The 57671-nt window shown below is 70.6% G+C and carries 48 protein-coding genes and 1 pseudogene (1 of these 49 only partly in view); 30 read left to right on the top strand and 19 right to left on the bottom strand.

Features of this window, described 5'->3' with window-relative positions; genetic code table 11:
• Nucleotides 1-60: the beginning of a DUF3048 domain-containing protein gene (locus ACYSUO_RS29625; RefSeq protein ID WP_461779311.1), read on the bottom strand. Its footprint begins 837 nt before the window's first position; only the first 60 of its 897 coding nucleotides appear in the window; its start codon is at nt 58-60; its stop codon lies beyond the left edge, outside the window.
• Nucleotides 61-124: 64 nt separating this feature from the next.
• Entirely contained in the window at nt 125-1186 is a 1062-nt protein-coding gene (locus ACYSUO_RS29620) for an ATP-dependent DNA ligase (RefSeq protein WP_461779297.1), read from the bottom strand.
• 73 nt (nt 1187-1259) lie between these two features.
• Between ACYSUO_RS29620 and ligD the strand changes: the two genes are divergently transcribed.
• Nucleotides 1260-2303 (top strand): non-homologous end-joining DNA ligase, encoded by a 1044-nt coding sequence (gene ligD, locus ACYSUO_RS29615; RefSeq protein ID WP_461779296.1) that lies wholly within the window; start codon nt 1260-1262, stop codon nt 2301-2303.
• A gap of 6 nt (nt 2304-2309) precedes the next feature.
• Here ligD and ACYSUO_RS29610 read toward each other — a convergent pair whose 3' ends face one another.
• Together ACYSUO_RS29610 and ACYSUO_RS29605 are read right to left on the bottom strand one after the other, a co-directional pair.
• Entirely contained in the window at nt 2310-3980 is a 1671-nt protein-coding gene (locus ACYSUO_RS29610) for an amidohydrolase (protein WP_461779295.1), read from the bottom strand.
• 69 nt (nt 3981-4049) lie between these two features.
• Entirely contained in the window at nt 4050-4682 is a 633-nt protein-coding gene (locus ACYSUO_RS29605) for a TetR/AcrR family transcriptional regulator (protein ID WP_461779310.1), read from the bottom strand.
• A gap of 85 nt (nt 4683-4767) precedes the next feature.
• Between ACYSUO_RS29605 and ACYSUO_RS29600 the strand changes: the two genes are divergently transcribed.
• Nucleotides 4768-6237 (top strand): purine-cytosine permease family protein, encoded by a 1470-nt coding sequence (locus ACYSUO_RS29600; RefSeq protein WP_461779294.1) that lies wholly within the window; start codon nt 4768-4770, stop codon nt 6235-6237.
• A gap of 76 nt (nt 6238-6313) precedes the next feature.
• Nucleotides 6314-7927, top strand: coding sequence for a GMC family oxidoreductase (locus tag ACYSUO_RS29595; RefSeq protein ID WP_461779293.1), 1614 nt, complete (start codon nt 6314-6316; stop codon nt 7925-7927).
• A gap of 34 nt (nt 7928-7961) precedes the next feature.
• On the opposite strand, the gene ACYSUO_RS29590 is transcribed toward ACYSUO_RS29595, so the two are convergent.
• A complete protein-coding gene (locus tag ACYSUO_RS29590; protein ID WP_461779292.1) occupies nt 7962-9182 on the bottom strand; it encodes a glycoside hydrolase family 64 protein in 1221 nt (406 codons plus the stop codon).
• A gap of 246 nt (nt 9183-9428) precedes the next feature.
• Here ACYSUO_RS29590 and ACYSUO_RS29585 point away from each other — a divergent pair, with 246 nt between their 5' ends.
• Together ACYSUO_RS29585 and ACYSUO_RS29580 are read left to right on the top strand one after the other, a co-directional pair.
• On the top strand, nt 9429-10220 hold the full coding sequence (locus ACYSUO_RS29585) for a VOC family protein (RefSeq protein ID WP_461779291.1): 792 nt from the start codon (nt 9429-9431) through the stop codon (nt 10218-10220).
• A 94-nt stretch (nt 10221-10314) separates the two neighbouring features.
• Entirely contained in the window at nt 10315-10557 is a 243-nt protein-coding gene (locus ACYSUO_RS29580) for a WhiB family transcriptional regulator (RefSeq protein WP_266715740.1), read from the top strand.
• 54 nt (nt 10558-10611) lie between these two features.
• On the opposite strand, the gene ACYSUO_RS29575 is transcribed toward ACYSUO_RS29580, so the two are convergent.
• The 6 genes from ACYSUO_RS29575 to ACYSUO_RS29550 form a co-directional block, all read right to left on the bottom strand.
• Complete coding sequence (locus tag ACYSUO_RS29575) at nt 10612-11589, bottom strand: acyl-ACP desaturase (protein ID WP_461779290.1); 978 nt, start codon at nt 11587-11589, stop codon at nt 10612-10614.
• Nucleotides 11590-11684: 95 nt separating this feature from the next.
• The gene (gene ddaH / locus ACYSUO_RS29570; RefSeq protein WP_426898778.1) at nt 11685-12461 is read right to left on the bottom strand and encodes a dimethylargininase; all 777 of its coding nucleotides are present in this window, start codon (nt 12459-12461) and stop codon (nt 11685-11687) included.
• An 84-nt stretch (nt 12462-12545) separates the two neighbouring features.
• Nucleotides 12546-14846: an ATP-binding cassette domain-containing protein gene (locus tag ACYSUO_RS29565; protein WP_461779289.1), complete on the bottom strand. Its 2301-nt coding sequence runs from the start codon at nt 14844-14846 to the stop codon at nt 12546-12548.
• Between the two features lie 58 nt (nt 14847-14904).
• Nucleotides 14905-16554 carry an ABC-F family ATP-binding cassette domain-containing protein gene (locus tag ACYSUO_RS29560; RefSeq protein ID WP_461779288.1) on the bottom strand — a complete coding sequence of 550 codons (1650 nt, stop codon included), beginning with the start codon at nt 16552-16554 and terminating at the stop codon, nt 14905-14907.
• Between the two features lie 267 nt (nt 16555-16821).
• Complete coding sequence (gene ssgD, locus ACYSUO_RS29555) at nt 16822-17181, bottom strand: spore wall synthesis regulator SsgD (protein WP_461779309.1); 360 nt, start codon at nt 17179-17181, stop codon at nt 16822-16824.
• A 235-nt stretch (nt 17182-17416) separates the two neighbouring features.
• Complete coding sequence (locus ACYSUO_RS29550; protein ID WP_461779287.1) at nt 17417-17713, bottom strand: YciI family protein; 297 nt, start codon at nt 17711-17713, stop codon at nt 17417-17419.
• Between the two features lie 58 nt (nt 17714-17771).
• Here ACYSUO_RS29550 and ACYSUO_RS29545 point away from each other — a divergent pair, with 58 nt between their 5' ends.
• The 8 genes from ACYSUO_RS29545 to mgtA all read left to right on the top strand — a co-directional run bounded on the left by ACYSUO_RS29545 (nt 17772) and on the right by mgtA (nt 25990).
• A complete protein-coding gene (locus tag ACYSUO_RS29545; protein WP_461779286.1) occupies nt 17772-18845 on the top strand; it encodes an ABC transporter ATP-binding protein in 1074 nt (357 codons plus the stop codon).
• Nucleotides 18846-18873: 28 nt separating this feature from the next.
• On the top strand, nt 18874-20085 hold the full coding sequence (locus ACYSUO_RS29540; protein WP_461779285.1) for an ABC transporter substrate-binding protein: 1212 nt from the start codon (nt 18874-18876) through the stop codon (nt 20083-20085).
• A gap of 1 nt (nt 20086) precedes the next feature.
• A complete protein-coding gene (locus ACYSUO_RS29535; RefSeq protein WP_461779284.1) occupies nt 20087-20953 on the top strand; it encodes an ABC transporter permease in 867 nt (288 codons plus the stop codon).
• A gap of 13 nt (nt 20954-20966) precedes the next feature.
• Entirely contained in the window at nt 20967-21782 is an 816-nt protein-coding gene (locus tag ACYSUO_RS29530; protein WP_426898767.1) for an ABC transporter permease, read from the top strand.
• A gap of 91 nt (nt 21783-21873) precedes the next feature.
• Nucleotides 21874-22416 (top strand): MSMEG_1061 family FMN-dependent PPOX-type flavoprotein, encoded by a 543-nt coding sequence (locus ACYSUO_RS29525; RefSeq protein ID WP_461779283.1) that lies wholly within the window; start codon nt 21874-21876, stop codon nt 22414-22416.
• A 9-nt stretch (nt 22417-22425) separates the two neighbouring features.
• On the top strand, nt 22426-22986 hold the full coding sequence (locus ACYSUO_RS29520) for a Uma2 family endonuclease (protein WP_461779282.1): 561 nt from the start codon (nt 22426-22428) through the stop codon (nt 22984-22986).
• 57 nt (nt 22987-23043) lie between these two features.
• Nucleotides 23044-23403 (top strand): ArsR/SmtB family transcription factor, encoded by a 360-nt coding sequence (locus ACYSUO_RS29515; protein WP_403991729.1) that lies wholly within the window; start codon nt 23044-23046, stop codon nt 23401-23403.
• A gap of 10 nt (nt 23404-23413) precedes the next feature.
• On the top strand, nt 23414-25990 hold the full coding sequence (mgtA, locus tag ACYSUO_RS29510; protein WP_461779281.1) for a magnesium-translocating P-type ATPase: 2577 nt from the start codon (nt 23414-23416) through the stop codon (nt 25988-25990).
• A 77-nt stretch (nt 25991-26067) separates the two neighbouring features.
• Here mgtA and ACYSUO_RS29505 read toward each other — a convergent pair whose 3' ends face one another.
• Entirely contained in the window at nt 26068-27576 is a 1509-nt protein-coding gene (locus tag ACYSUO_RS29505; protein WP_461779280.1) for an LCP family protein, read from the bottom strand.
• 120 nt (nt 27577-27696) lie between these two features.
• On the opposite strand from ACYSUO_RS29505, the pseudogene tatA reads away from it, so the two are divergent.
• The 5 genes and pseudogenes from tatA to ACYSUO_RS29480 all read left to right on the top strand — a co-directional run.
• Nucleotides 27697-27858, top strand: a pseudogene (tatA, locus tag ACYSUO_RS29500) (Sec-independent protein translocase subunit TatA); the annotation flags it as partial.
• An 83-nt stretch (nt 27859-27941) separates the two neighbouring features.
• Nucleotides 27942-28517 carry a TerD family protein gene (locus tag ACYSUO_RS29495; RefSeq protein ID WP_267068449.1) on the top strand — a complete coding sequence of 192 codons (576 nt, stop codon included), beginning with the start codon at nt 27942-27944 and terminating at the stop codon, nt 28515-28517.
• Nucleotides 28518-28611: 94 nt separating this feature from the next.
• Nucleotides 28612-29193, top strand: a complete 582-nt coding sequence (locus ACYSUO_RS29490) for a TerD family protein (RefSeq protein ID WP_461779279.1) — start codon at nt 28612-28614, stop codon at nt 29191-29193.
• A complete protein-coding gene (locus tag ACYSUO_RS29485; RefSeq protein WP_461779278.1) occupies nt 29190-30251 on the top strand; it encodes an acyltransferase family protein in 1062 nt (353 codons plus the stop codon). Before ACYSUO_RS29490 ends, ACYSUO_RS29485 begins: the two co-directional genes overlap by 4 nt.
• Before the next feature lie 20 nt (nt 30252-30271).
• Entirely contained in the window at nt 30272-30982 is a 711-nt protein-coding gene (locus ACYSUO_RS29480) for an endonuclease V (protein ID WP_461779277.1), read from the top strand.
• Here the strand turns inward: ACYSUO_RS29480 and ACYSUO_RS29475 are convergent.
• Both ACYSUO_RS29475 and ACYSUO_RS29470 read right to left on the bottom strand, forming a co-directional pair.
• The gene (locus ACYSUO_RS29475; protein WP_461779276.1) at nt 30954-32135 is read right to left on the bottom strand and encodes a saccharopine dehydrogenase family protein; all 1182 of its coding nucleotides are present in this window, start codon (nt 32133-32135) and stop codon (nt 30954-30956) included. The genes ACYSUO_RS29480 and ACYSUO_RS29475 overlap by 29 nt on opposite strands.
• A 105-nt stretch (nt 32136-32240) precedes the next feature.
• The gene (locus ACYSUO_RS29470) at nt 32241-32990 is read right to left on the bottom strand and encodes a hypothetical protein (RefSeq protein ID WP_461779275.1); all 750 of its coding nucleotides are present in this window, start codon (nt 32988-32990) and stop codon (nt 32241-32243) included.
• 246 nt (nt 32991-33236) lie between these two features.
• Between ACYSUO_RS29470 and ACYSUO_RS29465 the strand changes: the two genes are divergently transcribed.
• The 4 genes from ACYSUO_RS29465 to ACYSUO_RS29450 all read left to right on the top strand — a co-directional run bounded on the left by ACYSUO_RS29465 (nt 33237) and on the right by ACYSUO_RS29450 (nt 39076).
• Nucleotides 33237-34394 carry a CaiB/BaiF CoA transferase family protein gene (locus tag ACYSUO_RS29465; protein ID WP_461779274.1) on the top strand — a complete coding sequence of 386 codons (1158 nt, stop codon included), beginning with the start codon at nt 33237-33239 and terminating at the stop codon, nt 34392-34394.
• A gap of 8 nt (nt 34395-34402) precedes the next feature.
• Nucleotides 34403-35545, top strand: a complete 1143-nt coding sequence (locus ACYSUO_RS29460; RefSeq protein WP_461779273.1) for an acyl-CoA dehydrogenase family protein — start codon at nt 34403-34405, stop codon at nt 35543-35545.
• A gap of 61 nt (nt 35546-35606) precedes the next feature.
• Entirely contained in the window at nt 35607-36827 is a 1221-nt protein-coding gene (locus tag ACYSUO_RS29455; RefSeq protein ID WP_461779272.1) for an acetyl-CoA C-acetyltransferase, read from the top strand.
• A 65-nt stretch (nt 36828-36892) separates the two neighbouring features.
• Nucleotides 36893-39076: a 3-hydroxyacyl-CoA dehydrogenase NAD-binding domain-containing protein gene (locus tag ACYSUO_RS29450; protein ID WP_461779271.1), complete on the top strand. Its 2184-nt coding sequence runs from the start codon at nt 36893-36895 to the stop codon at nt 39074-39076.
• 16 nt (nt 39077-39092) lie between these two features.
• On the opposite strand, the gene ACYSUO_RS29445 is transcribed toward ACYSUO_RS29450, so the two are convergent.
• Nucleotides 39093-39803 (bottom strand): MerR family transcriptional regulator, encoded by a 711-nt coding sequence (locus tag ACYSUO_RS29445; protein WP_461779270.1) that lies wholly within the window; start codon nt 39801-39803, stop codon nt 39093-39095.
• Between the two features lie 318 nt (nt 39804-40121).
• On the opposite strand from ACYSUO_RS29445, the gene ACYSUO_RS29440 reads away from it, so the two are divergent.
• From ACYSUO_RS29440 to ACYSUO_RS29430, 3 genes are all read left to right on the top strand, one after another.
• A complete protein-coding gene (locus ACYSUO_RS29440) occupies nt 40122-41594 on the top strand; it encodes an amino acid permease (protein WP_461779269.1) in 1473 nt (490 codons plus the stop codon).
• Between the two features lie 81 nt (nt 41595-41675).
• Nucleotides 41676-41975, top strand: coding sequence for a hypothetical protein (locus ACYSUO_RS29435; RefSeq protein ID WP_461779268.1), 300 nt, complete (start codon nt 41676-41678; stop codon nt 41973-41975).
• A 61-nt stretch (nt 41976-42036) separates the two neighbouring features.
• On the top strand, nt 42037-42924 hold the full coding sequence (locus tag ACYSUO_RS29430; RefSeq protein WP_461779267.1) for an oxygenase MpaB family protein: 888 nt from the start codon (nt 42037-42039) through the stop codon (nt 42922-42924).
• Between the two features lie 50 nt (nt 42925-42974).
• Here ACYSUO_RS29430 and ACYSUO_RS29425 read toward each other — a convergent pair whose 3' ends face one another.
• Entirely contained in the window at nt 42975-44450 is a 1476-nt protein-coding gene (locus tag ACYSUO_RS29425) for a M1 family metallopeptidase (protein WP_461779266.1), read from the bottom strand.
• A 227-nt stretch (nt 44451-44677) separates the two neighbouring features.
• Between ACYSUO_RS29425 and ACYSUO_RS29420 the strand changes: the two genes are divergently transcribed.
• The 3 genes from ACYSUO_RS29420 (at nt 44678) to ACYSUO_RS29410 (ending at nt 49704) form a co-directional block, all read left to right on the top strand.
• Nucleotides 44678-46663: a Xaa-Pro dipeptidyl-peptidase gene (locus ACYSUO_RS29420; RefSeq protein ID WP_461779265.1), complete on the top strand. Its 1986-nt coding sequence runs from the start codon at nt 44678-44680 to the stop codon at nt 46661-46663.
• Nucleotides 46660-47949 (top strand): M14 family metallopeptidase, encoded by a 1290-nt coding sequence (locus ACYSUO_RS29415; RefSeq protein WP_461779264.1) that lies wholly within the window; start codon nt 46660-46662, stop codon nt 47947-47949. Before ACYSUO_RS29420 ends, ACYSUO_RS29415 begins: the two co-directional genes overlap by 4 nt.
• Before the next feature lie 126 nt (nt 47950-48075).
• Nucleotides 48076-49704: a BCCT family transporter gene (locus tag ACYSUO_RS29410; RefSeq protein WP_461779308.1), complete on the top strand. Its 1629-nt coding sequence runs from the start codon at nt 48076-48078 to the stop codon at nt 49702-49704.
• A 75-nt stretch (nt 49705-49779) separates the two neighbouring features.
• Here the strand turns inward: ACYSUO_RS29410 and ACYSUO_RS29405 are convergent, their stop codons facing one another.
• Nucleotides 49780-50724, bottom strand: coding sequence for an NAD(P)/FAD-dependent oxidoreductase (locus tag ACYSUO_RS29405; protein ID WP_461779263.1), 945 nt, complete (start codon nt 50722-50724; stop codon nt 49780-49782).
• A 269-nt stretch (nt 50725-50993) separates the two neighbouring features.
• On the opposite strand from ACYSUO_RS29405, the gene ACYSUO_RS29400 reads away from it, so the two are divergent.
• Nucleotides 50994-52040: an oxidoreductase gene (locus ACYSUO_RS29400; protein ID WP_461779262.1), complete on the top strand. Its 1047-nt coding sequence runs from the start codon at nt 50994-50996 to the stop codon at nt 52038-52040.
• Nucleotides 52041-52935: 895 nt separating this feature from the next.
• Entirely contained in the window at nt 52936-54573 is a 1638-nt protein-coding gene (locus ACYSUO_RS29395; RefSeq protein ID WP_461779261.1) for an ABC-F family ATP-binding cassette domain-containing protein, read from the top strand.
• A gap of 161 nt (nt 54574-54734) precedes the next feature.
• Here ACYSUO_RS29395 and ACYSUO_RS29390 read toward each other — a convergent pair whose 3' ends face one another.
• Together ACYSUO_RS29390 and ACYSUO_RS29385 are read right to left on the bottom strand one after the other, a co-directional pair.
• Complete coding sequence (locus ACYSUO_RS29390) at nt 54735-57206, bottom strand: Tex family protein (protein WP_461779260.1); 2472 nt, start codon at nt 57204-57206, stop codon at nt 54735-54737.
• Nucleotides 57207-57283: 77 nt separating this feature from the next.
• On the bottom strand, nt 57284-57415 hold the full coding sequence (locus tag ACYSUO_RS29385) for an LPFR motif small protein (protein ID WP_461779259.1): 132 nt from the start codon (nt 57413-57415) through the stop codon (nt 57284-57286).
• Nucleotides 57416-57671: the final 256 nt, after the last annotated feature.

Here is a 57671-nt window from a genome sequence, read left to right as displayed (position 1 = left end):
CGCCGTACACGCCGAGGCGAACATCCCGAGAGCCCCGACCACGACCGCACGCCTGCGCATCTCGTCCACGCCTCATGGATACCCACGGGCACACCCCGCTCACTCCGGGGGAACCGTCACACGCTCAGCGCAGCACATCCGCCAGGTCGAACTTCACCGGCTCCTCCAGCTGCGCGTACGTGCAGCTCTCGGGTGTGCGGTCCGGGCGCCAGCGGCGGAAGCGGGCCGTGTGGCGGAAGCGGGCGCCGTTCTCCATGTGCTCGTAGGCGACCTCGGCCACGAGCTCCGGGCGCAGCGGGATCCAGGAGAGGTCCTTCTTGCCGGTCCAGCGGCTGGTCGCGCCCGGCATCCGCCTGCCCTCGTGCGCCGCCTCGTCCGTCCACGCCGCCCACGGGTGGCCCTCGGCGTCCTCCATGCGCAGCGGCTCCAGCTCGGCGACCAGTTCGGTGCGGCGTTTCATCGTGAAGGCCGCGCAGACCCCGACGTGCTGGAGGGCGCCCTCGTCGTCGTACAGGCCGAGGAGCAGGGAGCCGACGACCGGGCCGCTCTTGTGGAAGCGGTAGCCGGCGACCACGCAGTCCGCGGTCCGCTCGTGCTTGATCTTGAGCATGACGCGTTCGTCCTGCCGGTAGCGCAGCGTGAGCGGCTTGGCGACGACGCCGTCCAGGCCCGCGCCCTCGTACTGCTCGAACCAGGTCTGTGCGAGCTCCGCGCTGGTGGTGGCCGGGGCCAGGTGCAGCGGGGCGGAGGCGTCCGCGAGGGCCTGTTCCAGGAGCGGTCTGCGATCGGACAGCGGCAGCTCGACCGTGGACTCGGAACCGAGCGCCAGGACGTCGAAGGCCACGAAGGAGGCGGGCGTGCGCTCGGCCAGGGTCTTCACCCGCGAGGCCGCCGGGTGGATCCGCTCCGTGAGCGCGTCGAAGTCGAGCCGCCCGTCCCGCGCGATCACGATCTCCCCGTCGAGCACGCAGCGCTCCGGGAGCCGCTCGGCCAGCGCCTCGACCAGCTCGGGAAAGTACCTGGTCAACGACTTGGTCGTACGGCTCGTCAGCTCGATCTCCGGACCGTCGCGGAACACGATCGCCCTGAAGCCGTCCCACTTCGCCTCGTAGTGCATCCCCTCGGGGATCTTGGCGGCGGACTTGGCGAGCATCGGCTTGACCGGCGGCATCACGGGGAGGTCCATGCCCCGATTCTGTCCTCTACGGTGTCATATCGCCCGGTATGCGCATTACGTCCTTTCGGCCTAGCGTGAGCGCATGGGCGGCAAGGGTGCGGCAGTGGAACTGGAAGCGGGCGGTCGGACGGTGCGTCTGTCCAGTCCGGACAAAGTGTTCTTTCCCGACGGCGGGAAGGTCACCTACACCAAGCTCGACCTCGCGAACTACTTCCTCGCGGTCGGCGACGGCATCCTGCGCGCCCTGCGCGACCGGCCCACCACCCTGGAGCGCTACCCCGAGGGTGTGACCGGCGAGTCCTTCTACCAGAAGCGCGCGCCGAAGAACCTGCCCGACTGGATCCCCACCGCCACGATCACCTTCCCCTCGGGGCGGACGGCCGACGAGATGTGCCCGACGGAGATCGCCGCGGTCATCTGGGCCGCCCAGTACGGCACCCTCACCTTCCACCCCTGGCCGGTGCGCAGGGACGACCCCGACCACCCGGACGAGCTGCGTATCGACCTCGACCCGCAGCCCGGCACCGACTACGCCGACGCCGTGCACGCGGCGAACGAACTCCGCTACGTACTGCACGAGTTCGGCGGCCTGCGCGGCTGGCCCAAGACCTCCGGCGGCCGGGGACTGCATGTCTTCGTGCCCATCGAACCGCGCTGGACGTTCACCGAGGTGCGCCGCGCCGCGATCGCCTGCGGACGCGAACTGGAGCGCCGCATGCCGGAGTTCGTCACCACGGCGTGGTGGAAGGAGGAGCGGGGCGAGCGCATCTTCGTCGACTACAACCAGACGGCCCGCGACCGCACCATCGCCTCCGCCTACTCGGTGCGCGCCCGCCCCCACGCCCCCGTCTCCGCCCCGCTCACCTGGGACGAGCTGGGCGACGCGCTGCCCCGGGACTTCGACATCGTCACCATGCCGAAGCGGTACGCCGAACTCGGCGACGTACACGCCGACATGGACAAGGAGAGGTTCTCCCTCGACGCCCTCCTTGAACTGGCCGAGCGCGACGAGAAGGACCGCGGCCTCGGCGACCTGCCGTACCCGCCCGAGTACCCGAAGATGCCGGGCGAGCCCAAGCGGGTGCAGCCGAGCCGCGCCAAGCACGAGGAGGGCGACGGCAGTTGAACGGGTCTACAGCGCGGCGGCCCGGTGCGTCACGCGACCGCCGAGTACCGTCAACCGCACGGTTACGTCAGGGAGTTCGGTCGCCGGTGCGGCGACCGGATCCACCGCGAACGCCGTGAGGTCGGCCCGGAACCCGACCGCGATCCGCCCCGCGGTCCGCTCCTCGCCGGCGGCGTAGGCGGCGTTGACGGTCATCGCCCGCAGCGCCTCGATGCCGGTCAGCGCCTGCTCGGGCCCGTGCGGCGGCAGCGCGAGATCGCGGCTCGGTCGCCGGTGTCGCGCCCCGGCCATCACTTCGAGCGGCGGGTACGGCGCGATCGGCCAGTCCGAACCGAGCACCACCGTCGCCCCCGCATCCCACAGATCCCGACAGCGCCAGGCCCGCCCCGCCCGCTCCTCGCCGAGCCGCCGCGACCAGTTGTCGCTGTGATCGGCCCGCGTGAAGTCGCAGCAGTGCGTGGGCTGCATCGACGCGATGACCCCCAGCTCGGCGAACCGCCGCACCGTGTCGTCCGGCACCGTCTCGATGTGCTCCACGCGATGCCGTACGTCGCCGGGGGCCCCGGCCCGCGCCTTCTCGACGGAGTCGAGCGCGTGCCGCACCGCCGCGTCCCCGATGGCATGTGTCGCGGTGGGCACACCGGCACGGTGCAGCGCGGCGATGACCTCGGTGTACGCGGCCGGGTCCGGCCAGAACGCGTGCGTCGACTCACCGTGGCAGTCGGGGCGCTCCAGCCACGCGGTGCCGTTGTCGATGGTGCCGTCCATGAACAGCTTCACACCGTCGACGGACCACAACGCCCCACCCCGCTCCTGCAGTTGAACCAGCCGGCTCACGGCCTCGGCATCCGCACCCGGCTGACACCAGGGCGCGACCCGCAACCGCACGGCCAGTTCCCCTCCCGCGTCCAACTCCTCGTACAACTCAAGGGAGTCGCCATTGGCGTCCATGGCGTGCCCGCCGGTGAGACCGCTCGCGGCCATCTCCCGTAGCGTCCGCGCCAGCCGTTCGCGGCGCTCGTCGCGGGTGGGCTGCGGCGCGGCCCGCTCGACCAGTTCGCAGGCGGCGTCCTCCAGGAGCAGCCCGGTGGGCCGCCCGGCGGCATCGCACACGACTTCGGCCGCCTGATCGAAGGTGCGCGGCCCGTCGACCCCGGCGAGTTCGAGGGCCCGGGGGCTCGCCAACATCGAGTGCGCGTCGAAGAGCAGGATCAGGGCCGGAATCCCATCGAGCACGGGGGCGAGTGCCGCCGCCTCCACGGCCCGCTCCCCGAACACATTCGGATCGAGCCCCCACGCGTGCAGCCACGCACCGTCCGCGAGCGACTCCCTCGCACGCCCGAGCTCGGCACGCACGTCATCGAGGCTCACACACCCCGACAGATCGACCCCGGCGGTGAGCTCGGCCCCGTGCGCCGGATGCACGTGCCCATCGACAAGCCCGGGCGTCACGACGGCGCCCTTGAGGTCGATGGCGGTGGTCCCGCCCCCGGCGAGCGCGCGAACCTCCCGGTCGTCCCCCATCGCGGAGATGACTCCGTCGGTGGCGGCGAGCGCGGTGTACGCACTGGCTCCGCCATCGACCGGGTCCAGAAACCGGGCGTTGAGGAGGATGAGGTCAGGGTCGTGGTGCATGGTGCGGGTCTCCCAGAGGGTCGTGCGGGCAGGTCGAGCCATCTCAGCCCCTCCGGCGATTGAGGAGCGGGGTCCGGGGCAGAGCCCCGAGGCCGTAACGCCGTCGCAGGTCTACGAATCCAACACCCCGTCGGCCAGACCAAGTTGCCACTCGGCGACCCGGAATACCATCCGCGTCACAGAGGCCGGCAGCGCCTCCTCCGCACCGCCCGGATCCGCCCCGAGCCCATCCAGCACCACAAGAATCTGCATCGCCACAGCCTCCGGATCACCGGTCCGAAACTCCCCGCCCGCCACACCGTCCGCGATGAGCGCCGTGAGCCGCCCCCGCCACGCATCCCCCTGCTGCGCGACCCGCACCCGCAACGACTCCCGGTACCGGCTCAGATGCCGCGCGTTGAGCCACAACCGGCTGATGTCGTCCCACGCGGGCCCGGACGTCCGGGAAAGGAACCCGGCCAGCCGCCCCACGGCAGACGTGGACGTATCCGAACCACCCTCGGGGAGAAGCGCGTCGAGCTCCCCCGTGGCCGCGCTCCCGAACGCCTCCGCCACCAGCTCCTCCGCCGAGGGGAAGTAGTGGCTCACGAGGCCCGGACGCACGTCCAGATCCTCTCCGATGCGCCGCAGCGTAATGCACTCCAGACCTTCGGAAAGCGCAATCTCCGCAGCCTTCGCAACGATTTCCGCACGTCTGGCCGCCGGAGATTTTCGGATTCGCTTGCGCTCAACGCTTGACGACATGCCCGTCACGCTATTGAGTGTGCGACCAATAAGCAAGCAGGTGGGACGAGACCGGCAGACAAGACGAGCACCCTGGAGGGGCCCCATGGACGCACCACCCACTGACACGTCACCCGCTGGCACACCTTCCGCAGGCACTCTTTCCGCGGGCACACCGGTCCCGGCCGCCGAGGCCACCCGCATCGAGGCCCACGGCATCGACCACATCCCCGAATCCGAACGCCGCGGCAGGGCCCGCGAGTTGTTCTCGGTCTGGGCCGCGGGCGGCATCAACTACCTGGCCCTGGTGGTGGGCGGCGCCCTGATCCTGATGGGCCTGAACCTGTGGCAGGCCCTTGCGGTGCTGGTCGTCGGCAACCTGTTCTGGATACTCACCGGCTGGCTCTCCGTCTCGGGCCCCGCGGCCGGCGCGCCCAGTGAGGTCATCACCCGCGCCCTCTTCGGCGTCATCGGCAACCGCGTGAACAACGCGATCGTCGGCTGGGTGATCTCCGTCTGCTACTTCGCGCTGAACCTGGCGGCCGCGTCCGTCGCCGCGTTCTCGCTCGTCGCGAAGGTCGGGATCCCGGTGAACACGGGCGTGAAGGCCGCCGTCATCGTGGTCATCGCGGCGCTCACCCTGATCATCAGCGTCTACGGCCACGCCCTGATCGTGAAGCTGTACCTGCCGATCGCACTCGTCCTCGCCGCGGCCTTCGCCGTCGTGGCCGTCGTGGTCGTCCGGCACGCCGACTTCGGCTACGTACCCGAACACCACCTCACCGGGATCGACCTGTGGGCCACGGTCCTCGCCGGTGTAACCCTCATCGCGTCGGGTCCGCTGTCGTACACCACCAGCGCGGACTTCTCCCGCTATCTGCCGCGGACGACGCCGAAGCGGGCGATCGTCGGCTGGACCGCGCTCGGTGGCTTCCTGCCGGGCGTGGGTGTCTCGGCCCTCGGTGTGCTCGCCGCCACGACCGTCGACATGACCGACCCGCAGGCGGCCCTGGAGAAGATCCTGCCCGCGTGGTTCACCCCCGCCTTCCTCCTCGCCCTCGTCCTCGGCACCATCGCCATCAACGCCCTGACCGCGTACAGCGCGGGCCTCGCGCTCCAGGCCGTCGGCCTGCGCATCCGCCGCTCCGTCAGCGTCCTGTTCGACGGCACGGCCGCCGTCGCGCTGACCCTGTACGGGCTCCTCGTCTCGAACTTCCTCGACACCGTCAACAACGTCCTGCAACTGACCGTCGTCCTGCTCGGCCCGAGCATGGCGGTCTACGCGACCGACATCGTGCTGCGCCGCAACCGCTACGACGGTCCCGCCCTCACCGACGAGTCGCCCGGTAGCCCGTTCTGGTACCGCGGAGGCGTCAACTGGGCAGGCGCGTTCTCCCTGTTGGCGGGCGCGGCGACCTCCGCGCTCTGCGTGAACACCCTCTACTTCACCGGTCCGATCTCCGCCGCCCTCGGCCACGTCGACCTCGCGCTGCCGGTCGGCATGGTGGTGGCATGCCTCTGCTACACGCTGACGATGCGGCGCTCGGTGGCGCTGCGGAACGTGACCGCCCCGTGACGCGATCCTCGCTCATCCCGCACAACCCGCTCTGGACAGCGCCTACCGGCAGGTAGAGCATCGGTGCCACCTGTACATGGCATTGATCATCGAGGGAGCCGCGTTGAGCAAGGACCGTACGTACGACTACGTCATCGTCGGGGCCGGATCCGCCGGCTGCGTCCTGGCCGGGCGGCTCTCCGAGGACCCCTCCGTCAAGGTCGCCCTCGTCGAATCGGGGCCGCGCGACCGCAAGACGGAGATCCGGATCCCGGCCGCGTTCCCGAAGCTGTTCAAGACGCCGTACGACTGGGACTACTCGACGAGCAAGCAAGCCGCCCTGGACAACCGGGAGTTGTACTGGCCGCGCGGGCACACGCTCGGCGGCTCCTCCTCCATCAACGCCATGATGTGGGTGCGCGGCCACCGCGCCGACTACGACGCCTGGGGCGAAGCCGCCGGATCCCCGTGGTCGTACGACGAGTTCGTGCGCTACTTCCAGCGCGCCGAGCGCTGGCAGGGCGCCGCGCAGGAGGACTCCGCGTACGGCACGGCGGGGCCGCTGCACATCTCGCCGCCGCGCCACCCGAACCCGACCACGGCCGCGTTCCTCGACGCCTGCCGCGCTCAAGGCCTGCGCGAGCTCGGCGAGTTGAACCAGGCCGACCACTCCGGCTTCGCCCTGACCCCGCTCAACCAGCACAAGGGTCGCCGCTGGAGCGCCGCCGACGGCTACCTCAAGCCCGCCGCGCGCCGCCCCAACCTCGACATCTACACCGGCGCCCGCGTCACCCGCATCGACTTCGACGGCACCCGCGCCGCCGGTGTCGTCGCCTCCGGGGTCTCCGTCGGTACTCTGCGCGCCACCCGCGAGGTCATCCTCTCGGCGGGCGCCATCAACTCGCCGCAGCTCCTCCAACAGGCGGGCATCGGCGACCCGGAGACCCTCGCCGAGGCGGGCATCGACACCTTCGTCGCCTCACCCGACGTCGGCCGCCACCTCCAGGACCACCTGATGTACGCGCTGAACGTCCGCGCCGCGAAGCCCATCTCGCTCACCGGCGCCGACTCGCCCGCCAACATCGCCCGGTTCCTGCTCGGCGGGCGCGGACCGCTCACCTCGAACGTCGGCGAGGCCGTCGCCTTCCTCGCCACCAAGCCCGAACTCAGCGCGCCCGACATCGAGTTGATCTACGCCCCGGTGCCGTTCGTGAACCACGGGCTTGAGGAGCCGACCGAGCACGGCCTCACCCTCGGCGTGGTCCTGCTCCAGCCCAAGAGCGAGGGCCGGATCACCCCGATGGGCCGCGACGCGCAGCCCCGCATCGACCCGGACTACCTGGCCCACGAGGAGGACGTGCGCACGCTCGTCGCCGGTGTGCGCCGCGCCGAGGCACTGCTCGCCGACAGCGCCCTCGCCGGGCACCACACCGAACCGATGGCCGGCTACCCCGGCGTCGTCGACGACGAGGCGCTCACCCGCTCGGTGCGCGCCACCGCGGAGACCCTCTACCACCCGGTCGGCACCTGCCGGATGGGCTCCGACGAGGGCTCGGTCACCGACCCCCGCCTGCGCGTGCGCGGCACCGAGGGCCTGCGCGTCGTGGACGCCTCCGTCATGCCGCGCATCACCCGCGGCCACACGCACGCGCCCACGGTCGCCCTCGCGGAACGGGCCGCCGACCTGATCCGCGAGGACGCCACCAAGTAGCGCTGTTCCTCAGGGGAGTTGGAGAGTGGGGGAGTTACGACCCCACGCTCACCGTGAACCGGCGCGGATTGCCGTCGTGCGCCGCGCCGGACACGTCCGGCTGTCCCTCGGCCTGCACGTCGTCGTACGGGAAGGCGTAGCCGATGGGCGAGTTGGCGTGCAGGATGCGCGACCAGTGGTTGGTCGTGGCGTCCTGGTAGTAGTCGGCGGACGTGAGGCCGTTGGGCTGCTCGGGGTGCGTGAGCATGATGCTGCGGTTGAACCCGGCGGCGAGGCGGGACAGGATGCCCTTCTTCTCGTCGGAGTCGTCCGGGTTGTTGGCGAACGGCCCGTGGTTGCAGGTGAAGATGTCCTTCGAGGCGGGCTTGGCGAAGGTGTGACCGCCGTTGAAGGTGAGCGTGTCGCCGCTGACCCGGCCCGTGAAGACGCCGCGCCCGCCCTGGAGGTCGATCTTCAGGTCGGTCGAGGCGTACTTCTCCCACACCTTGTCGACGTAGGCGTCCCACACGTCGCGGAACGGCATCTCGTCCGGCTTGTCGAAGTACGGCGCCATGAGGTTCTGCGGCGATATGACGCGCAGTACCTTGCCGTCCTCGCCCTTGATGGCGAGCTTGTCCCAGGGCTGCCCGTCCTTGGCGGCCTGTGCGGCGAGATCAGAGGCGATCTTGTCGACGGCGCCGTCGGGGAACGGGGCGACGGTGTGCGTGGCGTCGCCCTCCAGCTTGATCCCGATGGGCAGCGCCGTGATCAGGTCGACGTAGCTGATGTTGGAGTACAACTGCTCGGAGTTGAAGGTGAATTCGGCGAACGCCCAGGTCTTGCCGTAGTTCGGGTCCTCCTTCGTGGCGAAGGCGGGCTCGACGAGCGAGGGGCCGGGGTTGACGAAGAACTCGAGCTCGTCGTCGCGCACGAAGTAGACGCGGGCGCCGTACATCTGAGGCAGCGTCACGACCTTCGGGCCCGAGCCGGCCGCGCCGAGCGGGATGGCGCAGTCGACGGGCAGCGGGGTCTGCGGGGCGCTCGGCTCCTCGGGGTGGTAGACGCTGCCGTCGGAGCGCAGCAGCACCCACTTGCCGGTTCCGTTCTCGTGGCCGGTGACGTACGCGCGGACCGTGCCGCTCAACGACTTGTTCTCCAGGGCCAGTTCACAGGTGGCGGGTGCGGCGCCCGCGGTCCAGGAGGGAAGGGTGAGTGCTGCGGCCGTCGTGGCGAGACCCGCTCCTGCGGAGGCGAGAAATATTCTGCGCGAGATCACGATGGACACTCCTCGAATGTGGGGGGTGTGTGGGGGAGCCCTACTGTGGCGAGAGGGGACGGAGGCGTCAAGAGTTCGCGCAGGGAGCGCTCCCACCATTTGTTTGCGTTCAATCGTTGAAGGCGGAGCGTTCGGTTCCTCTGGTCTGAACCAGCCCAGGTCAGCGTGGTGCGAGGGCGGTTGTCAGTGCCCGGTGGAAGACTCGGCAGTCCGGAAAAGAAACCCTCGACGAGGAGGGCAAGACCCATGATCACTACGGAATTCGTGGACGGCGCGCCGAACTGGCTGGACCTCAGCACCCCCGACATGGACGGTGCGATCTCCTTCTACGGCGGCCTCTTCGGCTGGACGTTCCTGTCGGCGGGACCCGAGGCCGGCGGATACGGAATGTTCCAGCTCGAAGGCAGGACGGTGAGCGGCGCCATGACCGTCACCGCCGACCAGGGCGAGCCCGGCTGGACCGTGTACTTCCAGAGCGCGGACGCGGATGCCACGGCGAAGGCGGTCGAGCAGGCCGGCGGCAGCGCCCTGCTGCAGCCGATGGACGTCTTCGACCTGGGCCGCATGGCCGTCTTCAACGACCCGGCGGGCGCCCCCTTCGGTATCTGGCAGCCGGGGAAGAACAAGGGCCTCGAGTACACCAGGGACGACGGCGGGCTGAACTGGGTGGAGCTGTACGCCCCCGACGTGGCCGCCGCGAAGCGGTTCTACGGCTCGGTCTTCGACTGGGGCGCGTTCGACGTCGAGTTCCCGGGCGGCAGCTACACGACGATCAACCCGGCGGGCACGGACGAGAACGCGATGTTCGGCGGCCTCGCCAAGCTGGACAGCGACCCCGCGGAGGCCGGGGCGGGCCCGCACTGGACGCCGTACATCCACGTCCCGGACGTGGACGCGACGGCGGACCGCACGCAGGAGCTGGGGGGCACGGTGCACTCCGAGCCGGTCAGCATCTCCGGCGTCGGACGGATCGCGAAGCTGAAGGATCCGTACGGTGCGGGCTTCGCGGTGATCAAGGGGGACCCCGAGCAGCAGTGACCGTCCGGGCACCCGAAGCGCCCGCGGTGCCCGATCGTCGCCCGTTGAACGAGCGTTGATCAAACGTTTTTCGACGGGCGGCAGACTGACCGCCATGTACGCGAACACGACCCTTACGCCTGCCGGCCCCACCTGGCAGGACCAGGCGCTGTGCGCCCAGACCGGTGCCGAATTCTTCTTCCCCGAGCCGGGCAGCTCCGTCCGCGAGGCCAAGACGATCTGCGGCCTGTGCCCGATCCGGCAGAGCTGCCTCGAGTACGCCCTCACCCACGACGAGCGCTTCGGGGTGTGGGGCGGCCTCTCGGAGAAGGAACGGCAGCGGCTGAGGCGCGGCTGACGCTTCCGGGTGCGATACGGGCGCCCCGGACCGGGGCACCCGAGCGGGGCGCGGTCAGGCGCCGGCCGCCCGCACCGCCATGCGCGCCTTGCGGGCCGCCAGTTTCTCGTCGAACTTGGAGGCCTCGGTGTCCAGGCCGTTCATGAACAGGCCCAGTTCCTCCTGGGCCTTGATGCCCTCGGGGCCGAGGCCGTCGATCTCCATGACCTTGAGGAAGCGCAGCACGGGCTGGATCACGTCGTCGTGGTGGATGCGCAGGTTGTAGACCTCGCCGATCGCCATCTGCGCCGCCGCGCGCTCGAAGCCGGGGATGCCGTGGCCCGGCATCCGGAAGTTCACGACGACGTCGCGCACGGCCTGCATCGTGAGGTCGGGGGCGATCTCGAACGCGGCCTTGAGGAGGTTGCGGTAGAAGACCATGTGCAGGTTCTCGTCCGTGGCGATCCGGGAGAGCATGCGGTCGCAGACCGGGTCGCCGGACTGGTGGCCGGTGTTGCGGTGCGAGATGCGGGTGGCCAGCTCCTGGAAGGACACGTAGGCGACCGAGTGCAGCATCGAGTGCCGGTTGTCCGACTCGAAGCCCTCGCTCATGTGCGACATCCGGAAGGACTCCAGCTGGTCCGGGTCGACGGCGCGCGAGGCGAGCAGGTAGTCGCGCATCACGATGCCGTGCCGGCCCTCCTCGGCCGTCCAGCGGTGCACCCACGTGCCCCACGCGCCGTCGCGGCCGAACAGCGAGGCGATCTCGTGGTGGTAGCTGGGGAGGTTGTCCTCGGTGAGCAGATTGACGATGAGGGCGACGCGGCCGACCTCGGTGACCTTGGACTGGTCCTTGGACCAGGCCTCGCCGTCCTCGAAGAACCCGGGGAAGTTGCGGGCGTCGGACCACGGCACGTAGTCGTGCGGCATCCAGTCCTTGGCGACCTTGAGGTGTCGGTTGAGCTCCTGCTCGACCACTTCTTCCAGCGCGTGGAGCAGGCGGGCGTCGGTCCATGTGGTCGACGAGCCGAGGCGGGGGGAGATGACGGTCACGACAGGCTCCTGGGGGACGGAGATAATGCGAGCGGTTGTACCTACGGTGTCGTAGGTTACGTTGCCGTAGGTTAAGCGCCCCATAAAGACGGCGGTTACGTGTGGAGCTCCCGAAGGCGAACTGAGAGGCAGGTCACACAGCCCTCCAGCTTCTCGAACTCGGAAATGTCCACCAGAACCGGCTCGTACCCGAGGTCGGCGAGCCGCTCCGCCGACTTCGGCGCGCTCTCCGCCATGAGCAGCCGGTCCTCGCCGAGCAGCACCACATGCGCCCCGGACTCCTCGGGCACCGGCAGGAAGCGCGGGAACAGCGAGGCGTGCTCGACCAGCGGCGGATGCCCGATGACGGTGCCGTCCGGCAGCGCGGTCACCGCCGTCTTCAGATGCAGCACCTTGGAGAGGGGAACGGCGACCACGCGCGCGCCGAGCGGCTCGAAGACGGCGCGCAACTGCTGCACGCCCGCCGCGTTGGTGCGCCCGCCGCGCCCTACGTAGATCGTGTCACCGACCTTCAGTACGTCGCCGCCGTCCAGGGTGCCCGGCTCCCACACCCAGTTCACGGAGCAGCCGAGCCGCGCCACGGCCTCCTCGACCCCCGGTGTCTCCGGGCGCCGCGACTCGGCGCCGGACCGGGTGATCAGTGCGACGTTCCGGAAGACCACGACCGCGTCCTCGACGAACACCGCGTCCGGGCACAGGTCGACCGGCTCCACCAGGAACGTCTCCCAGCCGTGCGCCTCAAGCGCGTCCACGTACCCCTTCCACTGCTCCTGCGCCTTCGCGGCGTCGACAGGGGTCCGCTCGATGTGGGTGACGAGCCCGTCCGCGATGCGCGGTCCGGGGCGGCGGACGAGGGCCTTCTTGCTGGGCACGGCGGACTCCATGGCTCCATGACTGCGGACGGGGTGACGGTGCCCACATCATGCACAGGGCGACACGTGTCGCGGAATCCCCTGTCACGCGGCCGTCACTTCCCCCTCACCGGGCCTGTCCGCGCCCGCGACGGCCCGCCGCAGGTGCTCCGCCGTGAACGAGCCCTCCGCGTCGAGCAGTTGGACCGGCGTGCCCTCGAAAAGCAGCTCCCCGCCGTGCCGGCCGCCTTCCGGGCCCAGATCGATGATCCAGTCGGCCCGCCGGATCACATCGAGGTTGTGCTCGACGACGACCACGGTGTTCCCCGTGTCGACGAGCCGGTCGAGCAGCGCCACGAGCCCGTCGACGTCCGCCATGTGCAGCCCGGTGGTCGGCTCGTCCAGGACGTACGTCGCCGCGGTGCGGTGCAGCTGCGTCGCCAGCTTGATGCGCTGGCGCTCGCCGCCGGAGAGGGTGCTGAGCGGCTGGCCCAGCGTGAGATACGTGAGGCCGACGTCGTGCAGGGCTTGCAGGCGGCGGCGTACGCCCTTCTCGTCGAGGTCGGCGAAGTAGTCGAGGGCCTGCGCGGCCGTCATGTCGAGCACGTCCGCGACACTGCGGCCGCGCACGGTGAGGCCGAGCACCTCGTCCTTGAAGCGGCGCCCACCGCACGCCTCGCACACCGTGGTCACCGGGTCCATGAACGCCAGATCGCTGTGGATCACGCCGCGCCCCTCGCAGTGCTCGCAGGCGCCGCCCGAGTTGAAGCTGAACAGGCCCGGCTCCGTGCCCGTCTCGCGCGCGAACACCTTCCGTACGGTGTCCATGATCCCGAGATACGTCGCCGGGGTGGAGCGCCCGGAGATCCCGATCGACGACTGGTCGACGACCACGGCCTCGGGGTGCGCGGTGCAGAACGCCCCCGACACCAGGGAGCTCTTTCCGGACCCGGCGACCCCGGTGACGGCGGTGAGCACCCCGGTCGGCACCCGCACGGTGACGTCCTTGAGGTTGTGGACCCGGGCGCCCTCGACGGTCACGTGGCCGCTCGCCGCGCGCGGGTCCTCCTTCACCCCGCCCGTGCGGCGCAGGCACCGGCCCGTGAGCGTGTCCGCGCGCCGCAGCGCGCCCGGCGTGCCCTCAAAGACCACGCGCCCGCCGTCGGCGCCGCCCGCCGGGCCCATGTCGACGACGTGATCGGCGACGGCGATGACATCGGGGTCGTGCTCGACGATGAGCACGGTGTTCCCCTTGTCGCGCAGCCGCAGCAGCAGATCGTTCAGGCGTCCCACGTCGCGCGGATGCAGGCCCACGCTCGGCTCGTCGAAGATGTACGTCATCCCGGTCAGGCTGGAGCCCAGGTGCCGCACGGTCTTGAGGCGCTGGCCCTCGCCGCCGGACAGCGTCGACGTCTCCCGGTCCAGGCTGAGATAGCCGAGGCCGATCGCCTCGATGCGCTCAAGGGCGGTGACGGCGGCCGCGGCGATCGGCCCGGCCACCGCGCCCTTGATGCGGCGCAGCACCGGGATCAGCTCGCCGACCTCCATGCGCGTGCACTCGGCGATGCTCAGGCCCTCGACGCGGGTGGCGAGCGCGGCCGCGTTCAGGCGCGCCCCGTCGCAGACCGGGCAGGTGCCCTCGGTCAGAAACCGGCCGACCAGGTCGCGGGTGCGCTGGCTCAGCGTCGACAGGTCCCGGTTGAGATAAAGCCGCTCGAAGCGGTCGGCGAGCCCCTCGAAGTCGATGTCGCGGCGCCCGCCGGTATTGGCGACGTTCACGGTCCGCCCGTGCCCGCGCATCAGGAACTCCCGCTCGGCGGCGGTGAATTCGCGTACGGGCTTGCTGGTGTCGAGGTCGGTGGTGTTCGTGTACGTCTGCCCCTGCCAGGTCCCGACGGCAAACGGCGGGAACAGCACGGCGCCGCCCGCGAGGGACTTCGACGGGTCGAGGATGCGCGCGTAGTCGGGTCGCACGGTGCGCCCGAGCCCGTCGCACTCCGGGCACATCCCGCTCGGGTCGTTGAACGAGTACGCGGTCGCGCCGCCCGCGCTCGGTGTCCCGTGCCGCGAGAACAGCACGCGGATCACCGAGTACACGTCGGTCATCGTGCCGACCGTGGACCGCGAGTGCCCGCCGATCGGCTTCTGGTCGACGACGATCGCGGGCGTCAGCTCCTCCAGCGCGTCCGCGTGCGGCTTCTCGTACTTGGGCAGCCGGTTGCGGACGAACCAGGTGTACGTCTCGTTCAGCTGCCGCTGCGACTCCACGGCGATGGTGTCGAAGACGACGGACGACTTGCCCGAGCCGGACACCCCGGTGAAGACGGTGAGCCGCTCCTTGGGGATGTCCAGGGTGACGTCCTGGAGGTTGTTCTCGCGGGCGCCGACGATGCGCAGGTAGTTCATAGAGGCGACGCTAGGCGGGATACCCGACACCTTTTGTCGGATATCCCGCGGTTCTGCGTTACACGGCCCGCACCTCCTCCAGCGTCGTGTCCCGCAGCGTCCCGTCCATCAGCAGCCACCGCGTCACGCCGATCGACTCCAGGAACGGCAGGTCGTGGCTGGCCACGACGAGCGCGCCCTCGTACGACTCCAGGGCCGAGGTCAGCTGGCGCACGGATCCGATGTCCAGGTTGTTCGTCGGCTCGTCCAGCATCAGCAGCTGCGGCGCGGGCTCGGCGAGCATCAGCGCGGCGAGCGCCGCACGGAAGCGTTCGCCGCCCGACAGGGTCGCCGCCGGCTGGTCGGCCTTGGCCCCCTTGAACAGGAAGCGGGCGAGCCGCGCCCGCACCCGGTTGTTCGTGGCGTCCGGCGCGAACCGTGCCACGTTCTCGGCGACGCTCAGCTCCTCGTCGAGCACGTCGAGTCGCTGCGGCAGGAACCGCAGGGGCACGTGCGCGAGGGTCTCGCCCGCGACCGGTTCGAGCTCGCCCGCGATGGTGCGCAGGAGCGTCGTCTTGCCCGCGCCGTTGCGCCCGACGAGCGCGATGCGTTCGGGACCGCGCAGCTCCCACTCGCCTTCCACCCTTGCCCCGTAAGGGAGTTGGAGCTCGCGCAGGGTGAGTACGGAGCGGCCCGGCGGCACGGCCGTGTACGGCAGGTCGACGCGGATCTCGTCGTCGTCGCGCACCGCCTCCACGGCCTCGTCGAGCCGCTCCTTCGCCTCGGCGAGCTTCTCCTCGTGCAGGATGCGGTGCTTGCCCGCGGAGACCTGGGCCGACCGTTTGCGCAGCTTCATCACCGCCCTCGGTTCGCGTTTGATGTCGTACATCTTTTGTCCGTACCGCTTGCGCCTGGCCAACTTGACGTGGGCCTCGGTCAGTTCGTGCTTCTGCTTCTTAAGGTCGGACTCGGCGACCCGCACCATCCGCTCCGCCGCCTCCTGCTCGGCGGCGAGCACCTCCTCGTACGCGGAGAAGTTCCCGCCGTACCAGGTGACCTCGCCGTCGCGCAGATCGGCGATCTGGTCGACGCGGCCGAGGAGTTCACGGTCGTGGCTGACCACGATCATGACCCCGGACCAGGCCTCCACGGTGGCGTAAAGGCGCTGCCTGGCGCGCAGGTCGAGGTTGTTGGTGGGCTCGTCGAGCAGCAGTACGTCCGGTCGGCGCAGGAGCAGCGCGGCGAGCCGCAGCAGCACGGACTCGCCGCCGGAGACCTCGCCGATCGTGCGGTCCAGGTCGATGTGGCCGAGACCGAGCTCGCCGAGCATGGCCGCCGCCCGCTCCTCGACGTCCCAGTCGTCGCCGACCGCGGTGAAGTGCTCCTCGCGCACGTCGCCGGCCTCGATGGCGTGCAGGGCGGCGCGAGTGCCGGCGATGCCGAGCGCCTGGTCGACGCGGAGCGCCGTGTCGAGGGTGACGTTCTGCGGCAGGTAACCGACCTCGCCGGACACCCGCACGGTGCCCTCGGCCGGGGTCAGCTCACCGGCGATCAGCTTCAACAGGGTTGATTTCCCCGACCCGTTGAGTCCGATGAGCCCGGTGCGGCCGGGGCCGAAGGAGACCTGGAGGTCGTCGAAGACGCCGGTGCCGTCGGGCCAGGCGAAGTCGAGGGCGGTGCAGGCGACGGAGGCGGGAGCGGAGCCCGAGTGGTTCTGGGGATGTGACATGAGGTGGCCTCGCGGTTGCTCGGTGTGAACGGGTGGGATGCAACGCGTTCGAGACACCGCGGGGGCGAGGGCCACAAAAAAGGGCCTGTTCCGGCGGGGAGGACGGCTCGGGGTACCGAGGTCGCACACACACACGACGACATGACGCGACGGCGTCACTTGCGCGGTGTCTCAGGACCTCAGTGGAGCAACGTCCTTCTCCTATCGACGGCAACAGAACCGTCAACCAAGGTAGAGCCCCCTGTAGGGGCCGTCAAAGGAATTAATTCAGCAGGCGTCCCGCAGCAGCTCCTCCAGGTCGGCGTCCACGTCCACGTGCGACGCCTCCTCGCCGACCGGCACCAGCTCCGTCGTCTCCGCCAGGAAGTGGCGCAGCTCGCCGGTGCGGATGTGCACGATCGCCGTCCCCTCCGTCGCGTGGAACTCCAGGACCGTGCGGTCGTACCCGTACGGCTTCACCCGCACGTCGCCCGCACCCGCCGGAGAGCTCACCCCATGGGCGAGCAGCTCACGGGCGAAGGTCCAGCTCACGGCGACGCCTTCGAGAGTGGCCGGGGCCGGGAAGGACATGCGCACGGCGAACGGATCGCGCACGTCGTAACGCAGAGTCGCCGGAATGTGCGCCATGCGCGGCGCGGCGGCGACGAGACGGGCCTCGACGGCTTGCTCGATGACGGACAACGCCTGCTCCCTTGTGACGGCTGGACGGTGGGACCACTGCACGGCCTCATATGAATAGACGGCGGAATGAGGGAATCCGTGCGCCTGAAGCCGGTCGAAATTCGAGTGACCTCTGTCACCGGATTCAACCGTGGTGCGGGTGTGACCGTCAGCACCTTCCGGGGCGGGGGAGGCGCGGCACTCAGTTCAGCGGCTGCCGGAACCGTTCCAGCTCGGGTGCCGTCTTCGTCGCCCGGAACTCGGTGATGCGGTACGCGCACACGCCGTCGGCCGCGAACGGGTCGGTCGCCGTCAGCTCCTCGATCGCCGCGCGGTCCTCGCCGGCGGCCAGGATGACCCCGCCGTCGCGCGGCTCCTTTCGTCCGGACGCGAGGAAGACCCCCGCGGCGTACTGCTCGTCGAGCCAGGTGACATGTGCCGGAAGAAGGGCATCGATGCGCTCGATGGGGGCCGTGTACGTCAATTCCAGTACAAACATGATCGGCAGGTTACCCGCACCCTTGTGGCCGTCATTGAAGTGTGCATGATCTACGACTATGGCCACCGCCAAGGAGAGCGCAGCCATCGGGCTGCGGGAGCTGCGCAAGTCGTTCGGCGAGGTGCGGGCCGTCGACGGCATCGAACTCGACGTCGCCGAGGGCGAGTTCTTCTCGCTGCTCGGGCCCTCCGGGTCCGGCAAGACGACCGTGCTGCGGCTCGTGGCCGGTTTCGAGACCCCCTCCGGCGGGGCGGTCCACCTCGCGGGCGAGGACGTGACCCGGCGCGCCCCCTTCGAGCGGGACGTCACCACCGTCTTCCAGGACTACGCCCTGTTCCCGCACATGAACGTCGGGCAGAACGTCGCCTACGGCCTGAAGGTGCGCGGCGTCCCCCGCCGGGAGCAGGCCGAGCGGGTCCGCGCCGCCCTCGCGTCCGTGCGACTGGAGGACTTCGGCGGGCGGAGGCCTGGACAGCTCTCCGGCGGCCAGCGCCAACGCGTCGCCCTGGCACGGGCGTTGGTGGTGCGCCCCCGCGTCCTGCTGCTCGACGAGCCCCTCGGCGCCCTCGACCTCAAGCTGCGCGAACAGATGCAGATCGAGCTGAAGGAGCTCCAGCGTGAGGTCGGCATCACCTTCGTCCTCGTCACGCACGACCAGGCCGAGGCCCTCGCCCTCAGCGACCGCGTCGCCGTCATGAACGCGGGACGCGTCGAACAGGTCGGCACACCAAGGGAGTTGTACGAGCGCCCGGCCTCCGCCTTCGTCGCGTCCTTCGTCGGCACCTCCAACACGCTCACCGGATCCGCCGCCGAACTGCTCGTGGGGCACCCCGGGACGTTCGGCGTCAGACCCGAGAAGATCCGGGTCCTCGACGCCGGGGCGGAGCACGGTCGCGCCGACCACAGCGAGGTGCGCGGCACCGTGGCCGACGCCGTGTACCTGGGGGACAGCACCCGCGTCGTCGTCGACACCGACGCGGGCGTGCGCTTCGTCGTCGTACGCCAGAACACCGGAACCGGAGCCGACGCAGCCGACGCAGCCGACACGGCGGACGCCCCCGCGCCGCCCGGCGCCCGCGTCCTGCTGCGCTGGCACCGACGGCACAACGTCCCTCTGCACCAGCCAAGTTGAGTCACCCCGACGACCTGGGAGTGTTCACGTGCGCGCAACCCGGACCCTGATGGCCGCCACCGCGCTCGGCGGGCTGCTGCTCGCCACCGCCTGTGGCTCCTCCGACGACGGCGGCGGTGACAAGAACGCGCCCGGCGGGCAGGGCTTCACCCCGCCGAAGATGTCCGCCCCGAAGTCCCTCGGCAAGACCGAGGGCAAGGTCAACCTGATCGCCTGGGCCGGCTACGCCGAGGACGGCTCCAACGACCCCGAGGTCGACTGGGTCCACCCCTTCGAGGAACAGACCGGCTGCCAGGTCTCCACGAAGGTCGCCGGAACCTCCGACGAGATGGTCAACCTGATGAAGACGGGCCAGTACGACGCCGTCTCCGCCTCCGGCGACGCCTCGCTGCGCCTGATCGCGTCCGGTGACGCCGCCCCGGTCAACACCAAGCTCGTGCCCAACTACCAAGACGTTTTCCCGGGGTTGAAGATGCAGCCCTGGAACTCGGTCAAGAAGGTCGCGTACGGCATTCCGCACGGCCGCGGCGCCAACCTCCTCATGTACCGCACGGACAAGGTGAAGCCCGCGCCGGACTCCTGGAAGGCCGTCTTCGACGACGCCGGGCAGCACAAGGGCCGCGTCACCGCGTACGACTCGCCGATCTACATTGCCGACGCCGCGCTGTACCTGATGAAGACGGAGCCCGACCTCGGCATCAAGGACCCGTACGCGCTCGACCAGAAGCAGTTCGACGCGGCGGTGGCCCTGCTGAAGAAGCAGAACGCCAACGTCGGCGAGTACTGGAGCGACTACCTCAAGGAGGTCTCCGCGTTCAAGAGCGGCGACTCCGTCGTCGGCACCAGCTGGCAGGTCATCCTGAACACCGCGCAGGGCGAGAAGGCCCCCGTGAAGGCGGTCCTCCCGAAGGAGGGTTCCACCGGCTGGTCCGACACCTGGATGGTGTCCGCCAAGGCCGAGCACCCCAACTGCGCCTACAAATGGCTCGACTGGATCGTCTCGCCGAAGGTGAACGCGCAGGTCGCCGAGTACTTCGGCGAGGCCCCCGCCAACGCGAAGGCCTGCGAGGAGACCACCGACCCGAAGCACTGCGCGACCTATCACGCCGACGACGCCGCGTACTGGAAGCAGGTCCACTTCTGGACCACGCCCATCCCGCAGTGCCTCGACGGCCGCACCGACACCAAGTGCGTGCCGTACGCGAAGTGGGTCCAGGCGTGGACGGAGATCAAGGGGTGACGTGCCACTGACCTCGAAGCGGGCCGCCGGGGCGCTGCACCGCAACCCCCGGCTCCGCCTGTCCCTGCTGCTCGCCGCGCCCCTGACCTGGCTGGTCGTGGCCTACCTCGGCTCGCTCGCGGTCCTGTTCCTCTCCGCCCTGTGGACCACGGACCCGTTCACGTCGGACATCGTGCGGACGTGGACGCTGGACAACTTCAAGGCGCTGTTCACGACCGCCGTGTACCGCCAAGTGGCCGTGCGCAGCGTGGGAGTTGCGCTCGGCGTGACGGCGCTGTGCATCGTGATCGCGTTCCCGATCGCCTTCTACACGGCGCGCGTCGCGAAGCCGCGACGGCGCCCGCTGCTGGTGGTCGCGATCCTCATGCCCCTGTGGGCGAGCTATCTGGTCAAGGCGTACGCGTGGCGCGTCATGCTCGCCCAAGACGGCCTGCTCGACTGGCTGTTGAAGCCCTTCGGTCTCACTGCCCCCGGCTACGGAATCGTCGCGACGGTGCTCGTCCTGACCTACCTCTGGCTGCCGTACATGATCCTGCCGATCCACGCAGGCCTCGAACGCGTCCCCGACAGCATGCTCGACGCCTCCGCCGACCTCGGCGCCCGCGCCTGGCGCACTTTCCGCACGGTGCTGTTCCCGCTCGTCCTGCCGTCGGTCGCGGCGGGCTCCGTCTTCACGTTCTCGCTCAGTCTCGGCGACTACATCGCCGTCCAAATCGTGGGCGGGAAGACGCAGTTGATCGGCAACCTCGTCTACGCGAACATCACGCTCGACCTGCCGCTGGCGGCCGCGCTCGGCACCGTGCCGGTCGTGGTCATCGTCCTGTACCTGCTGGCGGTGCGCCGCACGGGCGCGCTCAGCAGCCTCTGAAGGGGGGCCAGGCATGCATCTTTCCCGCCCCGCACGCATCGCGCTCCGCGCCGGCGCCGTCCTCGGCTTCGCCGTGATCTACGTCCCGCTGCTCCTGGTCGTCATCAACTCGCTCAACCCCGACCGGAGTTCGGGCTGGCCCCCGCCGGGCCTCACCTTCGACTGGTGGCGCGCCGCCTGGCACAGCGCGGGCGCGCGGGACGCGCTGTGGACCTCGCTGAAGGCCGGCATCGGCGCCACCGCGATCGCCCTCGTCCTCGGCACGCTCGTCGCGTTCGCGGTGGCCCGCTACCGCTTCTTCGGCCGCGAGGCGATCTCCTTCGCGGTGGTCCTCCCCATCGCGCTGCCCGGCATCGTCACCGGCGTCGCCCTCAACACGGCCTTCCGCACGGTCCTCGAACCGATCGGCATCGGCCTCGGCCTGTTCACGGTGATCGTCGGCCACGCCACGTTCTGCGTCGTGGTCGTCTTCAACAACGTGGCGGCCCGACTGCGCCGCCTGGCCGGCTCGTACGAGGAGGCGGCGATGGACCTCGGAGCGAACACCTTCCGCACGTTCCGCGACATCACGTTCCCGCTGATGCGCTCGGCGCTCGCGGCGGGCGGACTGCTCGCGTTCGCGCTGTCCTTCGACGAGATCGTGGTGACGACGTTCACGGCGGGCGCGGGCGTCCAGACCCTCCCCATCTGGATCTTCTCCAACATGTCCAGACCCCAGCAGGCCCCCGTGGTCAACGTGGTGGCCGTCGTCCTCGTGCTGCTGTCCGTGATCCCCGTCTACGTGGCGCAGCGGCTGTCGTCGGACACGGCGGCGGGGAGCCGGGTGTGACCGGGGCTTGTGACGTGGGGCTTGTAAGGCGACCCTTACTTAACGTCGTATAAGGTGCGGGAATCAACCACCCCCGGACCCAGGAGTCGGCTTGTCGCACGTCCCGCATGTCACGGACACCTACGAGGAGTTGCGCTCCCCGGAGCAGCTGCGCGAGATCCTCGGTGAGCCGTGGCCCATCGTGATCGAGAAGGTGCACGGGGAACTCACCGAGAAGGACCGGGGGCTGCTGGCGCGCTCGCCGTTCTGTCTGGTCTCCACGTCCGACGCGGACGGCAACTGCGACACGTCACCGCGCGGCGACGGCCCCGGCTTCGCGCACGTCGTCGACGACCGCACGATCGCCCTGCCGGACCGGCCCGGCAATCGCAGGGGCGACAGCTTCCACAACATCCTGCAGAACCCGCACGCGGGCCTGCTGTTCCTGATACCCGGCGCCAAGGACGTCCTGCGCATCAACGGCCGCGCCCGCATCCTCACCGACGCCCCCTTCTTCCCGGACATGGCGCTCAAGGGCGTCCCGCCGACCCTCGCCCTCCTCCTCCACATCGACGAGATCTACCTCCACTGCCCCCAGTCCCTGAACCGCGCGGGGCTGTGGCGACCGGAGACGTGGGAGGGCGCGGAACAGTAGGCTGGCCGCGTGGGACGCGAAGCTCCGGACTTGCCGCACACGCCGATCAGCGCGGAGCAGTACGACTCCTGGACCGACGAGCAGTGCGTCGGCATCGAGATCGTGGACGGCACGCTCTCCGCCAGCCCCAGCGCGTCCAAGCGCCACAACCGGCTGGCCCGCATCCTGGCCAACGCCCTGGACGCCGCCGCGGGCGCGGACTGGAACGCCGACACCGACTTCGACGTGCGCCTCCAGGACGTCCCCCTCACCAACCGGCGACCCGACGTCACCGTGTACCGGGCCGACACCATCGATGTCACCCCCACCCGACCCGAACACGTACTCCTCGTCGTCGAAGTCGTCTCGCCCGGCTCGGAGACCACCGACAGGATCGTCAAGGTCGACCAGTACGCCAAGGCCGGGATCCCGTTCTACTGGCGCATCGAACAGGCCGTCACCGGCCTCCCGATCGTCTACACCTATGTGCTGGATCCCGCGAGCAAGGCCTACCGGGACGGCGACGTGTTCACCGGCACGGTCAAGGCCACCGCGCCCTTCGAGCTGACGGTCGACCTCGGAGCCATCTGAACCCCGCCTAGACTTGCCCCCGTACGGATACCGGGAGCGGGACGGGAGTGGGCAGTGGTGGCAGAGGCCGGGCGGTTCGAGGATCCGTCGGCTGACGTGCTCGCCGAGGCGGCCGAGGCGTTCGCCCTGCTCGCGTCGCCGGTGCGGCTGCACATGGTGTGGGCCCTGGCGCAGGGCGAGAGCGACGTGAGCGGGCTCGCCGAGCGGGTGGGCGGCGCGCTGCCCGCCGTCAGCCAGCACCTGACCAAGCTGAAGCTCGCCGGCCTCGTACGGTCCCGGCGCGAGGGCCGGCGGCAGGTGTACTACGTCGACGATCCCGAGGTCGTGAGCGTGGTCCACCTCATGATCGGCCAGCTCGCCGAGCGCGCCGAGCAGGCGAAGGCGCCGGTGCGCCGCCTGCGTGGCGCGGGGGCCTGAAGGCCGGCCCGTGGCCGTTCCCGAACCGGCCGAGCGGACCGACGCCCTCGGATCGCTGCCGCAGCCGCGTACCGCCCCCGAAGGACCGACCGCGCTGCAGACGCTGCGCGCCCTGGACACCAGCCCGCGCGGGCTGACCACGGCCGAGGCCGAACAGCGCCTGGCCCGGTACGGCGGCAACACGCTGCCCACCGCCCGGCAGCCCTCGTGGCCGCTGCGGATGTGGCGCAGCCTGCGCGACCCCTTCACCACCGTGCTGTTCTGCCTCGGACTCGTCTCCGCGCTCGTCGCCTCCTGGGGCACGGCCTGCGTCATCCTCGCCCTGGTGATCGTCAGCAGCGTGCTGCGCACCCACGGCGAGTACCGGGCCGACCGGGCCGGCGCCGGACTGCGCGAACTCGTCGCGGGCACCGCGAGCGTGCAGCGCAGGGAGGGCCCCGGCGACGAGCCACGGGTGCGCGAAATACCGGTCGACGACATCGTGCCCGGCGACGTGGTGCGCCTCGCCCCCGGCGCGCTCGTGCCCGCCGACGTACGCCTGTTGAAGGCGCGCGGCCTCACCGTGCACCAGGCCGCCCTGACCGGCGAGTCCGCGCCCGTGCCGAAGGAGCCGGCCGACCTTCCGGACGGGGACGGCGAGGGGCACCTGGTGTTCCAGGGCAGCAGCGTCGCCTCCGGCAGCGGCACCGCGGTCGTCGTCGCCACCGGCGCCGACACCCGGTTCGCCGCCGTGCAGGGCGCGCGCCGCGACCGTCCCGCGAGCGCCTTCGATCGCAGCGTGCACGGCATCTCCTGGGTGCTGATCCGCTTCATGCTGCTGACCCCGCCGCTGGTCCTGATGGCGAACGCGGCGGTACGCGGCCGGGGACTTGAGACCCTGCCGTTCGCGGTGGCCGTCGCGGTCGGCCTCACCCCGGAGATGCTGCCGGTCATCGTCACCATCTGCCTGGCCCGCGGCGCCTCCCTCCTCGCCCGCTCGCACGGCGTCATCGTCCGCCGCCTGCCCGCCCTGCACGACCTCGGCGCCGTCGACGTGCTGTGCGTCGACAAGACCGGCACCCTCACCCGCGACCAGCCCGCCGTCGACCCGGAGCGCACCGACCCGGAGGCCCTGCACTGGGCGGGCGCCTCGGCCTGGTGGACGCTGCAGACCGCCGAACTCACCGACCCCGACCCGCTCGACGAGGCGCTGCTCGCGGCCACCGGGCCCGAGGACTGGGACGCGTACGACGGGGTCGACGCGCTGCCCTTCGACCCGGTACGCCGCCTGGCCACCGCCGTCGTCAAGGAACCCGGCACCCTGGGCGTGCACGTCCTCGCGGTGAAGGGCGCCGTGGCGGAGGTGCTGGAGCGCTGCGCCGTCGAGGAGGACGAACGGGCCGCGCTGCGCAAGCGCGCCGGGGAACTCGCGGCCGACGGCGTGCGCCTGCTGGCCGTGGCCACCGCACACCGCACCGCCCGCACCCGCGGCTACACCCCGGCCGACGAACGCGGCCTGACCTTCCAGGGCTTCGTCGCCTTCCACGACGCCCCGGCCGAGACCGCGCACGACGCCGTCCACGCCCTCGGCGAGCGCGGCGTCACCGTCAAGGTGCTCACCGGCGACCACCCGGCCACCGCCACCCGCGTCTGCCGCGACGTGGGCATCGAGCCCGGCGAGGTCGTCGTCGGAGCCGACATCGAGCACCTCGACGACGAGCGGCTCGGTGAACTGGCCGCCCGCACCACCGTGTTCGCCCGCTGCACCCCCGACCACAAGGCCCGCGTCATCGCCGCCCTGCGCGGCCGCGGCCACACCGCCGGATTCCTCGGCGACGGCGTCAACGACCTGCCCGCCCTGCGCGCCGCCGACGTCGGCGTCTGCCCCGCCGGAGGCGTCGACGTGGCCCGCGAGAGCGCGCACGTGGTGCTCGCCGACAAGGACCTCACCGCGCTCGAACACGCCGTCGTGGCCGGCCGGCACTCCAGCGCCAACATCGCCTCGTACCTGCGGATCACGCTCTCCTCCAACCTGGGCAACGTGATCGCGATGCTCGCGGCGGGGCTGCTGCTGCCGTTCCTGCCGATGCTTCCGCCGCAGGTCCTCGTCCAGAACCTGTGCTTCGACGCGGCCCAGCTCGCGCTAGCCTTCGACCGGCCCAGGACCGCCGCGCTGCGCCGCCCCACCGTGCTGCGGCCCCGGCCCTTCCTGCGCTTCATCACCGGATTCGGGGCGCTGGGCGCGCTCGCCGACCTCGCGACCTTCGGCGCGCTCGCCCTGTGCCTGCCCGGCTCCCTCGGGCCGGGCGACCAACAGGGCTTCCACGCGGGCTGGTTCACCGAGAACCTGCTGACCCAGGCCCTCGTGATGCTGTTGCTGCGCACCGGCCGCCGCACCGCCGAGGGCCGCACCCCGGGCCCCGTGCGCTGGGCGGCGACGGGTCTCGCGGCCGTCGGCATCCTGCTGCCGCTGACCCCGCTCGGCCCCTGGCTCGGCGTCTCGGGCCTGCCGCCGCTCTACTATCCGCTGCTCGCGGCGATCCTCGTGGCGTACGCGCTCGCGCTGGTCCTGCTGCGGCGGCGGGGGAGTTGGGCGGACCTCCGGTAAAGGCCGCCCCGGGCGGGAGGACCCGTCACCCGTAGGCCTCAGTCGGACCCGTCACCCGTAGGCCACAGCCCGGCCCGTCACCCGTACGACAGGTGCGAGCAGATGTCCTGGTCGGCCGAGCGCGCGGTGTCGGCCACGCCGGACGGCACCGTCGTCGGGGTCGGCGTCGGCGAGGCCGCGCTGCCCGGCCGGTAGTCCGCGCCGAGGACCACGCCGATGCCGGGCGCCGTGCCCGCGGTCAGTTCGGCGTCGGGGAAGAGCCGGGCGACGGCGGAGGCGTGGGCCTTCTCGCCGGGGCCGTAGGTGATGGTCGTGGTGGACCGGGCCCGGTCGGCGGCGTTGCCCGTCGCGGGCACGGTGAAGCCGTGGCCGGTGAGCGCCGCGGCGGCGTCGGCGGCGAGGCCGGGGGTGGCGGTGCCGTTGTAGACGCTGACGGAGACGCCCTCGCCTGAGATCTCCCTGGAGTCGCCCTGGCCGGAGATCTCCCCGGAGTCGCCCTTACCGGAGTCGGTGGCGCTCGCGCCGGGGGAGGCCCCGGCCTTGGCGCGGCCCTTCTTCCCGCTCGCGTCCTTGCCGTCGAGCGTGCGGTCCTCCTTGAGCGCCGCCCACAGCGCGTCGGCGTCCGGGTGCACGACGGCGACGCGATCACCCTCGTACTTCCAGGGGATGGTGACGAACTTGGTGTTGTGCAGGTCGACGTTCTTCAGGGACATCGCGAACGCGAGGAGCTTGTCCGCGGACCCGAGGCCGGGGTCGACGGTCATCGACTTCGTGGCGGCGTCGGCGAGCGGCAGCAGCTTGGTCGGGGTGAAGCCGTCGGACTTGATCTTCTTGATGAGGCTGGAGACGAAGGACTGCTGGCGCTGGATGCGGCCGATGTCGGAGCCGTCGCCGATGCCGTGCCGGATGCGGACGTAGTCGAGCGCCCGCTGCCCGGAGACGGTCTGCTCGCCCTTCTTGAAGAGGCGCTTGCCCTGCGTGGGCCGGTTCGGGTTGAGGTCGTTCTGATAGACGTCGTTCGGCAGGCACACCTTCACCCCGCCGACGACGTCGGTGAGCTGCGAGAAGCCCTTGAAGTCGACGACGACGGTGTGGTCCACGCGCAGCCCCGTGAGCTGCTCGACGGTGTTCTGGGTGCAGGCCGGGTTGCCCTCGGCGGTCTGGCCCGTCGTATAGGCCGCGTTGAACATCACGTCGGTGCGGGTGTCGCTCCATGTACCGTCGGGCAGCTTGCACGGCGGGATCGTGACCAGGGTGTCGCGGGGGACGGAGACGCCGACGGCGTGCCGGTGGTCGGCGTAGACGTGCAGCAGGAACGCGGTGTCCGAGCGGCCGATGTCGTGTCTGTCGCCGCCGCCGAGATCGCTGTTGCCGCCGGTGCGCGCGTCGGTGCCGATCACCAGCACGTTCTCGCCCTTGGAGGTGTCGGCGGGGCGGTTCCTGGACAGGCCGTCCGAGCCGAACGTGTCGATGTTGCCGTTGAGCTTCAGGTACAGCCACCCGGCGCCGCCGGTGATCAGGACGAGCATCGCAAGGCCCGTCACGAGTGTGATCCGCAGTCGGCCGCGCTTACGCCGTCGCCCCATACCCATGCCCTTGCTGTCGGTCCACCCATTGGTTGTACAGTTGCGCAATGTAGCAAGCGCGGCTGTGGGGGTGGCACGTCCACCCCGGCCGCGGTCCGACCACGGCAAGAGGTGGACGCCATGTTCCGCAACGCACTGGAGCCCTGGCACCTGTTGGTCCTGGGCGTCGTGATCATCGTGCTCTTCGGGTCCAAGAAGCTGCCGGACACCGCACGCTCCCTGGGCAAGTCTTTGCGCATTCTCAAGAGCGAGACGAAGGCCATGAAGGAGAGCGACGAGACCGCGGCACCGCTCTGAGCGGACGCTTTCGGGCAGGCCGCTTTAAGTATTGCGCAAGTGTTGGAAATGATGTGGAGGTAGCAGCTGTGGGAGTTTCCCTGGGCAAGGGCGGCAATGTCTCGCTCAGCAAGGAGGCGCCGGGCCTGACCGCGGTGACGGTCGGCCTGGGCTGGGACGTGCGCACGACGACGGGCACCGATTACGACCTCGACGCGAGCGCCCTGCTGTGCGACGCGTCCGGGAAGGTGCTCTCGGACAAGCACTTCGTCTTCTACAACAACCTCACCAGCCCGGACGGCTCCGTCGAGCACACCGGCGACAACCTCACCGGTGAGGGCGAGGGCGACGACGAGAGCATCAAGGTGAATCTCGCCGGGGTGCCCGCCGAGATCGACAAGGTGGTCTTTCCCGTGTCGATCCACGACGCCGAGCCGCGCGGCCAGAGCTTCGGCCAGGTCCGCAACGCGTTCATCCGCGTCGTGAACCAGGCGGGCGGCGCCGAGATCGCCCGTTACGACCTCTCCGAGGACGCCTCCACCGAGACCGCGATGGTCTTCGGCGAGCTGTACCGGCACGGGGCGGAGTGGAAGTTCCGCGCCGTGGGCCAGGGCTACGCCTCGGGCCTCGCCGGCATCGCGCAGGACTTCGGCGTCAACGTCTGAGGCACGCGCCGTTCCGGCGCCGCCCGCCCCGCTCCAGCGGGTGGGCGGCGCCCGTACGAACCCGACCGACCGGCCGACCAGAAAGCACCGCAGCATGTCCGTGAACCTGGCCAAGGGCCAGCAGATCAGCCTCAGCAAGGACTCCGGCGACGCCCTGACCGTCGTACGGATGGGACTCGGCTGGCAGGCCGCGCCCCGAAAGGGCTTCCTCGCCAAGCTGACCGGCACCCGTGAGATCGACCTCGACGCCTCGGCCGTGCTCTTCGCCGGGCAGAGCCACGTCGACGTCGTCTTCTTCCGTCACCTCGTCAGCGAGGACGGCTCGGTGCGGCACAGCGGCGACAACCTCGTGGGCGGCACCGGGCAGGCCGACGACGAGTCCATCACCGTGGAACTCCCGCGCGTCCCGCGCGAGGTGGACCAGATCGTCTTCACCGTGAACTCGTTCACCGGGCAGACCTTCGCCGAGGTCGGCAGCGCGCACTGCCGCCTCGTCGACGAGACCACCGGTCAGGAGCTCGCCCGCTACACCCTCGCGGGCGGCGGCGGCCACACCGCGCAGATCATGGCCAAGGTCCAGCGCGAGGGCGCCGGCTGGAAGCTGAGAGCGATCGGGGAGCCGGCGGCGGGCCTGACCTTCCAGGACCTGATGCCCGCGATCACCCGCCACCTGTGAGCCTGACGACCGCCCCGGCCCGTACGGAGGTGAGGGCGGCCAAGGGCCGGGACGCGTTCCACGACAACGCCAAGTACCTGGCGATCGTGCTCGTCGCGATGGGACACGCATGGGAGCCGCTGCGCGACGACAGTCGCGCGGCTGCCGCGCTCTACACCACGGTCTACGCGTTCCACATGCCGGCGTTCATCGTGATCTCCGGCTACTTCTCGCGCTCCTTCGACGCGAGCCCCGGCCGGCTGAAGCGGCTGATCACGGGCGTCGCCGTGCCCTACGTCGTCTTCGAGGTCGCCTACACCTTCTTCAAGCGGACGGCGGGCGACGACCCGGGCTATCCGATCAGCCTGCTCGACCCCTGGTACCTGACCTGGTTCCTGATCGCGCTCTTCGTCTGGCGGCTGACCACGCCGCTGTGGAAGGTGATCCGGTGGCCGCTGCCGGTGGCGCTCGCCATCGCGGCGCTCGCCTCCGTCTCGCCCAGCATCGGCGACGACCTGGACCTGCAACGCGTCCTGCAGTTCCTGCCGTTCTTCGTGCTCGGCCTGTGCCTGAAGCCGGAGCACTTCCAGCTGGTGCGCCGCAAGGAGACGCGGATCCTCGCGGTGCCGGTCTTCGCGGCGGCCCTCCTGTTCGCGTACTGGGCGGTGCCGCGGATGAACGCGGCCTGGTTCTACCGCCGCGACAGCGCCCAGGAGTTGGGCGCTCCCGGCTGGACCGGAGTGGCCATGACGCTGGCCATGTTCGGCTGCTCGGCCATCCTCGTCGCGTGCTTCTTCGCGTGGGTGCCGGGGCGCATGCTCTGGTTCACGGCGCTCGGTGCGGGGACGCTCTACGGCTATCTGCTGCACGGCTTCCTCGCCAAGGGCTCCCGCTTCTGGGACTGGTACGAGGTCGACTGGGTGCACACCCCGTGGGGCGAGATCGTGGTGACACTCATCGCGGCGACCGTGATCACCGCGCTGTGCACACCACCGGTGCAGCGGACGTTCCGGTTCGTGATGGAGCCGAGGATGGAGTGGGCGTTCAAGCGGGAAGCGGTGGTGCCGAAGGCCCGTTGAGCCTGTTCTAGGCTCGGGCCATGGCGACGATCACGGGGGTTCCCGACGGCTGGCCGGCGGACGAGGGCGCGGCGCGCGGCATGCAGGACGCGCTGCGCGACCGCGTCGTACGCGACGAGGTCGGGCCGCCGCCCGGCGCCGGGGCGGTCACCGGGATCGACGTCGCGTACGACGACGGGCGGGGCGTCGTCGCCGCGGCCGCCGTCGTCCTGGACGGGGCGACGCTCGACGTGGTCGAGGAGGCGACGGCCGTCGGGGAGGTCGCCTTCCCTTACGTTCCCGGGCTGTTGGCGTTCCGCGAGATCCCGGCGGTCGTGGGCGCGCTGGAGGCGCTGACCGTCGACCCCGGGCTCGTGGTCTGCGACGGCTACGGGCTCGCGCACCCGCGCCGCTTCGGGCTCGCGAGCCACCTGGGGGTGCTCACCGGGCTGCCCACCATGGGCGTCGCGAAGAACCCGTTCGTCTTCTCCCACGGCGAGTTGGGCGAGGAGCGGGGGAGCGCGGCGGCGCTGCTCGACGGCGACGAGGAGGTCGGCCGCGCGCTGCGCACCCAGGACGGCGTGAAACCGGTGTACGTGTCCGTGGGTCACCGGGTCTCGCTCGACAACGCGTGCGCGCACGCGTTGTCGCTCACGCCGAAGTACCGCGTCCCGGAGACGACCCGCCGGGCCGACCGCCTGTGCCGGGACGCGCTGGCCGAGGTCAGCGTTCGGCCGCGACCCGGAACGTGATCCCGGCCTTCGTCAGCCGCTCGATGAGGGCGTCGCCCATCGCCTCCGCGGTGGTCACCTGCCCCGCGGTGTCCGGGAGTTCGTCGCGTACGAGGCAGATCGCGGACTCGGCGAGCATCTTCGCGGTCTCCGCGTAACCGGGGTCGCCGCCGGACACCTCCGTGTAGACGCGGCGCCCGCCGCCCTCGCCCACGAACCGCACCGAGAACCAGCTCTTGGCCCGGCGCGCCTCGTCGGGACCGTCCCCCGGCTTAAGCCGTCCGCTCAACCACCGCCGCACCGGCGGCACTTGGGCCGCAGCGAACAGGGTGCTCATGCCGACCACGCCGCCCACCGCGAACGGCAGCGTCTTCACGGCCGCGTAGTGCCGGTAGCGGAAGTCGGGGCCGTAGCGCTTGAGGGCCCGCGCCGAGCGCTGCACCACCTGCGGGTCGATCGTCGGCAGCGGCAGGGCCCACGCGCCGATCTCCTTGGCGTAGTGCGGGGTGCCGGTCGGCGCGTACGCCGTGCGGTCGATCGGGCGGGGCTCGTGGCGGCGCCGGTCCGCTTGCGCGGCGAGCATCTGCCGGGCCCGTGAGAACTGGTTCAGGGCGGACGCGAACGTGCCGCCGGAGAGCGTCGCGTTCGACCGCACGAAGCCGTCGACGCGCAGCGGCACGCCCTCCGGCAGCTGCTTGACCGTGTAGTACGCGCCCAGGTCGTGCGGGATGGAGTCGAACCCGCAGGCGTGCACGATGCGGGCGCCGGTGTCGCGCGCGAGGGCGTCGTGGCGGACGTACATGAGGTCCACGAACTCCGGCTCGCCCGTGAGGTCCACGTAGTCGGTGCCCGCGCTCGCGCACGCGGCGACGAGCCCCTCGCCGTACTCCAGGTACGGGCCCACGGTCGTCGCCACCACCCGTGTGTTGACGGCCAGTTCGCGCACCGACGCCCGCTCGGCGACGTCCACGCGCACCAGCGGGAGCACCGCGCACTCCGGGTTGATCTCGGTCAGCCGTTCGCGCAGCCGCTCCAGCTTCGTGGTGTCACGCCCGGCGATCGCCCACCGCAGTCCCTCGGGCGCGTTGGCCGCGAGGTACTCGGCGGTGAGCACCCCCACGAACCCCGTCGCCCCGAACAGCACCACGTCGTACGTCCTGCTTGACTCGTTCATGCCACCCATCACCTGCGTCGCGTGCCGTTGTCGGTGGCCGAGGCTAGCGTGGACGGTGCGGCGAGGTCGGTGGGGGCCCCATGTTGCCGGGGCGACGGGGCCGGGTCAGGCGCGTTGGGCCGCGCCGGCGAGCTGCTTCAGGTCGACGGTCTCGTCGGACGAGGGCTCCTGCGGGCGCACGGCCTTGCCGTAGTCGCTGAAGGTGGCGCTGTTCGGGTTCTGGCCGCCGGTCGACGTGGTGCGCAGGATGTACGGCTTGCCCTCGGCGGCGACGTAGAGCGACAGCGTCTCGCCCCCGGAGGTCTTCTTCGTGAGCCGGACCGCCTTCGTGCCGTCGACGCTCGTCGTCCCGCTCTTCTTCATCCCCTGGCGCTCGGACTTGTCCTCGTCCATCGACGCGACAAGGCCCTGCTTGTCGCACAGGCCCTGGGTCATCGCGTCGTCGGCCGGGGTCTTCACCCACTTGTCCTTGAGCTTCGGCACCATCTTCGTGGCCCCGGGCTGCTCCTTCAGCGTCGCCTGCCAGTACTTCTCGTCGCCCCGTAAGTAGAGCGTGCCGTCGAGATGGCGCACGTCGGCCGTCGTCCCGGCCATCTTGACGGTGCCTTCGCAGTTCTTGCGCTGGTCCACGGTGAGGTCGACGGTGAGCTGTCCGCCGGCCTTCTGCTGCGTGGTGCCCTTGACGTGCATCGATTCGGCCTGCCGTGTGGCCTTCACCGCGTCGGCCGCTATCCGGTCCGCGCTCTTGCCGGCGAAGGGTTCGTCCGACGACTCCTTGTCCCCTCCGCAGCCCAGGAGTCCCAGAGCCGTGATTCCGGTGACCAGTGTCAGTGCCATCATTCGCCTGCTGTGCACTGTTTTGTCTCCCTCCACAGATCGGACAACTTCCGTCAGAAGTCACCGAATACCCCCTTCGTTCGGGTGGTCACCGGAAGGGAGGTCGCCACTTGTGCCGCCCGGGGCGGAACGGCCGGTACCGGGCGCCCGCGCGTGGCGGAAATTGGCTAAGCGCTTGCTTGCCGGGGGCTTGTGCTGAGCGGGACGGGTTCATAGCATCAATGGTGTTACATCAGTTGTGTCACAAGCTGGGGGCGTGGCGGGATGGCAGTGGCAGGAACGGAAAGCGGCGCCCGGCGGGGCGGCCCGCTCGCCGGAGTGCGCGTGGTGGAGCTGGCCGGGATCGGCCCCGGCCCCTTCGCCGCGATGCTCCTCGCCGACCTCGGGGCCGACGTCGTACGCGTCGACCGGCCCGGCGGGCAGGCGCTCGGGGTTCCCCCGGAGTACGACGTCACGAACCGCAACAAGCGTTCCGTGGTCGTCGATCTGAAGGCCGAGGACGGCGCCGAGCGGGTGCTGCAACTCGCCGCGCGCGCCGACGTGTTGATCGAGGGATACCGGCCGGGAGTCGCCGAGCGGCTCGGCGTCGGGCCCGAGGACTGCCGCGCCCGCAACCCGAAGCTGGTCTACGGCCGGATGACCGGCTGGGGCCAGGAGGGCCCGCTCGCCCAGCGCGCGGGCCACGACATCGGCTACATCGCGCTGACCGGCGCCCTCGGCCTGACCGGCGACCCCGACCGGCCGCCGGTGGCCCCCGCGAACCTGCTCGGCGACTACGCGGGCGGCTCGCTCTACCTGGTCGTCGGCGTCCTCGCCGCCCTGCACCACGCCCGCGACACCGGCACGGGACAGGTCGTCGACGCCGCGATCGTCGACGGCACCGCGCACCTCAGCACGATGATCCACGGCATGCTCGCCGCTGGCGGCTGGCAGGACCGGCGCGCCGCCAACCTCCTCGACGGCGGCGCCCCGTTCTACGGCACGTACGAGACCGCCGACGGCAAGTACATGGCGGTCGGCGCCCTGGAGCAGCAGTTCTACGCCGAGTTCGCCGAGCTGCTCGGCCTCGGCGAGGTGGCCGCGGCCCGGGGCGACCTGGGGCGCTGGGACGAGCTGCGCGCCGCCGTCGCCGCCCGCTTCAAGGAACGTACGCGGGACGAATGGGCGGCCGTCTTCGAGGGCTCGGACGCCTGCGTGGCACCCGTGCTCTCCCTCGGCGAGGCCCCGCACCACCCGCACCTCGCCGCCCGCGGCACCTTCGTCGACCACGGCGGCCTCACCCAGCCGGCGCCCGCGCCCCGCTTCTCCGACACCCCCACCAGCGTCCACTCGGGCCCCGCCCAGCCCGGCGCCGACACCACCGACGTCGCCCGCGACTGGGACGTACCGGCCCTGAACGAGCCCACCACGAAAGGCAGTTGATCGCGAGCATGGAACGACGCCTGTTCAGCGCCGAGCACGAGGCGTTCCGCGAGACCGTGCGCACCTTCCTCGCCAAGGAGGTGACGCCGCACTACGAGCAGTGGGAGAAGGACGGCGTCGTCTCGCGCGAGGCCTGGCTCGCCGCCGGACGCCAGGGCCTGCTCGGGCTCGCCGTGCCCGAGGAGTTCGGGGGCGGCGGCAACGCCGACTTCCGCTACCCCGCCGTGCTCGCCGAGGAGTTCACGCGCGCGGGCGCCTCCGGCCTCGCCGTCGGCCTGCACAACGACATCATCGGCCCGTACCTGACCTCGCTCGCCACCGAGGAGCAGAAGCGGCGCTGGCTGCCCGGCTTCTGCGAGGGCTCGATCATCAGCGCCATCGCCATGACCGAGCCCGGCGCCGGATCCGACCTCCAGGGCATCCGCACCACCGCCGAGGACAAGGGCGACCACTGGCTGCTCAACGGCTCGAAGACCTTCATCTCCAACGGGATCCTCGCCGACCTGGTGATCGTCGTCGCCAAGACGACGCCCGAGGGCGGCGCGCACGGTCTTTCCCTGCTCGTCGTCGAGCGCGGCATGGAGGGCTTCGAGCGCGGCCGCAACCTCGACAAGATCGGCCAGAAGGCCCAGGACACCGCCGAGCTGTTCTTCAACGACGTCCGCGTCCCGAAGGAGAACCTGCTCGGCGAGCTCAACGGCGCGTTCATCCACCTGATGACGAACCTCGCGCAGGAGCGCATGGGCATCGCCGTCGCCGCGATCGCCGCCGCCGAGCACCTCCTGGAGATCACCACCCAGTACGTGAAGGAGCGCGAGGCCTTCGGGCGCCCGCTCTCCACGAAGCAGCACATCCGCTTCGAGATCGCGGAGATGGCCACCGAGTGCGCCGTCACCCGCACGTTCCTCGACCGCTGCATCGAGGACCACTCGGACGGGCAGCTCGACGCCGTGCACGCCTCCATGGCGAAGTGGTGGGCGACCGAACTGCAGAAGCGGGTCGCCGACCGCTGCCTCCAACTGCACGGCGGATACGGGTACATGACCGAGTACCCCGTCGCGAAGGCGTTCACCGACGGACGCATCCAGACCATCTACGGCGGCACGACCGAGATCATGAAGGAGATCATCGGACGCTCGCTGCTGGCCTGACCTGGCCTGACCGACCCCTCTTCGTCACCCCTGTACGGCCCCTCTTCGAAAGGCACCTCCCGTGACCACAGACGCGTACGTATACGACGCGATCCGCACCCCGCGCGGCCGCGGCAAGGCCAACGGCTCCCTGCACGGCACCAAGCCGATCGACCTCGTCGTCGGCCTGATCCACGAGCTGCGGACCCGCTTCCCCGACCTCGACCCGGCCGCCATCGACGACATCGTGCTCGGCGTCGTAGGCCCTATCGGCGACCAGGGCTCCGACATCGCGCGCATCGCCGCCATCGCGGCCGGACTGCCCGACACGGTGGCCGGCGTGCAGGAGAACCGCTTCTGTGCCTCGGGCCTGGAGGCCGTCAACCTGGCGGCGATGAAGGTCCGTTCGGGCTGGGAGGATCTCGTCCTCGCGGGCGGCGTCGAGTCGATGTCGCGCGTGCCGATGGGCTCGGACGGCGGCGCCTGGGCGATGGACCCGATGACCTCCTACGAGACCGGGTTCGTGCCGCAGGGCATCGGCGCCGACCTCATCGCCACCATCGAGGGCTTCTCGCGGCGCGACGTCGACGAGTACGCCGCCATGTCGCAGGAGCGAGCGGCCGCCGCCGTGAAGGACGGCCGGTTCTCGCGCTCGATCGTGCCGGTCAAGGACCGCAGCGGGCTCACCGTGCTCGACCACGACGAGCACCTGCGTCCGGGCACGACGGCCGATTCGCTCGGCAAGCTGAAGCCCTCGTTCAAGGACATCGGCGACCTGGGCGGCTTCGACGCGGTGGCGCTGCAGAAGTACCACTGGGTCGAGCAGATCGACCACGTGCACCACGCGGGCAACTCCTCCGGCATCGTCGACGGCGCCTCGCTCGTCGCCATCGGCTCCCGTGAGGTCGGCGAGCGCTACGACCTCACGCCGCGCGCCCGCATCGTCTCCGTCGCGGTCTCCGGCTCCGAGCCGACCATCATGCTCACGGGCCCCGCGCCCGCGTCGCGCAAGGCGCTCGCCAAGGCGGGCCTGACCATCGACGACATCGACCTCGTCGAGATCAACGAGGCGTTCGCGGCGGTCGTGCTGCGCTTCGTGAAGGACATGGGCCTGTCCCTGGACAAGGTCAACGTCAACGGCGGCGCCATCGCCCTCGGTCACCCGCTGGGCGCGACCGGCGCGATGATCCTCGGCACCCTCGTCGACGAACTTGAGCGCCAGGACAAGCGGTACGGCCTGGCCACGCTGTGCGTGGGCGGCGGCATGGGCATCGCCACGATCGTGGAGCGCGTCTCCGCGTAGTCGCCCAGCAGGGCGCCCCACCCCAACAGCCAACCGCCGCACCAGACTTCACGGAGACGAAAGCCATGACGCAGAGCACGACCATCCGCTGGGAACAGGACGACACCGGCGTCGTCACGCTCGTCCTGGACGACCCCAACCAGTCCGCGAACACCATGAACCAGGCGTTCAAGGACTCCATCGCCGCGATCGCCGACCGCGCCGAGGCCGAGCTGGCCGCGAACCCCGACTCGATCCGCGGGTTCATCTACACCTCCGCCAAGAAGACCTTCTTCGCGGGCGGTGACCTCAAGGACATGATGAAGGCAGGACCGGAGGACGCCCAGTCCGTCTTCGAGACCGGCCTCGGCATCAAGAACTCGCTGCGCCGCATCGAGACCCTCGGCAAGCCCGTCGTCGCGGCCATCAACGGCGCGGCCCTGGGCGGCGGTTACGAGATCGCGCTCGCCAGCCACCACCGCGTCGCCCTCGACGCGCCGGGCTCGAAGATCGGCCTCCCCGAGGTCACGCTCGGCCTGCTCCCCGCGGGCGGCGGCGTCACCCGCACCGTCCGCCTCATGGGCATCGCCGACGCGCTCCTCAAGGTGCTGCTCCAGGGCACCCAGTACGCTCCGCAGCGCGCCCTGGAGAACGGCCTGATCCACGAAGTGGCCGCCACCCGCGAGGAGATGATCGAGAAGGCCCGTGCCTTCATCGACGCCAACCCGGAGTCGCAGCAGCCCTGGGACAAGCCCGGCTACCGCATTCCCGGCGGCACCCCGGCCAGCCCCAAGCTCGCCGCGAACCTGCCCGCCTTCCCGGCCAACCTGAAGAAGCAGCTGAACGGCGCCCCGTACCCCGCGCCCCGAAACATTCTCGCGGCGGCCGTCGAGGGCTCGCAGGTCGACTTCGAGAACGCCCTCGCGATCGAGGCCCGCTACTTCACCGAGCTGGTCACCGGGCAGACCGCGAAGAACATGATCCAGGCGTTCTTCTTCGACCTCCAGGCCGTGAACTCGGGCGCCAACCGCCCCAAGGGCATCGAGCCCCGCAAGGTCAACAAGGTCGCCGTCCTCGGCGCCGGCATGATGGGCGCGGGCATCGCCTACTCCTGCGCCCGCGCAGGCATCGAGGTGGTCCTGAAGGACGTATCGGACGAGGCCGCCGCCAAGGGCAAGGCGTACTCCGAGAAGCTGTGCGCCAAGGCCGTCAAGCGCGGCCGCACCACCCAGGAGAAGGCGGACGCGCTGCTCGCCCGCATCACCACGGCCTCCGACCCGCAGGCCGTGGCCGGCTGCGACGCCGTCATCGAGGCCGTCTTCGAGGACCCGTCGCTCAAGCACAAGGTGTTCCAGGAGATCCAGGACATCGTCGCCCCCGACGCCCTGCTCTGCTCCAACACCTCGACGCTGCCCATCACCGCCCTCGCCGAGGGTGTCGAGCGGCAGGCCGACTTCATCGGTCTGCACTTCTTCTCGCCCGTCGACAAGATGCCGCTCGTCGAGATCATCAAGGGCGGTGCCACCGGCGACGAGGCCCTCGCCCGCGCCTTCGACCTCGTACGGCAGATCAACAAGACGCCCATCGTGGTCAACGACTCGCGCGGCTTCTTCACCTCGCGCGTCATCGGGCACTTCATCAACGAGGGCGTCGCGATGGTCGGCGAGGGCGTCGAGCCCGCGTCGGTCGAGCAGGCGGCGGGCCAGGCCGGCTACCCGGCCAAGGTGCTCTCCCTCATGGACGAGCTGACCCTCACCCTGCCCCGCAAGATCCGTGAGGAGACGAAGGCCGCGATCGTCGGGGCCGGCGGCACCTGGGAGGAGCACCCGGCCGAGAGCGTCATCGACCGGATGGTCGACGAGTTCGGGCGGCCGGGCCGCAGCGGGGGAGCGGGCTTCTACGAGTACGGCGAGGACGGCAAGCGCGCCGGTCTGTGGCCGGGGCTGCGCGAGCACTTCACGAAGCCGGGCACCGAGATCCCGTTCGAGGACATGAAGGAGCGGATGCTCTTCTCGGAGTCCCTCGACACGGTGCGCCTGATCGAGGAGGGCGTCCTCACGTCCGTCGCCGACGCCAACATCGGCTCCATCTTCGGCATCGGCTTCCCCGGCTGGACCGGCGGCGTGCTCCAGTACATCAACGGCTACGAGGGCGGCCTGCCCGGATTCGTAGCCCGCTCGCGCGAACTGGCCGAGCGCTACGGCGACCGGTTCCTGCCGCCCGCGCTGCTCGTGGAGAAGGCCGAGAAGGGCGAGACGTTCAAGGACTGACGCCGGGACCCGGTGTCTACGGGAGGCGGTCCGTCGTACGGAACGCCTCCCGCAGCTCCTCCTTCAGTGAGCGCTGGAACGCCGTCAACAGCGCCTGAACGACCAGCGGTTGCATATGGGCCGACAGCGACTTCACGTCCTGCTCGGCCCTCTGCGACACCTCGGAGCTGAAGAGGCGGGCCAGCTCCTGCGCCGCGCCCCGCGAGTGCTCCACCAGCACCTCGCGCGAGGCCAGGATCGCGTCCAACGACAGCGGTACGTCGAGGAGTTGGACGCCGAGCCGCAGCTGCCCCGTGTCGCAGCGGAACGTGTCCTCGCCCTCCTGCGTGAGCACGTCCATCGTCGCGAGCCGCTCCACATCCGATGCGGTGAGGGCCCGCCCCGCCCGCCGCTCGAGCTCGTCGCGCGACAGCGTCTCGACGGTGTCCGGGGCCCAGCTCGCCACCACCGCGCGGTGGATCGCCAGATCCTGTGCGCTCAGGTCGGCCGGCAGCTGCTCCAGATAGCGCTCGATCGCGGCCAGCGTCATGCCCTGGTGCTGGAGCTCCTCGATCAGCGCGAGCCGTGCGACGTGGTCGGGCCCATAGTGCCCTACCCGGCGCGGTCCGATCACCGGCGGCGGCAGCAGGCCCCGCGTGCTGTAGAAGCGGATGGTGCGGACCGTGACGCCGGCGTGGGCCGCGAGCTCGTCGACGGTCAGCGTGGGGGCCTCAGTGTCCGTCGTCATCTTCGCCTCTCGCCGCGATCCGGGTACAACAGTATTGCTGACACACCGATGTTGTGAAACCCAAGGGGAGAGGAAAGAGGGGCGGTCGACGCCCCAAAGAGGAGTGATCGACGCTCTATACGCCTCCTCCGGTTCCACGTCCAGAGGCATCCCGTCATGTGAGAAGCGCCGCTATGTGATCTCCGCCACCGCGTGGGGGCGATCTTTGGGGGAAGGTGCCCCTCGGTCCGCACGCCGTCAGGGGCGATGCGGACCGAAGCACGTTCCGGACCCCGGCGGCCCCCACGCCGCCGGGCACCACAGAGTGGACACCCCCTCGTGAGCAAGGACGCCCTCAACACGGCCACGGACGCATCCCGCACAGATGCCTCCCAGGCGCCCGCCGACGCGGGCGACGCCGGCTACAGCAAGGCCCTCAAGAGCCGCCACATCAACATGATCGCCATCGGCGGCGCGATCGGCACCGGACTCTTCCTCGGTGCCGGAGGCAGGCTTCACGACGCGGGCCCCGCCCTCGTCTTCGCGTATCTGATCTGCGGGATCTTCGCGTACTTCGTGGTGCGCGCCCTCGGTGAAATGGTCGTCTACCGGCCCTCTTCCGGTTCCTTCGTGTCGTACGCGCGCGAGTTCCTCGGCGAGAAGGGCGCCTACGTCGCCGGCTGGATGTACTTCCTGAACTGGTCGATGACGGGCATCGCCGACATCACCGCCGTGGCCCTCTACACGCAGTACTGGAGCGCCTTCACGAGCATCCCGCAGTGGGTGCTCGCACTGATCGCGCTCGCGGTCGTGCTGTCCGTGAACCTCGTCTCCGTGAAGTACTTCGGCGAGATGGAGTTCTGGTTCTCGATCATCAAGGTGGCCACCCTGGTGGCCTTCCTCTTCGTGGGCATCTTCCTGGTGGCCACGCAGCACCCGGTCGACGGCCACACCCCGGGCCTGCACATGATCACGGACAACGGCGGCTGGATGCCCAGCGGCACCATGGCCGTGGTCCTCGTGATGCAAGGTGTCGTCTTCGCGTACGCGGCCCTCGAACTGGTCGGCGTCGCGGCGGGCGAGACCGCCGAGCCGCAGAAGGTCGTCCCGCGCGCGGTGAACTCGATCATGTGGCGCGTCGGCCTGTTCTACTGCGGCTCGGTGCTGCTGCTCGCGCTGCTGCTGCCGTCCACGTCGTACACCTCGGGCGAGAGCCCGTTCGTGACGCTGTTCTCGAAGCTGGGCGTCGGCGGCGTCGGCGACATCATGAACCTGGTCGTGCTGACCGCGGCCATGTCCTCGCTGAACTCCGGCCTCTACTCCACGGGCCGCATCCTGCGCTCCATGGCCATGTCGGGCTCCGCCCCGAAGTTCACCGCCAAGATGAACAGGAGCCAGGTCCCCTTCGGCGGCATCCTGCTCACCGCGGGCGTCGGCGTGCTGGGCGTCGGCCTGAACTACCTGCTGCCCGCCGAGGCGTTCGAGATCGTCATCGAGGTTTCCTCGATCGGCATCATCGGCACCTGGGTCATGATCATGATCGCCCACCTGGCCTTCGTCCGCCGGGCCAAGCAGGGCCTGGTCGAGCGCCCGAAGTTCCGGCTGCCGTTCTCCCCGGTCACGGAGATCGTCACGATCGTCTTCCTGCTCTCCGTGCTCGTCCTCATGTGGAACGACGAGGAGACCGGCCGCAAGACGCTCATGCTGATCCCGGTCGTCGGGGTGCTGCTCTTCATCGGCTGGTTCCGGGTGCGGCGCAACGTCGACCGCATAGCGTCGGACGAGCTGACGAAGGTGGCCGACGGCAACTGAGCCCGCACACCTGCCTTCCTTCACGGGGCCCCGACGCACTCGGTGCGTTGGGGCCCCGTGCCATGCGGGTAGGACACAGGCATGTCGCTGGTTCCGTGGGACGTACAAGTCAAGATCGGGCAGCTGGCCGCATTCTTCGCGGCCCTGGCGACGGCGTTGATCACCTCCGCCCGCAGGCGCCGCCCGCCCACCGAACCGAACCCGCCGGAACCGCCCCCGTCCCCGGCCCCGCTCCCGGCCCACGTCGTCCCCTGCCGCCCGGCCCCCGCCACGGAGGCCGTCACGGACCTGTGCACCTGCGTCTCGGAGCTTGCCTCCGACCTGGCGAAGCGCTACGCGGACGACGGCCGCCGGCCACCGGGTCCGGACGCGCATACTTGATCACAGGCCCGTAGAACACAGATCCGCAGGCTCCGGACGCACCACGAGGAGCAGCACCCCCATGAAGCAGCACGACCCGGACCCGCCACCGCCCCCGCCCGGCGGCATCCTCTGGGAGACGGCAGGGGACATCCGCGCCCTGCTCGCACTGCCCGCCGCGTTCGTGCTCCAGGTCGCACACCCGGCCGTCGGCGCGGGCGTCGACGACCACTCGGTGTTCCGCACCGACCCCTGGGGCCGCGGCGAGCGCTCGCTGACCTCGGTGATGCTCTGGGTGTACGGGGGAGAGTCGGCAGCCGAAGAAGGTCGAAGGCTCCGCCGCCTCCACCGCACCATCCAGGGCACCGACCCGCACGGCCGCCGCTACCACGCCCTCACCCCGGCCCACTACGCCTGGGTGCACGCCACCGGCTTCCCCGTCTCCCGCTACGCGCGCCGCTACTTCGCCACGCCGTTCACGCCGGAGGAGGACGAGCGGTTCTACGCGGAGTGGCTGATGGTCGGCCGCATCCTCGGCATCCACGACCGGGACATGCCGCAGACGGTCGAGGAGTTCTGGCCGTACTACCGCAAGATGCTCGCGCAGGAGATCGAGCGGAACCCGGTGGTGGACGAACTGACGGCCCGCTCCCGCCCCCTCCCACCCCCACCGGGCCACCACCCGCTCCTCACCCTCCTGTGGCCGCTGCTGCGCCCCGTCCTGACCCGCACCATGAGCTTCCTCTCGACGGGCCTGCTTCCCCCGGAGGCGAGAGAGGCCATCGGCCTGCCCTGGACGCCCAGGCAGGAACGCCGCCTACGCCACGTCGCGGCACTGGTGCGACTGGTGGCCCCCCGCCTCCCGGAACGCTTCCGCTACCTGCCGATGGCGAGACGGGCAAGGGCGAGCCAATCGAACGGTGCCGACGCATCAAGCGGTGCCGGCAATTCAAGCCCCTGCGGCGATTGAGCAGCGGGGTCCGGGGCAGAGCCCCGATCTTTTAAGCCCCGCCGCGGCGATCAATGCCCGCCGTGCACCCCATTCGTGGCAGCAATCCGCTTCCACGACTTGGGCTGCACTGGCCCAGCGACCGCCCGCGCAGCCGGCGCGGCGGGCCTGGACGGCTCGTACAACCACGTGTCGAACAGCGACCCCAACCGCTCCCCAGACACCTTCTCCGCATACGCCTCAAAGTCGGAGACACTCGCGTTGCTGTACGCGTACTGCTTCGGCCACCCCTTCAAAATCGCGAAGAAGTCCTTCTCGCCAACGGCATTCCGCAACGCCTGAATCGCCAACGCCCCCCGGTCGTAAACGGCCGCGTCGAACTGGTTCTCCGCCCCCGGATCCCCCGGCTTGACCGTCCAGAACGCGTCGTCCGCCGGATGCTGCGCGTACGTGTAGTCGGCGAGCTCCTGGGCCGTGCCCTCGCCCTCCTTCTCCGACCACAGCCACTGCGCGTACCGGGCGAACCCTTCGTTGATCCAGATGTCCTTCCACCCACGCACCGAGACGCTGTCGCCGTACCACTGATGTGCCAACTCATGAACAACCACGGACACATTGGCCCCATTGGCGAACTGCTTCGGCGAATAGAACGGCCGCGTCTGCGTTTCAAGCGCAAAGCTCGACGGCACGTTCGGCACATACCCGCCCAGCGCCTCGAACGGATACTTCCCGTAGACCGACTCCAGCCACTCGGCGACCTCGGTCGTCCGCTCCACGCTCGCCTTCGCCGCGCCCTCGTTCGCGCCGAGGTCCTTGCTGTACGCGTTGACGACGGGCAGCCCGTCCTCGGTCTTGTCCGTCGTGATGTCGAACTTGCCCACCGCCAGGGTGGACAGATAGGTGGCCTGCGGATGGGCCGACCGCCAGTTGAACCGTGTCCACCCGAGCTTCGAACTCTGCGACTGCAACGTCCCGTTGGAGATCGCCTGCGTGCCGTCCGGCACCGCGACCGACACGTCGTACGTGGCCTTGTCGAGCGGATGGTCGTTGGAGGGGAACCACCAGGCCGCCGCCTCCGGCTCGTTGGCGGCGACGCCGCCGTCCGGGGTGCGCTGCCACGAGGTGAAGCCCCAGAGCTTCACGTCGGACGGCTTGCCCGCGTACTTGACCACGACGGTGAAGGGCGTGCCCTTCGGCAGCCCGGCCGCCGGGGTGACCTCCAGCTCCTGCTCGTCGGACTTCGCGAACTTCGCCTTCTTGCCGTTCACCCGGACCTCGCTCGCCGTGAGCCCGAAGTCGAGGTTGAAGCGCGACAGGTCCTGCGTGGAGGAGGCGAGGATCGTCGCCGTGCCCTCCAACCGGTCCGTCTTCGGCTGGTACTTGAGGCGCAGGTCGTAATGGGAGACGTCGTAGCCGCCGTTCCCGTACGTCGGGTAGTAGGGATCACCGATGCCCGACGCCCCCGGCCGGAAGTCCGCGGCCGATGCCGGGATCGCCAGCAGCAGAGAGGCCGCGAGTGCGCCGGGGGCGATGAGTCTGCGGTACACGGAAACTCCAAGTCGTAGGGGGCGTCAGGCGGGTGCCGGCCCCGCACGGATCACGTCCGTGGCCGACACAACGACCTTATTCAGCACCCCGTGCCCCGGTCATGTCCATGGCCGCACCAGCCACACGATCGTCATCTGGCCGACATGTGCCTTTGCACCCCACGGACCTGTCTTCCACGCCTACGGCCCTCTGTCGCAAGGCAGTTCACCCGTGTAACTTCCGCGCCATGCCGATACCTGCCAGACGCAGCCATCGCCACCCGCGCCGCTGGAGAACCCTCGCGGCCGCGGTCACCGTCGCCCTGCTGTCCGCCCTCCTCGGGGCAGGCGCCACCGCGTCGGCCGCCCCTGCTGGGCCGACCGAGTCCAAGCCCGTGTACTCCTACGCCGACGCCGTCCGCGAGTCCGTCTGGGTCGACACCCGGCTCGACGGGGACGACAACGGGAAGACCGACCGGGTCGCCGTCGACATCGTCCGCCCGCGCGAACCCGCCGCCCAGGGCCGCAAGATCCCCGTGATCATGGATGCCAGCCCGTACTACTCCTGCTGCGGGCGCGGCAACGAGAGCCAGAAGAAGACGTACGACGCGGACGGAAACGTCGTACAGATGCCGCTCTTCTACGACAACTACTTCGTGCCCCGCGGCTACGCGTTCGTCGGCGTCGACCTGCTCGGCACCAACCGCTCCGACGGCTGCGTCGACGTCGGCGGGGCCTACGACATCGGCTCCGCGAAGGCCGTCGTCGACTGGCTGAACGGCCGCGCCAAGGGCTACACCACCCGCACCGGCGGCGAACGCGCCAAGGCGGACTGGACCAACGGCCGCACCGGCATGATCGGCAAGAGCTACGACGGCACCGTCGCCAACGGCGTCGCCGCGACCGGCGTCGAGGGCCTGGAGACCATCGTGCCGATCGGCGGGATCTCCTCCTGGTACGACTACTACTTCCAACAGGGCGCCCCGCTCTACGACTCGGGCCCCGAGTGGCTGTCCGACTACGTCGAGAGCCCGGACGCGAAGGCGCGCTGCGCCGCCGTACAGAAACGGCTGGTCGACGAAGCGCCCCGGACCGGCGACTGGACCGGCCTCTGGCAGGACCGCGACTACGTCAAGGACGCCGACAACGTGCGCGCCAGCGTCTTCGTCGTGCACGGCATGCAGGACCTGAACGTCCGCGCCAAGCACTTCGGCCAGTGGTGGGACGCCCTCGCCAAGAACGGCGTCGACCGCAAGATCTGGCTGGCGCAGACCGGCCACGTCGACCCCTTCGACTTCCGCCGCGGCGCCTGGGTCGACACCCTGCACCGCTGGTTCGACCACGAACTCCTCGGCTACGCCAACGGAATCGACCGTGAGCCGATGGCCGACATCGAGCGCGCCCCCGACCGCTGGACCACCGACAAGGTCTGGCCGCCGCGCGCCACCGAAACCGCCGCGCTGCGCACCGCCAAGGGCGACAAGGCCGGCGTCGGGACGCTGGGCCTGAAGACCGGCTCCGGCACCGAGACCTTCACCGACAACCCGGCGCTCGGCGAACTCGACTGGGCCGCGAAGATCCAGCAACCGACCGCCGAGAAGGCCGGGTTCCTCAGCCGCCCGCTGGCCAAGGACCTGCGCCTGTCCGGCTCCTCGAAGGTGACGGTCACCGCGACCCCGACGACGTCCAGCGCGCACCTGAGCGCCGTCCTCGTCGACGTCGGACCCGCCACGATCCGCGACTACGCGGGCGCAGGCGAGGGCATCACGACCGGCACCGACCGCAGCTGCTGGGGGCCGAGCACCACCGGCGACAGCTCCTGCTTCCTGACCACCGCGACCGCGACCACCGACGTCAACTCGACGGTTTTCAGTCGGGGTTGGGCCGACCTCGGCACTTCCACGAACCCGAAGCACGGCTCCGCGCTGACGCCCGGCAAGCCCTATACCCTCACGATCGACCTCGCCGCGAGCGACCACGTCGTACCGAAGGGACACCGGCTCGCCCTCATCGTGGCCGGCACCGACAAGGACCTGATCGACCCTCCGTCCACCAAGCCGACCCTCTCCCTCGACCTCGCCCGCACCGCGGCCCGCGTCCCCGTCGTCGGCGGCGCCCCGGCCTTCGCGGCCGCCACCTCCGGCTCCACCACCGCCACCCCCCAAAAGTCCGCGGCCGACGGCGTGAGCCCGTACCGTCTCGACCACCCCGTACCGGGAGGCAGCACCCGATGAGAGCACGTCCCCGCACCCTCGCCCTGGCCACCGCCGTCGTCGCGCTCGCCGCGCCCCTCGTGGTGGCGGCCCCGGCCGGCGCGAGCAGCACCGACGCCCCGCCCCGCACCGGCTTCGAGGAGACCGACGGCGCCCGCTGGACCACCCAGCCCGAGGAGAAGCAGCTCCTCGCCACCGTCGACCAGGCCTCCGACAAGGTCTCCGTCTCCCGGATCGGCGAGACGAAACAGGGCCGCCCGCTGAACCTCGTCCGGATCGGAGCCCACCGGGCGGCCAACACCGTGCTGCTGATCTGCTCCCAGCACGGCGACGAGCCGTCGGGCCGCGAGGCCTGCCTGACGAAGATCCGCGACCTCGCCTACACCAAGGACAGGGCGACCCAGCGCTTCCTGTCCCGTACGACCCTGCTCGTCGTGCCCACCGCCAACCCCGACGGCAACGCCGCCGACACCCGCGGCAACTCCGACGGCATCGACATCAACCGCGACCACATCTCCCTCAAGACCGCGGAGGCGCGGGCGATGGCCGCCGTCATCCGCGACCGGCAGCCCGACGTCATCTACGACCTGCACGAGTACGGGGCCACGCCCAAGTACTACGACAAGGACCTGTTCGACCTCTGGCCGCGCAACCTCAACACCGACCCCGCCGTGCACGACCAGGCCGAGTCGCTGTCGCTCGACCACGTGCGGCCCGCCGCGGGCGACGCCGGGTACTCCACCGGCACGTACGGCATCTGGACCGACCCGGAGACCGGCGAGCCGATCAAGCAGACCGCGGGGGACGGGCAGGAGCGCATCCTGCGCAACGTCTCCGGCGTCAAGCACTCCGTCGGGCTGCTCATCGAGAGCCGTGTCGACCCCGGCACCCCCGCGGAGGAGGCCGACCCGGCGCTGGTCAACCAGCGGCGCCGCGACTCCCAACTCGCCGCGCTCGGCGGCCTGTTCACGTACGCGTCGCAGAACCGGGGCGCGATCGAGGTCGCCACCACGGCCGCCCGAGCCAAGGGCTTCACCGACCGGGGACCGATCTATGTCGGTGGTGCGGACAACGACCCCGCCGAGGCCTCGGAGGTCATCAAGGACCCGCCGTGCGGCTACCGGCTGAGCGAGACGCAATACGCCGAATTCAAAGACGAATTGGCGCTTCACGGCATCACCGTCAAGAAGTCGGGCAACGGGGCCTATGTCCCCCTGCGTCAGTCCGAACGGGCCCTGGTCGCCCTGCTCCTCGACGCGCGCGCGGCCTACCACTTGACGGAAGGGGAGCCCGACACACGCTGCTGATCGGGTTACAGGAGTGCCAGGTGTGGTAGGTCGTAGTGGGTGACAAGCCCTCAGAAACCCCCTAGCGATACGCCCGTCCCCGAGGAGGGAGCAACCGCCGCGCAGAGCCCCGCCACGGACCGGATCGTGTTCGGCGTCACCGCCGTGCTCACTCTGGCCTTCGTGGTCTGGGGCGCCGTGGCCACGGACAACCTCGAGAGCGTGTCCACCACGCTGCTCGGGGGCCTGATGCACAACGGCGGCTGGGCGTTCGTCCTTGCCGCGACCGGCTTCGTGGTCTTCGCCCTGTGGCTCGCCATGAGCCGCTACGGCAAGATCCCCCTCGGCAAGGAGGGCGAGGAGCCGGAGTTCCGCACGGTCTCCTGGATCGCGATGATGTTCAGCGCCGGCATGGGCATCGGGCTCATGTTCTACGGAGTGAGCGAGCCGCTCGCGCACTTCACGACGCCGCCGCCGGGCACCGACCCGGCCGACGACGCCGAGGCCATGGAGACCGCCATGGCCACCACGCTGTTCCACTGGACGCTGCACCCGTGGGCGATCTACGCGGTCGTCGGACTCGCCATCGCCTACAGCACGTTCCGACGACGCAGGCGGCAGACCATCTCGTCCGTCTTCGTGCCCCTCATCGGCGAGAAGCACGCGCACGGCACGTGGGGCCGCGTCATCGACATCCTCGCGATCTTCGCGACGCTGTTCGGCTCGGCCGCCTCCCTCGGACTCGGCGCCCTGCAGATCGGGGCCGGGTTCGAGGCGGCCGACTGGATGGACGACGTCAGCACCGGGCTGCTCGTCTCGATCATCGCGGTGCTGACCGTCGCGTTCGTCTTCTCCGCCATCTCCGGTGTGGAGAAGGGCGTCCAGTGGCTGTCGAACATCAACATGGTGCTCGCGCTGCTCCTGGTGGTCTTCGTGTTCATCGCAGGCCCGACGATCATGAACCTGGACCTGCTGCCGACCTCGCTGGGCGCGTACCTCGACAACTTCCCGCAGCTCATCGGGCGCACCGAGGCGTCCAGCGGTAAGGGCGTCGCCGACTGGCTCAGCAGCTGGACGGTCTTCTACTGGGCCTGGTGGATCTCCTGGTCGCCGTTCGTCGGCATGTTCATCGCGCGTATCAGTAAGGGCCGGACGATCCGTCAGTTCGTCGGCGGCGTCATCCTCGTGCCCTCGACCGTCAGCCTGATCTGGTTCGCGGTCTTCGGCGGTTCCGCGATCAACCTCAAGGAGCAGGGTGCCCTCAAGGGCGCCGACACCCCGGAGACCCAGCTCTTCGGCGTGCTTCAGGAGTACCCGATCGCCTCCGTGACGAGCCTGCTCGTGATGATCCTCGTCGGCATCTTCTTCGTGTCCGGCGCGGACGCCGCGTCGATCGTCATGGGCACCCTCTCGCAGAGGGGCGCGCTCGAACCCGGAAAGTTCGTCGTCGTCTTCTGGGGCGTCGTGACCGGTGCGGTCGGCGCGATCATGCTGATGATCGGCAACGGCTCCGGGGACGCGCTCACCGGCCTGCAGAACCTGACGATCCTCGTGGCGGCACCGTTCGTCCTCGTCATGATCGGCATGTGCTGGTCGCTCCTGAAGGACCTGCGCCAGGACCCGCTCATGGTCCGTGGCGAGATGGGCATCGAGGTCGTCGAGCAGGCGGTCGTCGCAGGACACGAGAAGTACGGCGGCGAGTTCGAGATCCGCATCGGCCCCGGCAGCAGCCTGGAGACCGAGGGCGACCCGATCGGCAAACACCACGACGACTGAGGACGTAGGTACGGGTGGGGGCGTGGTCCGATACGGGCCACGCCCCCACCCGTTTGCCCGTTCATCGGGCCTCGGCTATCCGGCCTCGACCAGCTCGGCCGCCTCCTCGGCGCAGCCCCACGCCACGGTCACCCCGGCGCCGCCGTGCCCGTAGTTGTGCACCAGCACCCGCTCGGCGCCCCTGGCCTCACGCTCGATGCGCACCGCAGGCCGTGCCGGGCGCAGGCCCACGCGGTGGTCGAGGATCCGCGCGCCCGCGATCTCGGGGCGCACCTCGGCGCAGCGCTTCACGATCTCCTCGGCGGTGGCCGGGTCGGGATCGAGCGACCACGCGTCGTCCTCGGCGGTGCCGCCCAGCAGCAGGCGCCCCGGCTGCGGCAGGAAGTACGTCGTCCCGTCGGAGGCGGGGTCGACGGTGGTGAACCAGGTGTCGACGCCCGGATTCTCCACGATCACCAGCTGCCCGCGGACCGGGCGCACGGAGTCGTCGGGAACCAGCTCGCGGGCCGCTAGCCCGGTGCAGTTCACGACGGTCGGCGCGGCGTCGAGAGCCTCGTCGAGCGAGGCCACGGCGCGCGCCTCTACGGTGATGCCGGCCCGGCCCAACTGGTCTCGCAGCCACGCCAGATGGGCCGGCATGTCGATCAGCGGGAGGCGTGCCGCGAGCCCCTGTGGGGTGTCGTGCAGGCCCGCCACTTCTGCGGCCCACGCGCCGAGCCCGTCCAGACGGGAGTCCCCGTGCACGCCGTCGACCAGGCGCACGCCGGTCTCCTCGGGGCGCGCCGCCCACTCCTCGTACCGCCTGAGCGAGCGCAGCGACCACGCGCCCACCTTCGCTATCGGGTCGATCCGATACGGCCACCACAGGCCGCCCGCGACCGCCGAGGTCGTCCGCTCGGCGACGTCCCGCGACCACACCCGCACCGGGCGCCCGCGGCGCTCGATTTCCAGGGCGGTGGTCATGCCGATGACCCCGCCGCCGACCACGATCACTTCACTGCCATTGCTGTCACTGATCATCCATGGACGGTAGGGCCTTCCTGACGGATCAGGCTGGATGCGGGCGGCCGTGCATGTTCGGTTCCGGTGAGCGGGGTCTGGTGCGTGCAGCTGCAAGGCGGAGGAGGGCGTCAACGCGGAGCGTTGGCAACCGACGACAACGCAGCAGATGCGCGTGGCAGGGCCCGCGACTCCGGCAAGATCCGTCAGGAGGGCCCTACACGCTGACGGAAGCAGACGGAATGCGTCATGCCGCGCTCACGTCGGGCGCGGACGGGAATACTCACCTCATGGCTGCTGCTGCCGATGACTACGCGACCTTCGGCCTGGCGCCGGCGATGCGCGCCGGGGGAGTCCTCGCGGACGGGGACTACCAAGTGCACCGGGACTTCGTGGACTTCATCGTCGACGGCCGCCCGCTGCTCTTCCAGCTCTCCGACCTGGACGCGGTGTCCCCGCTCGCCGCCGACATCCCGCCCGCGATCTTCGCGCACCACGTGAAGCGCCTGCTCCTCGAGGCGGAGGCGCCCCTGCCCGGTGGACGCTGCGTGATCTACGGGTGCCCGGAGTGCGAGGGGATCGAGTGCGGGGCGGTGACGGCGCTGATCGAGCGGGACGGGGCGGTTGGTTCGGATTACGTGTGGCGGGACTTCGCCTGGCAGACGGACGAGCGGGTCGACCTGGAGCGGAACGGCTACCACGGCATCGGCCCGTTCCGCTTCCGCGCCACCGAGTACCGGACTGTGCTCGGCCAACTGCTGCACGGAGATGGCCTGTTCGTGCCACCGCGCCGCAAGGTGCTGCTGATCGGCGCCCGCGTCGCCGTCCTCGCCCGGCTCGCGGCGGCGCTGCGCACCATCGGCGTCGGCGCGGACATCACGCAGGACGCGTCCGGCGTCCCGCCCGAGGAGCTGCGTACGTACGGGGTGGTGGCCTTCGGCCGCGCGGTGGAGGAGCCCCAACGGGCGGCAATACGCAGGGAGTTCGAACGATCCGGAGCCGACGTCGCCTACGTCGACGGCTACGCGCCGATCATCCCGCTCCTCGTCGCCCAGATCGAAAGCGCCCTGGACCGCGTCCCGCCCGCGCAGCGCCGACTGACGCGGCTGGTCGCCGCCGACGGCGAGGCGGGCGTGGAGGTCACCTCCACGTGCCGTGTCCGCATCACGGCGTACCGCCTCGACCGCCTCTACCGCACCCACGCCCACGACGTCTTCGACGCGACCCTGCCCCCCGGCCGCCACCGCATCTCCCTCGACCCCCGGGCCACCAAACCCCAATCCTTCCTCGTGGCCCGCACGACGGGGAGCGTGTTGGTGGCGCGGATGGAGGGGTAGGGGGTGCGGGCGCGGTCCCCGCGGAGTTGAACGGTGCGGGGTGTGGCGGGTCGGCGCGGGCGTGAGCCGTGGCGGGTCGGCGCCGCGTGGTGAGGTCGACGTGGCCTGGCCACGTTCCCCGCCTATCTCCCACCCACCCGCCCCCTCCGGGGGCGTGGGCCTGACGGGGTGCCGCCCCCACGGGGCTGGGGACTCCGCCGCCGCGGCTCCCGACCCGTTGGGGTCGACGTCGCCCGCGGCTTGCGGTGCCTGCCGTCGGCGCGGGCTGGCGCCAGGTGGCGAGGTCGACGTGGCTTGGCCGCGTTCCTCCGCCCTTCTCCCGCCCTCCCGCCCCCTCCGGGGGCGTAGGCCCGACGGGGTGCCGCCCACGCCGTGGGCAATCCGCCGCCAGCACGGTTCCCCAATCGTTGCGGTCGACGCCGCCCCGCTTTGAGGGCCTGCCGCCGACGCCGCTCTCGCCCCGTCGTGGTCGACCCGCCCCGCCTCTAGGAGGCTGCCGTCAACGCGATCCCCCACCCGTTGCGGTCGCCCCCCCCGCCTCGGGTGGTCTGCCGCCACCCCGGCTCCCGCCTATGGCGGTCGACGCCCGCTGCCTTGGGCAATCTGCCGCCTTGGGCGGCAGGGTGGGCAAGGCGGCACCCCGGTGCGGCGCAACGGAAACGGTCGACGCCGCCCCCGGCACAGCTCGATGACCCCGGTGCCGCGCAACGATGTCGTCGGGGCGGAACCCCGGCCCAGCCAGCGCCCCCGTCCGGCGCATCCGTGACCACGGGCCCCAACCCCGTCCCAGCCAAGCGCCCCGGTCCAGCGCCCTCGTGACGACACACGCCAACCCCGCCCCCGCCAAACCACCCGCCGCCGCGCACCCGCACCCCCGACTAGGATCACCCCCCTGATGACTGCAACGCTCGTAGCCAAGAATCTCGCCGCGGGGCACGGGGACCGGACCCTCTTCTCCGGTCTCGACCTCGTCGTCGCCCCCGGCGACGTAATCGGACTCGTCGGCGCCAACGGAGCCGGAAAGTCCACGCTCCTGCGCCTCCTCGCCGGCCTCGCCACCCCCGAGGAGGGAGACGCGCGGCTCTCCCCGCCGACCGCCACCGTCGGCCACCTCCCGCAGGAGCCGGACCGCCGCCCCGGCGAGACGATCCGCGAGTTCCTGGCCCGCCGCACCGGCGTCACCGAGGCGCAGCGCACCATGGACGAGGCCACCCAGGGACTCGTCGACGGCACGCCCGGCGCCGACGACGCGTACGCCGTGAGCCTGGAGCGCTGGCTGAACCTGGGCGGCGCCGACCTGGACGAGCGTGCCGAGGAGGTCGCGGAACAACTCGGCCTGGACGTCGGCCTCGACCAGGCGATGACGTCCTTGTCCGGCGGCCAGGCGGCCCGCGCGGGACTCGCCTCCCTCCTCCTCTCCCGCTACGACGTCTTCCTCCTCGACGAGCCGACCAACGACCTCGACCTGGACGGCCTGGACCGCCTGGAGACCTTCGTGCGCGGCCTGCGCGCCGGCACCGTCGTCGTCAGCCACGACCGCGAGTTCCTCACCCGTACCGTCACCAAGGTCCTCGAACTCGACCTCGCCCAGCAGGAGATCAACATCTACGGAGGCGGTTACGCCGCCTACTTGGAGGAGCGCGAGGTCGCACGCCGCCACGCGCGCGAGGAGTACGAGGAGTACGCCGACAAGAAGTCGGCCCTGGAGGGCCGCGCCCAGATGCAGCGCACCTGGATGGACAAGGGCGTCAAGAACGCGCGGCGCAAGGCCACCGACAGCGACAAACTGGGCCGCAAGTTCCGCAGCGAGGCGAGCGAGAAGCAGGCCGCGAAGGCCCGCCAGACGCAGAAGATGATCGAGCGCCTCGACGTCGTGGACGAGCCCCGCAAGGAGTGGGAGCTGCGCATGGAGATCGCGGCGGCGCCCCGCTCGGGCGCGGTCGTGGCATCGCTGCGGGACGCCGAACTACGGCGCGGGGACTTCGACTTCGGCCCGGTGACGCTCCAGATCGACTGGGCGGACCGCGTCGCGATCACCGGCGCGAACGGCTCCGGCAAGTCCACTCTGCTCGCCGCGCTCCTCGGCCGCGTCCCCCTGGACTCCGGCCACGCGACGCTGGGTTCGGGCGTGGTCGTCGGTGAGGTGGACCAGGCCCGCGCCCTGTTCCACGGCCCCGAGAAGCTGCTCGAAGCCTTCGGCGCGGCCGTCCCCGACATGGAACCGGCCGAAGTCCGCACGCTGCTCGCCAAGTTCGGCCTGAAGGCGCACCACGTGCTGCGCCCCGCGGCCACCCTCTCCCCGGGCGAACGCACCCGCGCGGCCCTCGCGCTCCTCCAGGGCAGAGGCGTCAACCTCCTCGTCCTGGACGAGCCGACGAACCACCTCGACCTCCCGGCGATCGAGCAACTGGAGTCCGCCCTCTCCACCTACGAGGGCACCCTCCTCCTGGTCACCCACGACCGCAGAATGCTGGAAGCAGTCCAGACGACCCGCCGCCTGGAGGTGACGTCAGGCAAGGTGACCGAGCTTTAAGGGGCGCGGGGCCGTGTTGTTTGGGGGCGCGGGGCTGTGTTGATTGTGCGGCTCCGCCGCGTGGGCGCGCCCGGATGCGGTCGACCCGTTTGGGGGCGCGGGGAACTGCGCGCCCAGCCACGCGTGGGCGCACAGTTCCCGCAAACGTCAACCCCGGGTGCCTACGCCAGCCCCGCCTTGCGCAACGCGTCCGCCATCGCCGAGTTGGCCGGCGGCGTCGCGGGACGACCCTTGCCGCCCCCCTTGCCACCACCGGAGCCACCGGACCCGCCGGAGCCACCGGCCCCACCACGGCCCCCCTGCCGCGGCGGCTTCCGGTCGCCACCCCGCTCACCCCGCGGACCGCGATCACGCTCGCCGCGCTCCCCACGCCCCCCGCCCCCGCCGGAGGCCTTCTCGTCGTCCAGACGCAGCGTCAGCGAGATCCGCTTGCGCGGTACGTCCACATCGAGGACCTTCACCTTGACGATGTCGCCGGGCTTGACCACATCGCGCGGGTCCTTGACGAACGTACGGGACAACGCCGAGACGTGCGCGAGCCCGTCCTGGTGCACACCGATGTCGATGAACGCCCCGAAGGCGGCGACGTTCGTCACGACACCCTCGAGCACCATCCCCGACTCCAGGTCGCCGATCTTCTCGACGCCCTCCTTGAAGGTGGCCGTCTTGAAGGCGGGCCGCGGGTCGCGCCCCGGCTTCTCCAGCTCCTTCAGGATGTCCGTGACGGTCGGCAGACCGAACGTGTCGTCCACGTAGTCGGCCGGCTTGAGCGAGCGCAGCGCCCCCGCGTCACCGACGAGGGAGGCGACCTCGCCGCCCGTCGACTTCGCCATCCTGCGCACCACGGGGTACGCCTCCGGGTGCACGGACGACGCGTCCAGCGGGTCGTCGCCGCCGCGGATCCGCAGGAAGCCCGCGCACTGCTCGTACGCTTTCGGGCCGAGCCGTGCGACGTCCTTGAGGCCCTTGCGGTTGGTGAACGGGCCGTTGGAGTCGCGGTGCGCCACGATGTTCTCGGCGAGGCCGGAGCCGATGCCGGACACGCGCGCGAGGAGCGGCGCGGAGGCGGTGTTCACGTCCACCCCGACCCCGTTCACACAGTCCTCGACGACCGCGTCGAGCGAACGGGACAGCTTCACTTCGCTCAGGTCGTGCTGGTACTGGCCGACACCGATCGACTTCGGATCGATCTTGACCAGTTCGGCGAGCGGGTCCTGGAGGCGACGCGCGATCGACACGGCGCCGCGCAGCGACACGTCCATGTCGGGCAGCTCCTGCGAGGCGAAGGCGGAGGCCGAGTACACGGACGCGCCCGCCTCGCTCACCATCACCTTGGTGAGCTTCAACTCCGGGTGCTTGGTGATGAGTTCACCGGCGAGCTTGTCGGTCTCGCGGGACGCCGTGCCGTTGCCGATCGCGATCAGGTCGACCGCGTGCTCCTTGGAGAGCTTCGCCAGCTTGGCGATCGCCTCGTCCCAGCGGTTGGCCGGGACGTGCGGGTGGATGACGTCGGTGGCGACGACCTTGCCCGTGTCGTCGACGACCGCGACCTTCACACCCGTACGGAAACCGGGGTCGAGCCCCAGCGTCGCGCGCGTGCCCGCGGGGGCGGCGAGCAGCAGGTCGCGCAGGTTCGCCGCGAACACCTTGACCGCCTCGTCCTCCGCGGCCGTGCGCAGCCGCGTGCGCAGGTCGAGGCCGAGGTGCACCAGGATGCGCGTGCGCCAGGCCCAACGGACCGTGTCCTGAAGCCACTTGTCGCCCGGACGGCCCTGGTTCCTGACCCCGAACCGGTCCGCGATGATCGGCTCGTACGAGGACGGGGACGCAGTCGAGGACGTCGAAGCCCCGGCCTCGGCCTCCGCGGCCGGCTCCTCCGGCTCCAGGACGAGCTCCAGCACGTCCTCCTTCTCGCCGCGCAGCATCGCCAGCACACGGTGCGAGGGCAGTTCGGTGAAGGGCTCCGCGAAGTCGAAGTAGTCGGCGAACTTGGCGCCCGCCTCCTCCTTGCCGGACTTCACCTTTGCCGCGAGCCGGCCGCGCCCCCACATGCGCTCGCGCAGCTCGCCGATCAGGTCGGCGTCCTCGGAGAAGCGCTCGGTGAGGATCGCGCGGGCCCCGTCGAGCGCGGCCTGCGCGTCGGCGACGCCCTTCTCGGCGTCCACGAACGCGGCAGCGGCGGCCTGGGGCTCCACCGACGGGTCGCCGAGCAGCCCCTCCGCCAGCGGCTCGAGCCCCGCCTCGCGCGCGATCTGCGCCTTGGTGCGGCGCTTGGGCTTGAAGGGCAGGTAGATGTCCTCCAGGCGCGCCTTGGTGTCGGCGGCGCGGATCTGCGCCTCCAACTCGCCGGTCAGCTTGCCCTGCTCGCGCACCGAGTCGAGGACGGCGGTGCGCCGCTCCTCCAGTTCGCGCAGATACCGCAGCCGCTCTTCCAGGGTGCGCAGCTGGGCATCGTCGAGGGACTCCGTCGCCTCCTTGCGGTAGCGGGCGATGAAGGGCACGGTCGAGCCGCCGTCGAGCAGCTCGACCGCGGCCTTCACCTGCCGCTCCCGTACGCCTAGTTCCTCGGCAATCCTGCTCTCGATGGATCCGAGCCCGGATCCAGCAGTGGTGCCAACTGTGGGTGTCGCCACGATCCCGTACCGCCTATGTCGACTGAGGTTGCGCCGCAATTGTGGCAGGTGGCACCGACACTCGGGGATCAGGGAGGTCAGACGCGATGTGCGCGGCCGGACCGGGAGGCGCCGCCGAACAACCGCGCGAGCGCCCGGAAGGGCAAGGTCACGACGGTGGCGATGGCGCCCGCGATCTGGCGCAGAACGTCGGCGATGGCACGGAACATGCGGGTTCTCCTCTCGTGTGTCCCGGCCGCGTCCACGGCCGGAACACCCGAGTACCTCGCTCAACGGATGCTCACACCGAAAGGCGGGCAAGCAGGCAGTCCGGCTTCTCACGACGTACCCAACGGGAGGTCAGAGCCCGAGCACCCGCCCGTACCCGACCGCCCCCGTCAGCCCCAGCTTCACCGGTGTCAACGCCACGGACCCCGCCCAGCCACCACCGAGAGAGTCTTTCTGCGCACAGTCACTCCAAGTTCC

It is taken from the genome of Streptomyces sp. UC4497, from assembly GCF_054871485.1.
The sequence above is the reverse complement of the archived record's forward strand: the minus strand, read 5'-3'. Positions and strand labels throughout refer to the sequence as shown.

Excerpts from the sequence above, each read along its gene's own strand:
- ACYSUO_RS29620 (WP_461779297.1), bottom strand. The coding sequence starts at position 1,186 with ATGGACCTCCCCGTGATGCCGCCGGTCAAGCCGATGCTCGCCAAGTCC.
- ligD (WP_461779296.1), top strand. The coding sequence starts at position 1,260 with ATGGGCGGCAAGGGTGCGGCAGTGGAACTGGAAGCGGGCGGTCGGACG.
- ACYSUO_RS29610 (WP_461779295.1), bottom strand. The coding sequence starts at position 3,980 with ATGGCTCGACCTGCCCGCACGACCCTCTGGGAGACCCGCACCATGCAC.
- ACYSUO_RS29605 (WP_461779310.1), bottom strand. The coding sequence starts at position 4,682 with ATGTCGTCAAGCGTTGAGCGCAAGCGAATCCGAAAATCTCCGGCGGCC.
- ACYSUO_RS29600 (WP_461779294.1), top strand. The coding sequence starts at position 4,768 with ATGGACGCACCACCCACTGACACGTCACCCGCTGGCACACCTTCCGCA.
- ACYSUO_RS29595 (WP_461779293.1), top strand. The coding sequence starts at position 6,314 with ATGGCATTGATCATCGAGGGAGCCGCGTTGAGCAAGGACCGTACGTAC.
- ACYSUO_RS29585 (WP_461779291.1), top strand. The coding sequence starts at position 9,429 with ATGATCACTACGGAATTCGTGGACGGCGCGCCGAACTGGCTGGACCTC.
- ACYSUO_RS29580 (WP_266715740.1), top strand. The coding sequence starts at position 10,315 with ATGTACGCGAACACGACCCTTACGCCTGCCGGCCCCACCTGGCAGGAC.
- ACYSUO_RS29565 (WP_461779289.1), bottom strand. The coding sequence starts at position 14,846 with ATGAACTACCTGCGCATCGTCGGCGCCCGCGAGAACAACCTCCAGGAC.
- ACYSUO_RS29560 (WP_461779288.1), bottom strand. The coding sequence starts at position 16,554 with ATGTCACATCCCCAGAACCACTCGGGCTCCGCTCCCGCCTCCGTCGCC.
- ssgD (WP_461779309.1), bottom strand. The coding sequence starts at position 17,181 with ATGGCGCACATTCCGGCGACTCTGCGTTACGACGTGCGCGATCCGTTC.
- ACYSUO_RS29550 (WP_461779287.1), bottom strand. The coding sequence starts at position 17,713 with ATGTTTGTACTGGAATTGACGTACACGGCCCCCATCGAGCGCATCGAT.
- ACYSUO_RS29545 (WP_461779286.1), top strand. The coding sequence starts at position 17,772 with ATGGCCACCGCCAAGGAGAGCGCAGCCATCGGGCTGCGGGAGCTGCGC.
- ACYSUO_RS29530 (WP_426898767.1), top strand. The coding sequence starts at position 20,967 with ATGCATCTTTCCCGCCCCGCACGCATCGCGCTCCGCGCCGGCGCCGTC.
- ACYSUO_RS29505 (WP_461779280.1), bottom strand. The coding sequence starts at position 27,576 with ATGGGGCGACGGCGTAAGCGCGGCCGACTGCGGATCACACTCGTGACG.
- ACYSUO_RS29490 (WP_461779279.1), top strand. The coding sequence starts at position 28,612 with ATGTCCGTGAACCTGGCCAAGGGCCAGCAGATCAGCCTCAGCAAGGAC.
- ACYSUO_RS29480 (WP_461779277.1), top strand. The coding sequence starts at position 30,272 with ATGGCGACGATCACGGGGGTTCCCGACGGCTGGCCGGCGGACGAGGGC.
- ACYSUO_RS29475 (WP_461779276.1), bottom strand. The coding sequence starts at position 32,135 with ATGAACGAGTCAAGCAGGACGTACGACGTGGTGCTGTTCGGGGCGACG.
- ACYSUO_RS29465 (WP_461779274.1), top strand. The coding sequence starts at position 33,237 with ATGGCAGTGGCAGGAACGGAAAGCGGCGCCCGGCGGGGCGGCCCGCTC.
- ACYSUO_RS29460 (WP_461779273.1), top strand. The coding sequence starts at position 34,403 with ATGGAACGACGCCTGTTCAGCGCCGAGCACGAGGCGTTCCGCGAGACC.
- ACYSUO_RS29450 (WP_461779271.1), top strand. The coding sequence starts at position 36,893 with ATGACGCAGAGCACGACCATCCGCTGGGAACAGGACGACACCGGCGTC.
- ACYSUO_RS29445 (WP_461779270.1), bottom strand. The coding sequence starts at position 39,803 with ATGACGACGGACACTGAGGCCCCCACGCTGACCGTCGACGAGCTCGCG.
- ACYSUO_RS29435 (WP_461779268.1), top strand. The coding sequence starts at position 41,676 with ATGTCGCTGGTTCCGTGGGACGTACAAGTCAAGATCGGGCAGCTGGCC.
- ACYSUO_RS29430 (WP_461779267.1), top strand. The coding sequence starts at position 42,037 with ATGAAGCAGCACGACCCGGACCCGCCACCGCCCCCGCCCGGCGGCATC.
- ACYSUO_RS29420 (WP_461779265.1), top strand. The coding sequence starts at position 44,678 with ATGCCGATACCTGCCAGACGCAGCCATCGCCACCCGCGCCGCTGGAGA.
- ACYSUO_RS29415 (WP_461779264.1), top strand. The coding sequence starts at position 46,660 with ATGAGAGCACGTCCCCGCACCCTCGCCCTGGCCACCGCCGTCGTCGCG.
- ACYSUO_RS29405 (WP_461779263.1), bottom strand. The coding sequence starts at position 50,724 with ATGATCAGTGACAGCAATGGCAGTGAAGTGATCGTGGTCGGCGGCGGG.
- ACYSUO_RS29400 (WP_461779262.1), top strand. The coding sequence starts at position 50,994 with ATGGCTGCTGCTGCCGATGACTACGCGACCTTCGGCCTGGCGCCGGCG.
- ACYSUO_RS29395 (WP_461779261.1), top strand. The coding sequence starts at position 52,936 with ATGACTGCAACGCTCGTAGCCAAGAATCTCGCCGCGGGGCACGGGGAC.
- ACYSUO_RS29385 (WP_461779259.1), bottom strand. The coding sequence starts at position 57,415 with ATGTTCCGTGCCATCGCCGACGTTCTGCGCCAGATCGCGGGCGCCATC.